Source organism: Carnobacterium iners, from assembly GCF_900177385.1.
GTDB classification, from domain to species: Bacteria; Bacillota; Bacilli; order Lactobacillales; family Carnobacteriaceae; genus Carnobacterium_A; species Carnobacterium_A iners.
The window spans coordinates 1,019,043-1,076,713 of sequence record NZ_FXBJ01000002.1; the positions used below are offsets into that span (position 1 = coordinate 1,019,043).

A 57,671-nucleotide genomic window follows, 5' to 3' on the forward strand; every position below is an offset into this window, starting at 1 on the left:
TATATATAGTGATTTTTTTATTTTAAAGACGATTATGGGTACTTAATGACAAAATGATGGAGTGATAGAAATGATGATAAATACCGTGTCAAAACCAGTATTAAACGTAGCAAAACTAAACAAAGACATTTCAAATTTCCCAGCTGTTTTTCCTGTTACAGAGGAGATGTCAACAACTTTCAGTGGTGTTTCACGTCTGATTTTAATTGATCGTTACGCATTTAAAGATACTACCCAACTAACTCTGACAAAAGGAGACTTAGTTGTTGTAACCTTGAAAGAAGATCCGCAATATCCTGCACGTGGGATTGGGTTTATTTCTGCGCTTTTATTAGCCGAACAAAAAGCCATTATTTTAGTAGATGAAGAGTACCGAGGTCAGCTAGAAAATGAAGAGGAACAAATAACTGGATTGATTACTCGTTCACTAGCAGCAGTTGAAAAACCATTAGAAATTTATTACGAACAAATTGCGAAGCGTAATGCAACTGGACTTTCAGCAGTTGAATCAACAATTGAAAAACAACAAGCTTCTTTTGAAATTTTTTATAGAGAGTTAATGGCACTAAATGTTATCCCAGCTGGTCGAGTACTTTATGGTGCAGGGTCTGGGATAGACGTTACTTACTTTAATTGTTACGTTATGCCTTATATGCCAGATTCACGAGCTGGTATATCTGATCACCGTAAACAAGTCATGGAAATTATGAGCAGAGGTGGCGGTGTTGGGACAAATGGTTCTACTTTACGGCCACGTCACGCATTGGTCCATGGTGTAAACGGAAAATCTTCTGGATCAGTTTCATGGTTGGATGATTTAGCCCGCTTGACTCATCTTGTCGAACAAGGTGGTAGCCGACGAGGAGCTCAGATGATTATGTTAGCAGACTGGCACCCAGATATTTTAGAGTTTATTATCTCTAAAATGCAAAATCCAGCTATTCTTCGCTTCTTAATTAAAACGACTAATGATGAAGAGATTAGGGAATTAGCAAAAAATAAATTAGTGTTCACTCCCTTTACAGCAAAAGAAAAAGCTATTTATCAAATGGTTTTACAATCAAGTAAGTTAACTAACGATGAAAAAATTGATTTAACAATTATCCAAGAAGCAAAAGAAAAGCTAGAAACAGGTGGAATATATAGTGTTCAAAATCCTGATTTTTTAACCGGTGCAAATATTTCTATTTGCTTAACAGATGACTTCATGCAGGCAGTCGAAAAAGATTCTGATTATGTTCTTCGTTTTCCAGCTATAGAACAGTATACAGTTGAAGAAATGAAGGATTACAATCAGCATTGGTCAGATATCGGAGATGTTCGTGAGTGGGAAAAAAGCGGTAGAAAAGTAAGAACGTATCGTTCTATTCGAGCACGTGAATTATGGAATTTAATTAACATCTGTGCAACCTATGCAGCAGAACCCGGTATTTTCTTTATTGATAATGCGAATAGAATGACAAATGCAACAGCTTACGGTCAAAAAGTAGTCGGCACCAATCCTTGTGGTGAACAACCCTTAGCACCTTACTCTGTTTGTAATTTAGCAGCAATCAATCTAGCTAACATGGTCGAAAAAAAGACTGGAATAATTGATTATGATAAGCTTATTCAGACTGTCAAAACGAGTATTCGTATGCAAGATAACGTCATTGATGCTACCCCATACTTTCTTAAAGAAAACGAAAAACAAGCGCTGGGTGAACGTCGAATTGGATTGGGTGTTATGGGACTAGCTGACTTACTCATTTACTGTGGCCAAAAATACGGATCTAAAGAAGCAAATACTTTACTCGACAGGCTCTTTAAAGCAATCGCCCAAGCTGCCTATGAAGAATCAATCAATTTAGCAAAAGAAAGAGGCAGTTTTCCATTTCTAATTGGAAAAACAGAATCAGAAACACAAACGCTGCGTCAACAGTTTATCGATTCAGGCTTTATGAGTCAGATGCCTGAACAGATTCGTCTAGATATTTTGACCTATGGTATCCGTAATTCACATTTATTGACGATAGCGCCTACTGGTTCAACAGGTACGATGGTAGGTGTTTCAACCGGTCTAGAACCTTATTTCTCTTTTAGTTATTTCCGTAGTGGACGTTTAGGGAAATTTATTGAGGTTAAGGCGGCTATCGTTCAAGACTATTTAAAAGAACATCCAGAAAAAGATACGGAACAGTTGCCGGATTATTTTGTTTCAGCAATGGAGCTGTCTCCTGAAGCTCATGTTGACACACAAACAACGATTCAAAGATGGATTGATAGTTCTATTTCGAAAACAGTCAATGCACCAAGTGGTTATAGCATTGAACAGGTCCAAGCTATATACGATCGATTGTATCAAGGTGGAGCTAAAGGAGGAACTGTTTATGTGGATGGCAGTCGAGATACACAAGTGTTAACCTTGAAAGCAGAACAAAATACAGAGTGTAAAATAAATTCTTCGTTCGATGAGGATTCATCTAGAGGTCAATCTGATAGGGCAGAAGAAGTGATTTTTTACGGAAATGAAATTGGCAATACTTGTCCTATTTGCCGGATCGGGATTGTTGAAGATATCGGTGGTTGCCATACTTGTACAAATTGTCTGAGTCAATTAAAATGTGGCTTGTAGCCATTGGGTGAATGAAAAGAGAAAGGTTAAGAAAGATAGGAATAGTCTTCTAGTTATTATTCTTCGTTTAGATATTTTGTTAGATTGAAGGTGTTTTGTAGTTTTACTGATACGTTTAATGATTAGGATGGAAAACTTGATTAGGATCAATTTTTTTGTTAGTCATAACTCTTATACTAAATGTAACAACAGATAGGAGGAAAATATTATGAGTAAAGCAATATATCAATTGGAGCCGTTAACTTGTCCATCTTGCATTAAAAAAATTGAAACAACGCTAAGTAAAACAATAGGTGTAGAATCTGTAAAGGTACTATTTAATTCTAGTAAAGTAAAAACAGAATTTGATGAGTCAACGATTGAAGCTTCAGAAATTAAAGAGACTATTCAAAAATTAGGTTACCCAGTACTATCATCAAAAGTGTCTTAATAAAAGTAAGAAGATCTCAGTGTATAATCTGAGGTCTTCTTTTATTGTTATTTATTTTAATCGGTCTGTTAAAGGTATGAAAATGCAAAAGTATTCTTGTAATCTTGATTTCAATCAATTTTTAATTGAAGGATTACAGGTAAGATAAAGCTATAAAAGAAATAGCTAAAGTAAAGGAGGAAGAAAAAATGATTGCATATATTAACCAACACAAAAATCATATTACGACGTTATCAGGAATGTTAATTACTCTAGGATTTATTTCTAATTCTATGGGAAATAAAACGATAGGAGCTAGTGCTTTAATTATCGCAACTACTATTGCGGGTATACCCATTTTTATTAAAGCCATTCAAGCTTTACGAATGAAAGCTTTTAGTATTGATTTGCTTGTTAGTATCGCTGTTATTGGTGCCTTGTACATTGGAGAATTTACCGAATCCGCTGTTGTAACATTCTTGTTCTTATTTGGGGATTACCTAGAAAGAAGAACACTGGAAAAAACCCGTTCTTCGTTAAGGGAATTAGTGGATATGGCTCCTCAAGAAGCAACAGTATTACGTACAAACGGGAACGCAGAGAAAATACCTGTTGAAGAGGTTGAAAAAGGGGATCGCGTTATTATTCACCCTGGAGGGAAAATTCCTGTTGATGGTAGGATTGTTTCTGGTAATGCTTCTATCAATGAAGCTGCGATTACTGGTGAAGCTATTCCGTCTGCCAAATCAATTGATGATAAAGTCTTTAGTGGAACTATCTTGGATACAGGCTACCTTGAAATGATCGCTGAAAGAGTTGGAGACGATACGACTTTCGCTAAAATCATTGAACTAGTAGAAGAAGCTCAAGAGTCAAAATCAAAAGCAGAAAAATTTTTAGATAAATTCGCTAATATCTACACACCGGCCGTCGTTGTCTTATCTATTATCGTTTATATTTTTACTAGAGATTTGCATATGGCCATTACCTTTCTAGTCATTGCTTGTCCTGGAGCATTAGTTATCGGAGCACCTGTTTCAAGTGTTGCTGGTATTGGGAATGGAGCGAAGAATGGTGTGCTAATCAAAGGCGGAGAAATTATGGACAAGTTTTCTAAAGTCGATACCCTAGTCTTTGATAAAACAGGTACCTTAACAAAAGGAAAACCTGAAGTTACAGATATCCATACGTTTAATAAAATGAATAAAGATACTTTGTTGAAATTTGTAGCAAAAGCAGAAACGATTTCTGAACACCACTTAGGCCAGACAATTGTAAAAAAAGCGCAGAATCAAGGATTAGATTTAGCTTCTATAAAATTAACGGATGGAGAAGCGATTAAAGGATATGGGATTAAAGCTATAGTGGATGATTACAAACTTGTAGCTGGGAACCGCAAATTAATGAAGACTGAAAATATAGCCTTAGCAAATGATGTCGAACTGTATGCGATCAAGCGCGAAAAAGCTGGGAATTCAGCTATTTTTATCGCACTTAATGGCGAAATTTCAGGTGTTGTTTCTATTGCCGACCAAATTCGAGACGATGCCAAGGAAGCTTTAGCACAAATGAGAGGAAATGGTATTAAGAAAATTGTAATGTTAACAGGTGACAATAAACATACTGCCGAAGCCGTTGCAACGGAGTTAGGGCTAGACGAATTTCACGCAGAATTATTACCAAAAAACAAAGTAGAATATATAAAAGGACTAAAGAACTCAGGACATGTAGTGGCTATGGCTGGTGATGGAATCAATGATGCGCCAGCTATTGCAACAGCCGATATTGGTTTAGCTATGGGTGAAGGCGGAACAGATATTTCGATGGAAACAGCCGATATCGTTTTAATGGCCGATAAATTAATGCAGTTTTCCCATGCTTATTCATTATCTAAAGCGACTATCAGAAATATGAAACAAAATATGTTTATTGCAGTAGGTGTGGTCGTGATTTTACTAGGGGGCGTCTTAATGGGCAGTGTCCATTTAGCATTAGGTATGTTTATTCATGAAGCTAGTGTACTAGTAGTTATTTTAAACGCGATGCGTTTGATTCGCTTTAACCATAAAAATAAGCAAGTGGGTCCTAAACCAACGGTTATACCTGTAAAAGTTTAAAGAAAAGATCTTTTTAATAAAATACTTTTTTAAAGAGAAGGATTAAATAAAAAAATAACCAGGAGGAATCAAACATGACAAAAGAACTTACAAAAGAGGAATTAGTGGAACAAGAATTTATACAGGATGCAAAAGAACACAATCACCATAATCCTACTGCAGCAGCTATGGCTAATCATATTATCGCGAACCAAGGAATGCTGCACATTAAACTTCATCAGTACCATTGGTATATCAAAGGTGCTAACTTTTTTTCACTTCATAAAAAATTTGAAGAATTATATAAGGACAATGAATCCTATTTTGATGGACTTGGTGAACATTTAATAGCATCTGGTTCAAAACCTTTCTCAACCGCAGAACAATTTGTTCAGTATTCATTTATTCCGGAATCAGCTGCAGATAAATATTTATCCGCTGAAAAAATGGTTGGAAACTTAGTAGACGACTACCGGACAACGCGAGATGTAACTGGAAAAGCCATTGTATTAGCACAAAATGAAAAAGATGCTGTTTTAGAAGATTTACTGATTGATTACAACTCTTATTTGAATAAAACGATTTGGATGCTGCAAGCTTTTCTCGGTAAATCAGCTCTTGAGGGAGAAGATGACGATGAGTAGATTTATAGTAAACGCAGCTTGATTGTAACTACGATACAGGAATGAGATTACTCTTTAGCTAAATCAGTTAGCTAAGATAGATAGTTATTTTATATCTAAATAGACTAATTTATAGGATGCTAAAAAGCGCCAGAAGATTGCTACAAAGCTTGGTACAATAAATCGATAGTAAAAATCAAATAGACTTAGTTAAATAAATCCACCAAAAAAAGTTGCTAGTAATATATTATTAACAACTTTTTTGCATTAAAAAATAATAAATTTATCTCGTTAATTATGAAAGAGCTAATAATTTAATTTTTCCGCAGGCAACTTTTTTAATGATATTATCTTTTTCTAATCGGGCTAATTCTCGGCTTAATGATTCAGATGTGGTTCCTAAGTAAGAAGCCAAATCTTTTTTAGCCATCTTCAATTCAACAATGGGCTCTTCTTGTGTAGAGTCAACCAAACTAATCAAAAAATGTAATAACCTATCTCTTACTGTTTCAGTAGTTGCCCAAGTCGTTTGTTGCTCAGAGGCTCCTAGTCTTTGAGAAATGGTAGACAACATTTCAATAGAGATCTTTGGGTATTGTAAGAGAAGTTCACGAAAATCTTCATGCTTAATCGCACAAACACAGCAATCTGTCAGTGCTTGCGCAAAAGCCTCGTAAATCCCCTTTTTAAATAATGCTAATTCGCCAGTAAATTCGTTTTGATCAACCATTCTGATCAATTGTTCTTTTCCTGTATCGGATAGTCGATAGATACGAACCTTACCACTTTTTAGCATATAAAGAGAGTCAGCCGTTTCAAAAGGACGATAAATTGTCTCTCCTTGAGAGTAATATTTATGGTGAATGAGTAAATAAATTTTTTTCATTTGCTCAGTTGTTAGGGATTGAAATAAAGGGACGTTACTTAAACAAAACTGTTCTCTACCCTCACATCCATGAGGTGTTGACTGGTTCTTTTTCACCTTACTCGCTCCTTCATCATTTATTTGTGACTTCTTAGTTTTATATTTTTTCTTTTAAGAAAAGACTTAGTATCTTTTAAAAATATCATTGTACTTGATTTAAATCAAGTGAATATAAAAAGAAATCTATTATACTGGATTTATTAAGTCTTTAAATGAATTCTTGTGTATATTTGAACAAAGGGAGTGTAAGACATGAGTATAGAACTAACTCAACCACAAGTTATGTTGCATCAAATGGTTGTAGACTTTACGGATAAAGAGGTAAAACCGCTAGATATACTAATTGATAAAGAAAGAAATTACCCTACAGAATTGTGGGATAAGATGATAGATACTGGATTTTTAGGGTTAACTATACCAGAGGAATACGGCGGAGCTGGATTTGACGTCATTGCTAGTTCTCAAACCATTTATGATTTTGCTGTTCGTAATGCTAGCATGGCCTTTACTTTAGAAGGGCATTATAAGTCTGTAGATCAAGTATTAAAATACGCAACAGATGAGTTAAAAGAAAAATATCTGCCTCAAGCAAATCACCGTATTTTTGGTTTTTCTTCAACAGAACCACAAGGTGGATCTAATGTAATGGGGCACACCGCAAAAGCGGTTAAAGAAGGCGATAAGTGGATTTTAAATGGCAACAAAACCATGATTACAAATGGCGGCTTAGCTCAAGTATACTGTGTACTTCTTAAAACGTCTCCAACAGAGTTGTCTTGCTTTCTTGTAGACGAAGACATGCTTGGTTTTAAACACGGGAAAAGGGAAAAGTTTATTGGAATGAATGGTACACCTGTAGGAGAAATTTTCATGGAAAATATTGTTGTCAGTGAAGATCATTTACTTGGAACAATAGGACAAGGTGTGGAAATAGGAGATAATGCTCACTATGACGCCCGTATTTCAATGGGTGCTATTGCTGCCGGTATCACAGAACATGCTTTAACTATCGCTGTTGATTATGCAAAACAACGTGAGGTAAAAGGAACGCCTATCACCCAATTATACTCTATTCAAGAAAAGATTACAGAAATAGCTATTGCTAAAGAAAATACCCAATTGCTTTATCAAGAGGCTGCTAGATTAAAAGTGGCAGGAAAGTCTTATGCTAAAGTAGCGACTATGGCAAAATCATATGGCAGTCGCGCTTCCTATGCTGCAGCCGATCATGCTTTACAAGTTTTGGGTGGATATGGATATAGCCAAGAATATCCCGTAGAACATTTAATCCGTGATGCTCGTGCGTTACAACTTGCTGAAGGATCACTAGAAAAAATGATGATTGAAATAGCTAAAGAAGTTGTCAATGAAGGAGAGGAATAAATCTAATGAGTTTAAAAATTGTCGTATGTATCAAACAAGTACCGGTTTCTAATAACTTGAAAATTAATCCGATTACTAAAAATCTAATTCGCTCTGGAGAACCAGGAGTGATGAACCCTTATGATAAAAATGCAATCGAAGCGGCTTTACGTTTGAAAGATGAATGGGGAGGAGAAGTCGTCCTATTATCTATGGGGCCCTCGGATTTTGAGATGACCTTACGACAAGGTCTAGCTATGGGTTGCGATGATGCTATTCTTTTAAGCTCAAGAAAATTTGGTGGAGCAGATACTTTGGCAACAGGTTATGTACTAGCACAAGCTATTAAGGAATTGGGAAAGGTAGACTTAGTTTTATTAGGCCGTCAATCTATTGATGCCGATACTAGTCAAGTTGGTCCAATTGTTTCTGAATTTTTAGGATGGCCACAGATAACTTTTGTTAGTGAATTATCAGGACATGCTAAAAAAGGCATGACAGCAACCCGGTTATTAGAAAATATGCAGCAAAAAATTGAATTTCAATTGCCAGCCGTGGTAACGGTTCGTAGCGAAATGAACGAACCTCGTTATCCCACACCTCGTAATATTCAGCAAAGTTATCAAAAAAATATTCTCATTTGGGATGAAAACAATCTATCTGTTGATCCTAATAGAATAGGATTAAAAGGATCTCCAACGGTCGTTCGTAGTGTATGGGCGCCAGAAAAAGAAGCTAAAGAAACAACTTATCTTAAAGGCACGCCCGATGAAGCGGTTCGTGAATTATTAATACAAATGAGAGCGAGTAATTTACTCTAAGAGAGGTTGATGAAAAATGACTGACCAAGAAATTTGGGTATACGCAGAAAAGCATGTAGGAATGATTCAACCGGTTACTTACCAATTAATCACTAAAGCTAAAGAAATAGCCAACGATAAAAAAGTTGTTGTGATTTTATTTGAAGCAACTGATAAAAATTTAGAAGATAAAATCAAAGAGTATGGCCCAGATGAAATTGTCATTGTAAAAGATGATCGCCTAAAAGATGCAACTGACTCTGAGATTGCTAGTTTAATGGCAGAGTTAGCCGATCGTCGTAAACCAAACAGTATTCTCTTTGGTGCTACGGTTGTTGGACGCTCAATCGCACCTCGATTACAAGCAAAGTTAAATACAGGCCTAACCTCAGATTGCTTAAATTTAGCGTTTGATGATGACTTATTGGTTCAAACAAAACCATCTTATGGTGACAATATTATGTGTGAAATTATCTGTCCTAAACACCGCCCACAAATGGCTTCTGTACGACCAAATACGTTTGAAGCTAAGAAAAATTTGAGTCAATCAGTTAGAGTAACAGAGATAAATGATTTGTTCTTTAAAAAAGCAGAGCGTATAAAAATTGTAGAAGAAACGCCTCTTCTTTCTAAAAGCGACAGCATTGCTAATGCCGATCGAGTAATCGCCTTGGGTAGAGGAGCTGCAGACGAAAAAGCTGTCTTTTTAGCAGAAGAACTTGCTCGTAAATTAGGCGCTAAAATTGGCGTAACTCGTCCTTTAACAGATCATCCTAAATTTAGTGGAGATGATCAAATTGGGCAATCCGGAAATACAATTGCACCAAAACTACTTGTTAACCTAGGTGTTCATGGCGCAGTACAGTACACAACTGGAATTGGTAGTGCTGAATTAGTTGTTTCTATTAATAAAGATCCAGAAGCCCCTATTTTCAATTATTCAAATTACAGTTATGTTGGAGACTCTGTTAGCTTCTTAGAAAGCTTTTTAAAAGTTGTTCAATAAACTGATCTATTTTTTCAGAAACTTAATAATAAAAAATATAAAAGACTAAAAAAAGTAATTTCTTGAACTTAAGAGGTTACTTTTTTTAAGGAATTCCTAAATCTATTGGATAAAAAGGTTTGAAATAAAAGGGGACTATTTTGTTATTTGTGTACTTCAGGATGCACAGGTAGTAGGATAGTCTTAAGCTAGTTAATTAACGGAGGGGATAAAATGAATCAGAATAATATACAGCAGTGTCACCATAGTCATACCGGCCATTCGCATAAATCGTGTGTCTCTTTAGTTCCAATTTTTAATCATTTAGAAGTTGAACAGCTAGATAAAATTATGGCAACAACTAAATCTGTCTCCTATAAAAAAAATGAACTTATTTATCGTGCCGGAGAAGAATCTGATTCTTTGTACATTATTAATAAAGGGAAAGTACATATCTATAGATTAGCTGAATCTGGGAAAGAACAATTGGTTCGTATTTTAAATCCTGGGGACTTCACTGGTGAAATGGCCTTGTTTTCAGAAGTTACACATGAATCTTATGCCAAAGCTATAGTGGATACCACAGTTTGTATGATTAAACGAGTAGATTTACAAGACTTATTAGTGAAATACCCATCTATCTCTTTAAAGATTATTGCGGAATTCTCAAGTCGACTCGAGGCATCTGAAAAACAAGCGACAAGTTTTTCAATAGTAAAAGTAGAAACACGTATCGCTCTCTTTTTAGCAGAGAGTCTTGATAAAGAAGAGCCAGATAGAGTTGAACTCACTTTACCTATGAGTAAAAAAGACTTAGCCTCTTATCTAGGTACTACTCCCGAAACAATTAGTCGGAAATTTAGTGACTTAGAAGCACAAGGCTATATCAAACAACTGACCCATAAACGAATTGAAATAGTTGATTTAGAGGGTTTATTGTTAGTTTAAAAACACGTAACGATATTTTGGTATGAATCAAATTCGACATTCTTTTAGCTTAAGAAAACTAGTTGGTTATTCTTCTTGCTGTTCAAAAAACTTTTTCTTAATTTTAATAAATCTTGTGAAATCAGTTAAAAGTATAAATAAGGTTGCGCGATTTTCAAATTCTTCTCTTGTTGTAGGTAAATCGCTATTTCTAAAGTCATTTAATAAGGATTCAATGTCTTTTGTTAAGTCGACAACTGGATTGCGTTCATGCAGCTGATTGGCTGTTTGATGAAATAAATTTGCTAAAACACTATTTTGCTTAGTTGGTAAAAAGCAAACGCTTAGGTCCAGTGACATCTCTGCGAGGACTTTAACTTGTTGTTGGCGCATATCAAAGTACTGAATCATATAATCCTCATTTGGGCTAAACAATTGGTTGTTATACTCCGTGTAGGCTATCTTTTCTGCGTTTTTTAAATCGATATAAAGCTCTTTTAATAAAGATTCAACTTTTTCATTTGTCGTATAATCGCTTAAAATCGAATCAAAACCAACGAGAACTTTTTTCATTTTCTCTTCAATTTCATCTTTTAATTGGTTTAATTGGGATTCTTTTGAAGGCATATACAAATTAAATAAAACAGCGATTCCTGTACCAATAATCATGAGTAAAAATTCATTTGTAAGCCATCCAATTGAAGTGCTTTGTTCCAGCAATAAATGAGAAACAAGCACGGAACAGGGTGCAATTCCTACCTCTACATTTAATTTATAGGCTAAAGGAATATAGATTAGGAGATACAATCCAAATACAAGAGTACTAAATCCAACCAATTGAAATAATACGGTTGCTACGCTTAATGCTAAGATAGTAGAGCCTACTCTTTGAAGAGCAATATTGACGGATGATTTTTTAGTTTCTAAAACACTCAAAATAGCGATAATTCCTGCTGAAGTACTGTATTCTAGTTGAAAGGCCTGAGCAAGTAAAATAGCAATAGTTGTTGCGAACGTTATTTTTATTGCTCGTAAAGAGACAGTCATAGTTACACTCCTTTGATTTAAAGACTACTTTCATAGTACCTCATTCGAGCAATAAATAAAATCAATGAGTCAAGTTTATTTTTAGCAAAAAGTATGAACACAATCAAGTAACAGAGATAATTTTAAGATAAGATAAAATCTAAAAATAAGAATTATTTTTTTGTGAAAGTATAATTTCAAAATACTTTTATTGTGATTATTAAGAGAAGTTTAGATAAAAAGATATTTTTTTATCTAATGCTCTTTAAAAACACTATATGGTGTGCTATATTATATATCGTATCACTACATAGTGTATTTTTGTTTTTAGCCTAGTTAGACTAATAGTCAACTAGTAGGGGAAGTGAATGAGTTTTCTCATAGGTAGAGGAATTAAATTGTTAAATACATATTTAGTTATATAGTAAAGTAAAATGATTATATAAGCAGTAAAAAAAAGTTGTTATAAGAAAATTAGATTGTATACAATGACCAGAGTTAATAATAGAAATAAGAAATTATAGGAGGAGTTTGATTTGACCATGGTTTGTCTAGCCGGAATGATAGGAATAGGTAAAACAAGTGCAACAAAGTTATTAGGAGAGCGTCTAGGAGGAACAGTCTTTTATGAAAAAGTTGATGATAATGAAATTTTACCTTTATTTTATACAGCAAGTGAAGAAGAGCAAGAGCTTAAACGCTACCCATTCTTACTGCAATTGGAATTTTTAAATAGTCGCTTTCAAATTATAAAAGAAGCGGTCAAGCATGAAAACAGTATAATAGATCGTTCTATTTTTGAGGATTGGTATTTTGCAAAGATAAACCATGATTTGGGACGGATTTCAGATACAGAGTTTAGTATTTATGAAAAATTACTGGATAATATGATGAATGAAGTTGACGAGATTCCTCAAAAAGCGCCAGATCTTATGGTATACATGAGAGCTTCATTTGAAACTATTTTAGATCGTATCGGAAAACGCGGACGAGAATTTGAACAAGATAAAAATCTATACAATTATTACTACGCCTTGTGGAAAGACTATGATGACTGGGTATTCAACCATTATGATAGATCAGCAATTTTAGTCATAGATATGGACCACATGGATATTGTAAATACTCCTGAAGATGCCAATATATTTGTAGAAAAAGTCCAAAATAAACTAGCAGAAGTGAAAATTGATTAATGACAGCTACTATTTTGATTTTTTTAAATATGGTACTCCCAAATGGTTGGATATAAACTAAAGATAAAGATAGATGAGTCTATGAGTAGACAGTTAGTAATAGTAAATAATAAGTGAGAAAAGACAAACGTAAGAACCTACTTAGCCGGTCCTTTCTTTAGTGAATCTCAGATTGATAGAGTCATAAGAGTTGAAACAGGTTACGCCTATGCTAAAGAAATGCTTATTGTGCGGTTATATATATGAAACAGATAAGCCTTAATTTGATGTTATCAGACGGTCTACATGGCTATTTAATAATATTTTAGATTTGGAGAGTTACAACTTTCTAGAAATGTCATTTAGTAGTTGTGCTAATCAAATTGATAGTAGGCAATGTCGAGTGTAAAATAAAAGCAAAAAAGGAATTTTTTCTAGTTTTTATTTCTTCAGTCATAGTAGATCCTTATGGGAGTCTTTATAGATATCTAAAATGGATCTTCTTTAAAAAAAATAATTAGTTTTACTTAATTTCGAGGGTAAACATTAGAAATAAGGTTTCTTTACTTGTAAGATGAGTCTAATCATTAAACTTATTTAAGAAAGGAACTTAAAATGAAAACATTTAAACGACTACCAAGGCATATTGGAGTTATTCCCGACGGCAATCGACGATGGGCATCTTCTCGAGGCATGCAAAAACAGGATGGATACGAACACGGCGTCGGACCTGGACTTGAACTTTATGAGGCCTGTTTAAAACTAGGCGTTGAAGAGATGACCTTCTATGGCTTTACGATGGATAATGTCAAGCGTCCCTCTATACAGGCTCGTGCATTCCAAAAGGCTTGCGTAGATTCTGTTCGAGAACTACAAAAGCGTGATGCAGATTTGCTAGTGATAGGAAACACAGACTCCAAACTTTTTCCAGAAGAGCTGAAGCCCTATACAACCCGAACTCGTTTTGGTGAGGGAAAAATGAAAGTAAACTTCTTAGTCAACTATGGATGGGATTGGGATTTAAACCAGGCTTTACAAGACAAAGAAACTCTCGTCAGTGAAAATGTAGCAAGTCATATTGCTTCAAAAGATATTTCGCGTATTGATTTGATTATACGCTGGGGAGGCCAGCGTCGGTTGAGCGGATTATTGCCAATTCAATCAGTTTACTCTGATTTTTATGTTTTAGATCAATATTGGCCAGACTACGAAGAAAAGCAATTGTTTGAAGCGCTCCGTTGGTACCAGAAACAAGATGTTACTTTAGGTGGATGAATATTCTGATAAGGAATTTTATAAGCATAGAATATTTTAAAATAGAAAGTAAATTAGTTAATCCTTGAAAAAATAGCTGAGTTTATCAAGGAACAGAAATAGTTTTTTTGATGTGCTCTTGGCTTAAAACATGCTTTGATCAGATAGTTTAAATCTTTATAGGTATATTAAAATGTTTTACAACCATCATACATATTGGAATGATGGGATTTAGGAATAACTGTTTGACTAGATTAACAAGCGGTGGACTCACCTCAAGTACCCGTATAAAAAGCTCGGTAGTTGAGCTGTTTATACGGGTATAAACTAAGAGCGAGATTGTGGCAATTAAAGAAACTGCCACCGAGTATTTTTCGGGAGCAGCTTCTTTAATTTATTCCATCTATTCTTTATTTTCCTTAAATCGAAGTCTGTTTTATTTGGTTGGATTGATTTTGTAAAGCGATTATCTATTTTAATATTTTTGTAAAAAAAATTAGTTAAAAGAAACAGCCACATCAAATCTAACTTATTCGTTGCCTTCAAAAGTAGTGTCAGTATTTATAATATACCAAACATCATTTACGCCCTCACCGTTAACGTCTCCTTTAGCTTTATCATTGATAAAGTAGTAAAGAGGATAATCCCTATAAGTTACTTGCATATCTCCAGTATCTTCTCTTTTGATTGTATCAAAGTCGTTTTCATCAAAACCTTCTGGAACTTCAAAATCTTCTGCAATAAAAGCTGGCCAATTTTCTAGGACATCACCAGTAGCATTACTTTTACCAGGCTCATCATTTTTGAAATAATAAAGTGTCATTCCATCAGCATCTGCTAAATACTCTCCAACTTCTCCATTCTTTAATAATTGCAGACTTCCCATTATTTCTACACTTGTCATTTTCTCAGTGTCTGACTCGACACTTGCCATTTCCTCAGTATCCAAATAGCTTGTGTCTTCCATTACTGCTGTATCGTCATTCGTGTTGCATCCTGCAACTAATACAAGTGAAGCTATAAATAAAGTTGAAAAGATTCTTTTCATTTTAATGCCCTCCATTTAGATAGATTTTTATTATTCAAGTAAAAATAAGCTCAATTAAGCCAAAGTAATGATAAAGGATTCAAGGGGCAGTTTTTTTTGATTTGTTTCGGAGTGTCAGAGAGTCAAGAGATTGAATAAGAAATAGTCTATAACTACTGGGCTAGGGTGTTGGGCAAGTTAGTTGTTGCTTTAATTTACTGTAGTTGTTTTCAGATAAAATGAACTTTATAAACTCATTTTCTAGCTCTTTTACTACACTGTAACTTTACCTTAGATACTATTTATACTCAAGTATTAAGACTCCTTTGTCTTTTCTTGAACGGAAGAAAACAATCAACTTTATCACTATCAAGAATAATAGCTGCTAGTTAGTATATTTTGAACATTTTTTAAGAGTAGTGTATACTATTTTTTAAGGAACAACCCCTGTACTATGTTTTTAGTAGGTAGAGACGGTTCGATAGGGGTTGTTTTTTTAGTTCCTCTACTATTATTTTTTTATAGAAATAAGATAGAGACGATACCACTGAATGCTTATAAGAATCGAAATAGTTATTAAGAATAAAAAACGAATAATCTGTGTAATGTTAACGAGAGCGTTTAAAGATAACTAGGCAAAAGTAGGAGATAAAAATGGAACAAAATTTTACGTATTCAGAAAATAATATAATAGGCCTAATTATACTTTTAGTAATTTTTATGAATATTAAATCACATCATAATAAAATGAGACTTGATAAAAAATTATATTTAACGCTTATTATTTCAACAGCGCTAATAATGATATTAAATATTATTATGAATTATGTTAATGATAGAACAGGATATCTCTTTAGAGAGATAAACAGTATAACGACTATGATTTATTTCATATTAAACCCACTTCCGTATATTGCTTGGTCACTTTATGTTGATTTTTTTATTCATAAGGATATAAAAAGAAGTAGAAAAATAAGACTATTTGTTGTGATACCGGCGATAATAAGTGTTTTATTGTGTATCCTTAGTATTTATAATAAAAAAGTATTTTATATAACCGAAGATAATGTATATCAGCGCGGGGAGTTGTTTTGGTTAAATGCAGCACTGTACTATTCTTATAGCGTAGGTACATATACACAAATTATTAGTAAAAGAAAAAACGTCAGAAAAAAAGATTATTATTCTCTACTGACATTTGCAGTTATTCCTGTGATGGCAGGTATACTACAAACAATCGATACGAGTAAATCTTACCTTTGGCTAGGCATATCTATATCTGCACTTATCATTTTTTTAAATATACAAAATGGAGAGATAAACGAAGACTACCTAACAGGGGTTTATAACAGAAGACAGCTGGATCTCTATTTAAAAAATTCAATAAGAGAATTGAAACCGGATGAGTTATTAAGAATGATTATGATAGATCTTAATGACTTCAAGGAGATAAATGATAACTATGGACACATAGAAGGGGATCAAGTTCTAAAATATATAGCTAGTATACTAATAGATAGTTTTAGATCAGGAGATTTTATATCAAGGTATGCTGGAGATGAATTTGTTGTTATTATGAAATTAGAAAGCAAAAAGAATAAAGATGAAATGATAAATAAGTTTAGAAAAAATCTGAGAGAGTTTAACGAAACGGGAACAAGACCTTATAAAATAAGTATTAGCTTAGGCTATGCTACTTACCTTCCAGCATTAAAAATGACTGCAGACGAATTTATAAGTCATACAGATAAACGTATGTATAAAGATAAACGTTTACACAGAGATAAAAGAGAAGTCAAAGAGACACTTTTATAAAGTTACGGTCTAAATCAAAGGATTATCTGTTTATTATTTCTCAACAGAGTCTTTAACCCAGACTATCATTTTTTTCTGTTAATAAATTGATTTTTCTTATAAAATAGCCTGTTAAGTGAATACGAGTAGGTGAACTACATCGGCACTGAAGTACCGAGCTTCTGGGAACGCCCCCGTTAGATCCGTTGACACGTGTTGGAGACTGATGGAATCCGACACTTTTAAAAAGACAGACTCCTGCTTTAACGTGGGCAGAAGATTATTCAGGTCTTACTCGCTCAACGTGGGCAGTGTGGGGTTGTTTTCATGCTGTTCGTTCCACATGCCCAAGAATTAATTCCACACAAAACGGGCATTGCCGATGTTCTGCATTACTTGAGCCTGTTGGCCTGGGTGGCCAAATACCGAAAAGTCGTATTCACAACACCCGATTGCCGACACGCAATGAAGGCGTTCCTGCACGTGATAGCCAAAAATAACGACAGCACCATGCTGGAGAGTGAAGTCGTGGACGACCACGTTCATTTAGTTTTGTCTTTCCCGCCGAACAAAGCCATCAGCTCAGTCATGAAGGCTTTAAAGGGAGCGTCCGCGCGCGACTGGTTCAGACAGTTACCAGATACAAAAAAGGAACTATGGAAAGGCTCGTTATGGTCTCATAGTTACTTTGTAAGCACAGTTGGGGATGTGTATCGCTAACGTCCCATATAAAGAAAGGCAAGACTTCCTAAAAAATACTAGTAATAAATTTAGTGTTAGACCAGCTTAAAAAAAAGGATTAATAAAAAACTTCATCTAAAAATAGTCCTTGAGCAGGCACGGTCATCCCAGCATCACTTCTGATTCCACTCTCAAAAAGGGTATCAATGTGCTCTGGACTCATTTTGCCAATCCCGATTTCTAATAAAGTTCCCATAATAATCCTAATCATTTTATATAAGAAACCGTCGCCTATAAATGTAAAATGCAAGAGATCCCCTTCTTTATGAATGGTGATTTCTTTAATAGTTCTTACCGTTGATTTTTTTGTTTTCTTGAGTGAAGAAAAACCAATAAAATCATGTGTTCCGGTAAGTATTTTGCAAGCCTCGTTCATTTTAGTTACATCAAGTTGTTCAGGATGATGGTAGCTATAAGTGCGTTCAAATGCAGAAGGGACAGGAGTGTTCCAGACGTAATAACTGTATTGTTTTCCAGTAGCATTATAGCGAGCATGGAACCTTTCTGGAACCTCCTCTAGTTTTTTAACGACAATATCACGCGGAAGATAGGTATTTAGATGGTCTCTCATAGCGATTAGTTCCATGTTAGATGTCGTTTTAAAATTAGCTATCTGCCCTCTAGCATGGGTTCCTGCATCTGTACGACCTGAGCCAATAATATCACTAGTCGTTTTTGTCATTTCAGACAAGATGTTTTCTATTTTACCTTGAATAGTCTTGTCTGAATCTCCGAGTTTTTGCCATCCTAAATATCGACTACCATCATACTCGATGGTCATTTTAATATTTCTCATTTTATCTCTCTTAATCCCCTTAACTTGTTTTTATTTTCTTAGGTATTTACTTCACTGCTAGAATTCTAACTAAAATTTCATTTCTTCTAAGCATAGGGGGTACAAGCGGTGCATTATAAGAAGCAACCATGAAATTTGATTGCTTTCGATATCCCTTTTCGAGTAACCACTGATCAAGCTTATTTTTCATCTTTAATTCTTTTGCTGTATTTGAAAAGCCTGGATACCGTAGCGAACCAAATAATCCTTCTTCAAATTTTTTGGTTTTTAGATATGAGTTGTTAGGCTTTGGTATTTTGTCGCTATATTTTCCTGGAACGACAAATGCCATTTTTTTGTTTTCCCCTGTTTCTTCTCGGATAACGGGTACAGTCATTGAGATTTTTTCATTATCTTCATTGTCATTGGAAATATATTTAAACAAAGAACCGAATCCGTTTTTGATTTCCGGGTCATTTTTATTTTCATACTCAACAATAAAGAAATCGACGTATTTTCTTATTTCAAATTCCTCTTCTCTCATTACTATATCATAATCCGGTGTTTCATATTTACTCATAAAGTCACTCCATTCATAATCAATTACTGGCTTCAATACTAGTATAGCAATTTTAATGAATTATCTTTAGTCATTTTACTCTAGATTTCTGATTATTTTTCGGCATCTGATCTTCTAAGTAAACAGCAACCCAGGATTAATAAACAATAGCCTATAGTAAAATAGACTTTACTCCTTTTTGTAATGGTAACAGCATAAGGAACTACCTACAAATATAACCCTTTATTTTTGAAAAATAGTTAATGGGAAAAAGATTATAACTAGTCAAAATAGCGAATATGGGCTAATAAAGCTATGCGAAGAAAATTGGACGAATAGATGGAAGTAAAAGAGAAATTTAACAATGTTTATAATTAGACTTTTACTTTTTAAAATCGGATACTAAAAATAGAATAAAAGAAGATGCTAAATATGAAGACAGCAGATAGCGTTGCTCTGGGACTTTTAATTGTTGGAAGTTTGAACTAGTCATTAGTTGGCCTATTCGAATTCATTTCAGTTGCGATAATTTTCGGCGAAGAAATAGCTTTTTTTATCTAAAAGCGTTTTTATTATTTCTGGAATTTGTGCTTTTTATTCAGTGGAATTCTTCTATTTAATCTTTTCCTAGACAAATAATCCGCATAAATAGTCTTAAGTTTACAATAAAGAAATGGTTTATTTTTTATAATAAATAGAATTAAAACAGTAAGAAAAAGGATTACACGAATAATATGTTGTTCTTTTTCTCTTTTAATACCCTGAAATCTACATTCAATAAGAGTAGAATAATTCTAAGGAAGGACTAAAGGATTAAAAATCATTCTTTCTTTTATTTGTGGTTGCTTGTATTTCCCTATTTATCCAATCCATTTTTTTAAAATGATGATTCATGTACTAATTTAGTGTAATAACGGATAGCTTTGACGGCACTATGCCAACCATGGAGTCGTTCTTGTCGTTCTTTATTAGTCATATGCGGTTCAAATTGCTCATTCTCAGATACTAAAGCTGTTAACTCGCTTTGATCACGCCAATACCCAATAGCTAATCCAGCAAGGTACGCTGCTCCTAGTCCGGTTGTTTCTAGACGTTCGATACGTCTAACGGTTTTTTTAAGAATATCTGCTTGAAATTGAATCAAAAGATTATTTTGTGCAGCCCCACCATCAACATGGAGAAGATCTACTGAAATACCTGTATCTGATTCCATTAATTCAATGATATCATTAACTTGATAAGCGATAGATTCTAAGGTTGCTCGAACTAGTTCTCGCCGACTAGTAGATTCGTTGATTCCTAAAAAAGCTCCTCGTGCATTTGAATCCCAATAGGGAGCACCAATTCCTCTAAAGGTTGGGACAACATAAATTCCAGAATTTTTTTCTGCTTTAAGAGCTAATAATTCTGAATCTTCGATTGATTCAAATAACTGCAAGCTATCTTTCAACCAGTCAATAGCACTACCCGAAATAAGAGCCGAACCCTCAAGAGCGTAAGTTATTTTATTATCAATGGAATAACCGATTGTAGTGAGTAATTTATGTTTAGAAAGTTTAGGTTCAGAACCCGTATTCATAACAATAAAGGTTCCTTGACCATAAGTGCTTTTTACTTGGCCTGGTTGAAAAGCTAACTGACCAAATAATGCTGCTTGTTGATTTCCAGCAACACCGCTAATAGGAATAGCTACTCCGTCAAAAATAGCCTTATCGGTTAAGCCATAGACATGAGAACTAGGAAAGACCTTTGGCAAAAGATTCTTTGGAATGTTGAAAAGATTTAATAAATAGTCATCCCATTCTAGCGTATGAATATCAAATAACATCGTTCTTGAAGCATTTGTGTGGTCGGTACAATGCAACTTACCATTGGTTAGATTCCAAATAAGCCAACTATCGACAGTCCCAAAAGCTAGCTCACCACGTTCTGCTCGTTCTTGTGAACCCGGATGTTGATCGAGGATCCAACGAATTTTACTAGCAGAAAAATAAGGGCTCAAAACTAAACCAGTCTTCTCATGGATGTACGTTTCAATCTCTTCATTTTCAAGTTGTTTAATAATAGCGAGTGATTGGTTGGAACTCCAAACAATAGCGTTGTGTATCGGTTTTCCAGTTTTACGATCCCAGACGATAGTTGTTTCACGCTGATTTGTTATGCCTAGTGCCTTAATCTGGTTGAATGAAAGACCAGAGTGATTCATTACCTTTTGAATCACTTCACAAACAGATTGCCAAATAATAGTTGGGTCTTGTTCTACCCAGCCAGATTGTGGAACTTGTTGTTCAAAATGTTGAGCTGCGGTACCAATATAATTCCCTTGACGATCGATAATAATCGCACGTGTGGTTGTTGTTCCTTGGTCAATGGCTAAAATATATTCTGCCATAAGCAATCACGTCCTTAAATAGGTTGTATAGTAAACGAGTATTCTTTCTTCTGTATAAAAATTTTATTTTTCTTAGTATCCCTTACCTTTAGATTCTAAAGTAAATGACTTTGATAAGGAGTTCATGATAGACAGCACTGTTTGGCTCACAATCTTCTAATACCCAATGATAAAGCATTTCAGATAATCCATAGGCACAAAAATCAATTTTTGTTTTTACTAGAGTAGAGTGACTGTCAGAAATAGAATGTGTTTGGAGGTAGTCATCCGTAATAGTTTGAATACCTTGTTTGATGTAATAGATAAAATAATCTTTAAAGGAATCTAATTTTATGTTTGAAACTATTTTTTTATAATACGTTTTATTCTCTTCAAGATAGTTTATTAGATGGAATAATACTTCCTCCCATTTGTCCCATTTCATAATAGATTGAATGAGATCAGTGACATCATACGAAAATATCCAGGTAATTAAATCATATTTATCATCAAAATGATCATAGAAAGTTTGACGACGGTAATCAGTTTGATCCATGATATCTGTTATGGATATTTTATCAATTACTTTTCCGTTAGCTAGATTTTTGAAAGAGCAAGAAATAATTTCCTTCGTTGTATTTTGTTGGTTCATACTGGGGACCCCTTCGACAACTTATTAACTACCCTATTCTATTCACTTCTATTATACGTCATACTTCAAAATAATTGAAGCGGACAAAGAGTATCTTTTGTCTGTTGAAATGATACCGCTTTCTTATTAAGCTAGGTTTAGATTTAAAAAGGAGCCGTTCATTATTTTAAGAGTGGCTTTATTTTAAAAAATATGAGGAGGAATAAGAAATGAGAAAAGCTTTTATTAGTTCAGCAAAGTATGTTCAAGGAGAAAATGAATTATTAAATTTAGGTTTTTATATTAAGTCCTTAGGAGAATCAGCTTTAGTTATCGGGAATCCAGATGATATCATTCGAGTTCAAGATAAGTTAGATCAAACAGCAAAACGTTTTGGCATCACTTTACATCTAGCTGATTTTGGTGGCGAAGCAACACGTGAAGAAGTCGTGCGTCTTAAAAAATTAGCAAAAGAAAAAGGCGCAGATGTTATCGTTGGTCTCGGCGGTGGGAAAGCAATCGATACGTCTAAAACAGTTGCCAATGGTCATAATTTAATTGTCTGTCCAACGATTGCAGCTACGGATGCACCAACGAGTCATTCTGCAGTACTTTATACAAAAGATCACCACTTTGACGAGTATGCTTATTTTATTAAAAATCCTAGTGTTGTATTAATGGACACAACGGTTATTGCTCAAGCACCAACACGATTTTTAGTCTCTGGAATGGGCGATGCACTGGCTACTTATTATGAAGCACGTGCAACCCGTCGCTCAAATTCAAATGTAAACGCTGGCTTGCCAAATGGCTTCTACGCTGGTGATACTGAACCTGCTAAAGGTACGATCGCCTCTATTACATTAGCCAAAGTTTGTTATGAAACCGTTCTCGAAAGTGGCTATAATGCTAAGATTGCTTGTGATCACAATGTTGTTACACCGGCTTTAGAGAATATTATTGAAGCCAATACATTATTATCTGGTCTTGGTTTTGAGTCAGGTGGATTAGCTGCAGCACATGCTATTTACAACGGCTTGACGGTTCTAGATGGTCCTCACAATTATTTCCATGGAGAGCAAGTAGCCTTTACGACATTTGTTCAACTTATCCTTGAAGATGCACCAACAAAAGAAGTAGAAGAATTACTAGATTTTAGCTTATCTGTTGGCTTACCTGTCTCTTTAGCAGACTTAGATGTAAAAGAAGTAAACTATGAAGATATCCTAAAAGTTGCAGAAAAAGCTTGTATTCCTGAAGAGTCTATTCACGCTATGCCTTTTAAAGTTACACCTGAAAGTGTTGCTCAAGCTATTATTGCAGCTGATGCACTCGGACGTGATTACAAAAAGCGCAAGGCAGTTAAATAAATTAAAAATAAGAATGAAAGGAATGAAACTAGATGAAAAAAATTATGAATGATCCCAATAAAATTGTTGATGAAATGATAGAAGGGATGATTGTAGCGCATTCCGATTTAATTAAAAGAGTACCTGAAACAGGCGTCATCCAACGTAAAACAAAAAAAGCTGGAAAAGTAGCGATTATTTCTGGCGGAGGAAGTGGGCACGAACCAGCTCATGCTGGATTCGTTGGGGAAGGCATGTTGTCTGCTGCTGTTTGTGGTGCGGTATTTACATCTCCAACACCAGACCAGATTTTAGAAGCCATTAAGGCAGCTGATGAGGGTGCAGGAGTGTTCTTAGTCATTAAGAACTATTCTGGCGATATTATGAATTTTGAAATGGCTCAAGAAATGGCCGAAATGGAAGATATCTCAGTAGAAAATATCGTTGTAGATGATGATATTGCTGTTGAAGATAGTCTGTATACTCAAGGAAAGCGTGGAGTAGCAGGGACGATATTTGTTCATAAAATACTTGGCTACGCTGCTGAACAAGGAAAGTCGATTAAAGAAATAAAAAAATTAGCCGACGACTTAATGCCTAATATTAAGTCTATTGGACTTGCACTGACTGGTGTAACAACACCTGGTGCTGCTCAGCCAAGCTTTACTTTAGCTGAAGATGAAATTGAATATGGAGTAGGCATTCATGGAGAACCAGGCTACCGTAGAGAAAAATTGCAACCTTCTTATGACCTCGCTGACGAATTATTGACGAAGGTAGTTAAAGAATTTGATGGAAAAGAAAAAGGCCAATTTGCAGTAATGATTAATGGACTTGGTGGGACACCATTAATGGAGCAATATGTCTTTACAAATGACGTGAAAAAACTGATGGATAAACGCAATTGGTCTCTTGACTTTTATAAAATAGGCAACTTTATGACATCACTTGAAATGCAAGGATTGTCATTGACCCTACTTCATTTAGAAAATGATTTTTATCTTGAAGCACTAAATGCGCCGGTTAAAACAATCGCCTGGTAAAATAAGAATGAATGATAGAGGAATGAAAGGAGTTCGAACTAAGATGAATGTTCAAACAGGTATTCGTTGGATGGAGTTATTTAATGAAAAAATCCAACAAGAAAAAGATTATTTAACCCAGCTGGACACACCAATTGGAGATAGCGATCATGGCAATAATATGTCGAGAGGCATGTCTCACGTTATTCAGGCAATTGAATCAGAATCTCCTGATTCGCTTGAAGCACTTTTAAAATTAGTTACGACAACTTTATTAAGTAAAGTTGGAGGAGCTTCAGGTCCCTTATATGGTTCAGCATTTATGGGGATGTTAAAAACACTTCAGCAAGATGATTCTTCATGGAGTAAAATACTTCAAGCTGGATTAGAAAGCATTCAAAAACGTGGGAAAGCTGAAATTGGCGATAAAACGATGATTGATGTTTGGGCACCTGTTGTTCAAGCAGTAGAAGACAATCAATTAACAAGTGCTGTGATTGATGAGGCTGTTGAAGCGACGAAGCCATTAAAAGCTAAAAAAGGCCGTGCCTCATATGTAGGAGAACGCTCCATTGGATACATTGATCCCGGTGCCTATTCGTCTGCTTTACTATTTAAGGCTATGTTGGAATCGGAGGGAAAATAATGGAGAAACCAGGAATGATTATTATCTCTCATGTTTACGAAATTGCAAAAGGTGTTGAGCGATTGCTTCAAGAAGTTGCCAAGGATGTTGCTATTGAAGTGATTGGTGGGGTAGACAAGACTGAGATCGGAACAAGTTTCGATACCATTCTTGAATTAGTCAACAATCATCCATCTGATCATCTACTAGCTTTTTATGATTTAGGTAGTGCTAAAATGAACTTGGAAATGGTAAAAGAACTTAGCGATAAATCAATCACTATTTATGATGTTCCAATTGTTGAGGGCTCTTATACTGCAGCGGCACTTTTACAAGCTGACGTTACTCAAGAGGCTATTGAAGAGCAATTGAAAGAATTACACATTAATAAGTAAAAATGATTGGAGTAGTAGATATGCCAGAAGAAAATTACGATTTTATGATGCCTAACGTAAACTTCTTTGGACCTGGAGTAGTTAAAAAGGTCGGAGAAAGAGCAAAAATGTTGAATATGAAAAAAGTATTGATTGTAACAGATACTTTCTTAAGAGACTTAGATAACGGACCAGTTAAACAAGCAGAAAGTTCTTTACTGAAAGCTGATATTGCGTACGTTATTTTTAGTGGTGTCGAACCAAATCCGAAAATAAGAAATGTTAAAGAAGGTAAAAAGGCATATATCGATAATCATTGTGATTCAATCATTACGATAGGTGGTGGATCAGCTCATGATTGTGGAAAAGGAATTGGTATTGTTTTATCAAATGGTGATGACCTACCAGCCCTTGCCGGAATTGAAACGTTAGAAAATCCTTTGCCACCGCTAATGGCTATAAATACAACAGCTGGAACAGCCTCAGAAATTACAAGACACACGGTTATAACCAATGAAAAAACTCATTTAAAATTTGTTGTTGTTTCTTGGCGAAACGTCCCATTAGTTTCTTTTAATGATCCGCTGCTGATGTTGGATATCCCAACAGCCCTAACCGCTGCCACAGGTATGGATGCCTTAACACACTGTGTAGAATCTTATGTATCAGTAAATAGAAATCCAATTACAGACGCCCAAGCGATTCAAGGAATAAAATTAATTAGTAAATATCTAAGACGTGCCGTAGCTAATGGACACGACGTAGAAGCAAGAACCAATATGGCTTATGCTTCTATCTTAGCTGGGATGGCTTTCAATAATGCAGATTTAGGTTACGTTCATGCAATGGCTCATCAATTGGGGGGACAATACGATGCTCCTCATGGAGTGTGTTGCGCTGTGTTGATGCCCACTGTTGAAAAATGGAATATTATTAGTAATCCAGAACGTTTTTCTGATATTGCAGAATTACTAGGTGAAAATATTGCAGGATTATCGGTTATGGAAGCTGCTGATAAATCTGTCGAAGCAATGATTCGTATTTCTGAAGATGTGGGTATCCCAACAAATATTAAATCTCTTGGTGCATTACCAGAAGACTTTGATAAAATGGCGGAAAATGCTTTGAAAGATGGGAATGCTTTTTCTAATCCTAGAATAGGAAATAAAGAAGATATCATCAACTTGTATCAACAAGCATATAAAGCCTAAATATTTTGTCTATCAAGATATCAAACTAAGCTAGATATAAAATATAATGAAATAACAGGATAGAAACTACAAAAGTAGAATCTGCCCTGTTATTTTTTGTGATTGTCGAACAGTCATATCATCTATAAATTTTATGGAAATAGTTATACTTACTACAATAACGCTAATTAAAAAGATGAATTTGTAACCTATTAAGAGCCAAAGTACTCATTGTTTTTCTGATAACAATTAAAAGATGCTAACATTTAGTGACTTAAGAACCAATTGTACACTTTTAAATTATTAAGAACATAATTAGTAGATAAAAAATAGGGGCTGTGAGATTAAATTATTCAATTTATATCATAAAAGCAGATATGCTTAAACCTCTCATTTTTAAATATAAAATATTTGATTCAGTTTCTTTAGCCCATCTTTGATTGTTTCGTAGAGAGATTTTTACTAACCTGAAAGATAAGGTTAAGTAATATGAATTGTTGTAGTTGAATAGAGACTCTGAAAAATATGAATACTAAAATTATATATTGAGATTTACTTCTTTTACTAAAATAGTCAGCAATAAAAGGAATTCGGTTATTCTTGTTTTAAATAATAAGTAAATTTGTTCGTTCAGCAAGAAAGACTGTTGGAAAACTTAGCTCATATCATGTATACCAAGAACTCTTTTATAAAATTCTATAGAATAGTCGTTACTTGAGGTAGTGGTTATAGCCAAACTAGTCTAATTTTCAAAATATAGATATGTTTCATAGGATTAGCCTCTCTAAAAAGCTACGGTTTTCAGCTGAAAAATAATGAGTTATAAAACAATAAGTAAAAACGAAAAATTAGTAAGATAATTTCGAAAAAATAACAAAATAAGCAATACACTAAATTTTTGAAAAGTATGAATCAACTCAGGTTATAGAATATGGGAATAAAAGAATCTATAGAAGTTAAGTTTCTATATTGAATAGCTGTTAATTTTTTGCTTTATGCGTTTTCAGATTTTCTAATAAAAGTCGAAATAGAGATATGAAAGCTTAATTAAAGAAAGTTTCTTTTCCAAGACAACCTTTTATTTCATTTAAATGTTTAATTCCTTGTTCATTCATAAATGTTTCTATTCCGTCTATTACATCTAGACTTAAAGTGGGGTTTATAAAATTGCCACTTCCAATTTGAATTAAGTCACTTCCAGCCATAATAAATTCTATTGCATCACGATAGTCCATGATTCCACCCATCCCTATGATAGGAACCGTTACAGCTTTTGATACTTCATGGACCATTCTAAGTGCAATTGGTTTTATACAAGGGCCTGAAAGGCCTGCAATAGTGTTGTTAAATACAGGCTTTCTTTTTAAAATATCAATAGCCATTCCACTAAATGTATTCACTAAAGAAAGGGCATCCGCTCCTGACTTAACACAAGACTCTGCCATTTGACTAATGTTTTCAGCGTTAGGAGATAATTTTACAATTAATGGTTTAGTACAAATTGCTTTAACTTCTTTAACAACTTTTTCTGCATCTAAGCAACGTATACCAAAAGCCATCCCACCAGAGGAAACATTTGGACAAGAAATATTCAGTTCAATCATATCGACACTTGTCTGATTTAGTTTCTCAATCGCTTTTAAGTAATCATCCAAAGTCCCGCCACCAACATTGGCTAATATAACGGTACCTTGATCTTTCATAAATGGGAGTTCGTCTTGGATAAACGCATCCACTCCAGGATTCTGTAGTCCAATAGAATTCAGTAATCCAGAAGCTGTTTCGTGCAGTCTGATCCCTTTATTGCCGTCTTTTTTGTGTAAGGTAAGTCCTTTTGAACTAATTCCTCCAAGACGCGAAAGATCAAAAAAATCTGCATGTTCTCTACCAAAACCAAAGGTTCCTGAAGCGGTAATGACGGGATTTTTGAATGCAATATCTAGAATATTAACTGCCATATCAGCCATTATAATAAGACCTCTTTCCCCTTGAAAACAGGACCCTCTTTACAAACTCTTTTTATACCATTAGCTGTCTCTATTGTACATCCAAGACAGGCTCCAATACCGCAAGCCATCCTGCTTTCCATAGAAACCTGAACAGGTACGATGCCTTCACACAGTTCAAGCACTTTTTTCATCATAGGGACTGGTCCACAAGTTATGACAAGACCATAGTTATGTGGATTAAATTGATCAATAGAAAAACCCTTATGCCCGGTACTTCCATCTTCTGTTGATACATATAATGTATTAACCCGACTTTCTATCTTATCCATCCAATAAACAGTACTCCTAAAACCGGCGTAAAAATCTACTGGTGCATCTAAGTTTTTTAGTAGATAAAACATAGGAGCAATCCCAATTCCACCTGAGATAAGAGCTATTTTTTTACCTGATTCTAAGGTAAAGCCATTTCCAAGAGGTCCTAGTACGTCAAGAGTATCCTCAACTCGAAGTTTTGATAGTAGATGTGTACCTTGGCCTTTAACTTCATATAAAAAAGTTAAACAATTGTCTTCGACATCTGCAACACTAAGAGGTCTTGGTAAGAAAGGGTCGGTTGCTTCCCAGCCTTTTATCATAAAGAATTGTCCAGGTTTTATCTCTTTTTTGTGTTCCATTTGAAGTCTTATTTCAAAAATTTTAGCAGAAACTTCAAGATTTGATTTAATTTTGAGTGATTTGAATCCTTCTCTCATACAAGCGTTCCTCCCTTTATTTTATAATTTTGGCAGAGCGATATTATTTTATAAAGTTAGATTGAACGATTACATTTCCCAGTTATAGATGTGGTCACAATAGACACAGTTGTAGCTAAGTTCTTTTTTATCTAAGAGGCTAAAAGACTGAACAACATTTTCTTCTGTTGAGGTCACACATCTAGGGTTTTTACATTGAATAACTCCTTCAACTTTTTGTGGAGGAGAAAGTTGGATTTTCTCTACAATTTTTTCGTTTCGTATGATATTAATTGTTACATCAGGATCGATTATGCCAATAATTCTTAAGTCTAAATCAGTATACTTTTCAATTTTTATCACATCTTTTTTACCTTTTCTTTTGCTAGGTGCATTTATAATCAAAGCAACTGTATAGTCAGATTTTTCTAATTTTAAGTATTGAAATATTCTGAAACCAAGGCCTGGACTGATATGATCTATAACAATTCCTTTAGATATACTGTCAATATAAAGCATTAAATTGCCCCCAACATTTTTATGATAAGTGCCATTCTTACGTACATCCCGTATTTAGCTTGTTTAAAATAAACGGCTCTGGGATCAGAGTCAACTTCTGGACTAATTTCATTCACTCTAGGCAGAGGATGTAGAATGGCTAAGTCTTTTTTAGCAGAGATTAGCTTTTTGTTGTCCAAGATATAGGTATCTTTTAATCTAACGTAGTCTGCTTCATTAAAGAATCGTTCTTTTTGAACTCTAGTCATATAAAGGACATCAATGTCGCCCATAACTTCTTCTAGCGTTTCAACTTCTATAAAGGGAATAGCTTCTTTTAATAAGATTTCTTTTTTAATGTACTCTGGTATTTTTAGTTCAGGTGGTGAGATAAGAATAAAATTAATCCCTTCATATTTTGAAAGAGACTTAATAAGAGAATGAACGGTTCGTCCAAATTTTAGATCGCCACATATTCCAATGGTTTGGTTTTCTATTTTCCCTTTGATTTCTATAATCGTTAAAAGATCTGTGAGGGTTTGAGTGGGGTGCTGGTGTCCGCCATCTCCAGCATTTATGATGGGAACATCTGAAGTCAAAGAAGCATACCTTGGAGCGCCTTCTTTGGGGTGTCTCATGACGATTAAGTCGACATATGAGCCTACTGTGCGAATGGTATCGGGAAGACTCTCGCCTTTAGAAGCAGAACTCGAACTTGCTTCAGAAAAGCCAATAACCTTTCCACCAAGCCTTAGCATCGCAGCCTCAAAACTAAATCTTGTACGGGTGCTTGGTTCGTAAAATAACGTGCTCATAAGTTTTTTTTCACATGACAACCTGTATTTATCTTCATCTTTCATAATCTCTTTTGAAAGTGTGAATAATTCTTCTAATTCTTCGATAGATAAATCCATTGAATCTATTAAGTGTTTCATCGTATTCCTCCTTTTTTGTCTCGCTGAACATAGTTAAAAGAGAGCAGACTGCATAAAAAAATACACCTTCCCCTAAAGGAAGGCGTAAAAACAGTCAAATTTGCGCATCCTTTTTAAACTCTCGGTTTAAGTTAAAGGTTATTGGTATAAAACTATCATATTACTGATGAATCGTCAATCTAATTTACGGTTTATTTAAAGACGGAGTACAAATTATCTTGTTTAATTAATAGTAAGAAAAAAGAATTAAGAGAGGTCATGCTTGCATAAATAGTTGGTTTGATAATTTTAAAAAAAAGTAAGATAGTATCTTAAGAAAGGCAAAATAGAACCAATGACTAGAATCGTTTATAATCCTAATTACTGGTTTTATTTTATTCAGATCAGTTACAATATATATAAATCACTATCTAATCCTCTTAAAAAAGATTGAAATGTTGATTTCTAGTCATTAAGACGGAATAAGTTTCTGATTTTATTTTTCTTCTAGAGTAGAAATGGTGAGAATCGGTTGTTTTGAACTATAGGTAGGCAGCTTATTAAATAAATCAAGTAATAACGGATTTTTGTTATGTGCATTAATAGCTGCTTGATTTTTCCGATTTTCTATCATAATAAATCGATTAGGCTCTTCAAACGATTCGTAAAGATGGTAGCCTATGCAACCTTCTTCTAGTAAAGTGGCTTCAATTAATGGTGTAACAGTAGCCAAAAACTTGTCTCTTTTATACTCTTTTATAAAAAAAGTAGCATTGATAATTTTCATAGATAGAACCCCTTTTATTTAAATGTTGTTAATGCATCTGCATCTAAACGAACAGATTGATACCCAGCATCTATTGATTCACCAATAGATAAAATCATGACAGGTACATAACGTACTTTGTCTAAATCAAATGCAGCTGCTAATAAATCAGACTCGAATCCACCAATAGCATTTGTATCGTATCCATGGTTACGGGCAACTAGCATTAATTGCATAGCTGCTAAGCTCGAATCAATTTTTACAATATCATTCATTTCTTGTCTCGTTAAGTTCTTGTAGTAAGGAATAATTGCAGCTAATTGTTGGTCCCTTACTTCAGAAGCCATTTTATTTTCTCGAACGGCCTGCTCATAAATTTCTTCTCCATATTCGTAACATTCCATATCGCCAAAGATTAAAATCATTGCAGATGAGGTATCATTTTGAGCAGTGTTAAAACGAATAAGTGGCTTTAACTTTTGTTTCTCTTCTTCACTTTCAACAACAACGAAGCGCCATGGTTGCATATTTACTGAAGAAGGTGCAGTAGTTGCTTCTTGAATCATTTCTAGCATTTCTTCCTGGGAAATTTTAACATCTTTATTGTATAGTCGAATAGATTTTCTTTCGAAGACGATATCTGAAAAATCATTATTTTTTAATTTATTTTGCATAGTTAAAACCTCTTCCTGTTTAATTGATTAGTTTATTTAACAAATAAGATAACTGTTCTGCTTCTTCGGTATTAAGTGAAATATTTAGCGGTTGCAGCATAGCATTATTTTTTTTCTCACAAGAGTTTAATTCAGTTTTTGCCTTTTCGGTTATACGAACAAAAATCTCTCTATTATTTACTTCGTTTCGTTCTCTCGTAACGTAATTTTTTTCTTCCAATATTTTTAGGTGTCTAGTAACGGCAGAACGATCTATTTTTAATTCTGACTGTATTTGAGATTGAAGACATTTATCGTTTTCTTTAAGAAAGAGCATCATTTCAAATCTAGTTAAACTAAAACCTGTTTCTTTTTCAAAAAAGGAAGTCGTTTCTTGGTTTGAGATTTTTATTTTATAAAAAAGCTTACTGATTTCTCTAATTTCCATCTATATCCTCCTTTCAAGTGAATTGATAATTGTACCTAATTAGTTCAATATTGACCAGTCCATCATTGACTAGTCAACTATAGTTCATTTTATTGGAATTGTAAACTATTTTTCTATTATTTATTATTTTCATAAGATCTAGGTATTTTTCAGAATATTAAAAAAATGGAGAAGTCTAACTAACAACTTCTATCGTTATCGTGGTATATTAGAACGTAAATGTCGTCAGTGTAAGCGTGTTTATAGATAGAAAGATATTATTTGTTAATAAAGGAGTACAGGGCTATGTGGAAAGGTAGATTTTTATTAATCGGACTGACAGTACTATTTCTCTTGTCAGCATGCTCAAATACTAAAGAAACAACAGAAATATCAGCGGAAAAAGTGATGCAAAAGAATTGGGAAACGATTGAAAAAGAAGCGGAAGAAACGACTGTAACTCTTTACATGTGGGGAGGCGACGAAGGTATTAATCAATACATTGATGATTGGGTTACACCACAGTTAAGAGAACGACATGAGATCACTCTTCGCCGAGTACCTATGGAGTCACCTGAAGTATTAAGAAAATTACTGAACGAAAAAAAAGCCAAACAAATGAAAGAAACCACAGATGTGATTTGGCTAAACGGAGAAAATTTTGAAAATGCTAAGAAAAACGAATTATTATTTGGACCGTTTTCTAACCAACTTCCAAATGTAAAAAACTATGTAAATACAAAGGCTTTAGATGTGCTTTACGATTTTGGAACAAAAGTAGATGGAATGGAAGCTCCCTGGGGAAAAGTTCAGTTTGTTTTTCACTATGATCAAAATAAACTGGCAGACCCTCCCAAAACTTTTGAAGAATTAAAAGAATGGGTGAAAAAGAATCCTGGTAAATTCACGTATCCTGATCCATCAGATTTCACTGGGAATGCCTTTTTACGGCATTTATTCTACGAATCAGTAGGGGATGTGCAAACGATTTTAGATAATGGATTCGATTCTACATTTGCAAAAGAAAATAGTCAAGAGATGTGGGATTTTCTGAACGAAGTGAAACCTTATCTTTGGCAAGAAGGAAAAACATATCCAAATGATCTTACACAGTTGGATCGTTTGTTTAGTCAAGGGGAAGTCGCTATTACCATGGGTTATAACGAGGCGAGAGCGGAAAAACTAGTCGAAAAAGGTATTTTTCCTGACTCTACTCGATCATTTATTTTAAATTCTGGATCCATTGGCAATACTCATTTCTTAGCGATTCCCTTTAATAGTCCGAATAAAGAAGGCGCGCTAACCGTTACGAATTTTTTGTTATCGCCAGACGCACAATTGAAAAAATTAGATTCTTCTTATTGGGGAGATAATACATCATTGGACATACGCAAACTTTCAAAAGAAGAACAAAGTCAATTTGAAGCGATTGACAGGGGAAAGACCGTCATACCGATAGAAATCTTAGAGGAGTTTGCCCAACCGGAAATTGATGCTAACTATGTACCATGGCTGAAGGAGAATTGGATCAATGAAGTGGTACGATAAAAACAAACCCTATCTATTAGTTGGACCTGCCATTTTGATGACACTTTTGTTAGTTGGATACGGTTTATTAATGGTTTTTATAGAAAGTATCTTATCGAGTGGCTCCTTGAGTCTAGAAATTTATCGAACCCTGCTAAGTGATGAAATATTTCAAAGCTCCTTTCTTTTTAGTCTGCGAATCGTAGTGGTATCTACTCTATTATCACTTGGAATTGGTTTTGTACTCGTTCGATCGGCTTTTCCTGTATTAAAACGGAGCTTTCCCAGGTTGATTTCTTGGTTACCCATGCTCTTTCCGCATTTCGTTTGGGGCTATATGCTTTATCTTTTATTTTCTCAAACCGGGCTTTTTTCAACCATTTTCAATGGACTTGGAATAATAGCTCTGCCAGGAGACTTTCCCAATTTATTTATGGATTCAGCTGGTTTAGGAATAATGATAACTTATATATGGAAGGGAGTTCCATTCGTTATTTTAATGCTACTCCCCGTTTATGAACAATTATCTCACTCTCAAAAGCAGTTAGTTTTTACATTAGGAGGGAAAAAAGGTGCTGTTTTTAGATACGTTGAATGGCCTTATGTCTTCCCGGTGTTGCTAGAAACTTTTTTCATCATTTTTTCTTTTGTACTAGCAGCATATGAAGTCCCAGCTTTGTTAGGCGCTACCTATCCTAAAATGATTTCCGTATTAAGCTACGATTGGTTTTTTGGAACAAACTGGGAAAAACAACCTTACGCATATGCCACAATGGTTATCGTAACTACTTTTATCGTTTTTTTTGTTAGCATCTTATCTTTTATAACAAGAAGGAGTAGAAAACACCTTTATCAAAATCAAAATGATGGGAAAAAAATAGAGTCAATAGGACACTTTTCTAACTTTTCTTTTTTAAACATAGCTTTTCTAAGTTTACTTCCTACACTTTTTTTATTTCTATCCAGTTTTGTGAGTAAATGGGAGTACGGCATGATTCTACCAAAGACTATCTCCATTCAAGGGTGGCGCGTTCTTTTTCTTGAGCAACCCTATCTTTTGGAGGCCATTCTTACTTCAATAGGTATCATCCTATTAGCGTTATTGCTTAATGTAATCATCGGTATTCCAGCAGCGAATGCTTTAGCGTTTTATGAATTTAAAGGAAAAGCAACGATAGATACACTTCTTTTGTCTCCTTTATTCGTTCCAGTTTTAGCTGTAGCAATGGGGATTCATCTGACGTTTATACGCTTAGGGATAGCGAACCGTTGGATTGGTGTTGTTCTTATCCATCTTATTTTAACGTTACCGTATACGATTAGGATTTTACGAGCAGGTTTTGAAAGGGTTGGGAAAAAGCAAGGAGAGCTGGCGGTATCTTTAGGAGCTAAACCGTTCAAGGCGTTTTATTTAATTTACTTGCCCCAGCTTTTACCTAGTTTGAGAAGTGTCGTTTTTATCGTTACGGTCGTTTCATTAAGCCAGTATTTTGTAACAGCTCTTATAGGAGGAGGGAATGTATTGACCTTGCCATTGCTATATTTCCCTTTCTTTCAATCAGTAGATCAGTCAATCATGGCTAGTTTTTCGTTAATATTTGCAATCGTACCAGTTGGAATATGGGTAATTATTGAATTAGTATTAAAAATCTTACTACCAAAGAAATTCGGGTGATGCTATGAAAAAGACCTATATAAAACTTATAAATTTATCAAAAATATACGAGCATCAAAAAATTATAACTATTGATCAACTATCAATCCAAAAGGGAGAAATCGTTTCTATGATTGGACCTTCAGGAATTGGGAAAACTACACTATTAAAAATGATAGCTGGGTTAGTAGAGTATGATTCAGGAGAGATCATCATTGATGGTTATTCGATGAGTGGAATATCACCACAAGAACGTCCAGTCGTTTACCTGTTTCAAGAATCCCTCTTGTTTCCGCATTTGAATTTGCTTGAAAATGTAACCTTTGGACTGAAAATGGCTAAAGTTAAAAAGAAAAAACGCAATCAAATGGGAATTGCTATGTTAGAAAAAGTCGGATTAAAAGATTATACAGAGCGTTATCCTCATGAATTGTCAGGAGGACAAAAACAGCGTGTAGCTTTAGCAAGGTCGTTAGTGATGAAGCCAAAAGTACTTCTTTTAGATGAACCTTTTTCTAATTTGGATCCTGAGTTGAGGAAAGATACAAGACGCTGGATGAAACAGTTATTAAAAGAAGAAGAAATGACTGTTTTATTCGTTACCCATGATTTAGAAGAGGCAATGGCGCTAGGAGATCGCGTGGCCATTCTTGGAGAGAACAAATTGCAACAAGTGGCAAGTCCAAGTGAATTATATGATGCACCCATCAATTCATATGTCACAGCATTTCTACAAAGCGGTATTTGGCGAGAAAGCCGGTTTATTTCTGAGAATAAACTAGTCTTCATAAAGGCTAAACGAGCAGGGGAACAAACTTCGTGGCAGGCAGAAGTAATCGAAATTTTTTATAAAGCAGGAGAGTACTATAGCGTTATCCTGTTATCAGATACGGGAGAAAAATTAACCTTGAAAGGATCCAAAAAGACTTCTGTAGGGAGCGTCGTTTATATAAAAGAAAAACAAATTGCTTACTTGGAAAGGGCGAAAATATGAAGAAAAAAGATGGGCTTATTTTACTCAGTTTTCTTGCTTTTTTACTCATACTATTCTTTTTAAATCAAACCGCGTTTAATATAGAAGCAGAAACGATACAAAGTGAAATAATTGAATTGGGAGTCATTGCACCGTTCGTTTATGTGTTTCTTTATTCGGTACGGCCATTAATTCTTTTTCCAGCATCCGTTTTATCGTTAGCCGGAGGGCTTGCATTTGGACCCTTATACGGAACTCTTTTAACACTCATCGGTGCATCGGTAGGTGCCTATCTATCTTTTTTAGTCTCACGACAACTTGGGAGCAAATGGATAGAAAAAAAGGGAGGTCATCGCGTTTTGAAATTAAAAGATGTTTTAGAACAGAAAGGCTTTATCGTTGTGTTGGTAATGAGACTAGTTCCACTCTTTCCATTTGATTTAGTTAGCTATACAGCAGGATTATCTAAAATAAAAACAAGAGACTTTATGGTTGCAACGGTACTTGGAATGATACCAGGTACGTTTGCTTATACCTTTTTAGGGGCCAATGCATTGTCATCTAATATAGGTATGATAGCATTGGCAGGGGGACTGTTTGTCGTTATTACGCTGATTCCAACCTTATTCCAAAAAAAAATCCGCGAACTATTAAAGATGAAAGATGAAAGTGGGGAGTAAAAAAATGCTGGATACTCACGCAAGAAAATATGTTCAACCGACTATAGAAAAAGTAGCACGAACCTTTTTGAAGGTTGGATGGAGTGCAAATCACGTAACATGGGGTGCTTTTTTTATAGGTGTTTCTTCAGGAGTGTTTGTTTACATACAACAACCATTCATAGCTGTTTTAGTATTATGGATTTCTGGATTTCTTGATGCGGTAGATGGAACAATGGCGCGATTATCTAAACCCTCACTTTGGGGAACGGTACTTGATATTACGTTTGATCGAATCGTTGAGATCAACGTTATTCTAGGACTAGCATTCGCCTTTCCAGCTGCGCAAGGGGCACTTTTGTTGCTCAGTGTTTCGATTATTCTGTCGATGACAATCTTTCTCACAGTAGGAGCGGTATCAGAAAAAAAGGGGATGAAAACTTTTTACTATCAAGCAGGCCTCGCAGAAAGAACAGAAGGATTCATCTTGTTCTCACTCATGATTCTTCTTAATAATTATTTGATTGGAGTCACTCTTCTCTTTTTCGTGATTGAGTTAGTTACGGCAATTCAAAGACTAATGGAAGCAAGACGGATTTTAAGTAAGTAGGAAGGCGGGTAATAGGATGGAAAAATATGATGTAATCGTAATAGGTGGAGGAGCGGGCGGTTTAACCGTCGCTTCAGGGGCAAGTTCTCTTGGAGCCAAAGTAGCATTAGTTGAAAAAGGACAGTATCTTGGTGGCGATTGTCTGCATGTTGGATGTGTTCCTTCAAAAGCATTGATTCAAGCTGCGAAAGATAGTTATAGAGCAAAAAATAAAGCCACTAAATTAGGGCTCCATGTTTCTGGAGAGGTAGATATGAAAGAAGTGAAAAAACGTGTTCAAGCATCTGTTTCAACGATTCAAAAACAGGATAGTGATGAGCGTTTTTTGAATATGGGAATAGATATCTATAGAGGAAATGGTAAATTTACTTCTGAAAATACTTTTATGATAAAAGATACTGAAATTTATGGGAAGCGGATCATCATTGCTACCGGTTCAAGACCATTTGTTCCAAAAATTGAGGGACTAGAGGAAGCAGGATATTGGACGAATGAAACGTTATTTCAACAAGAAGTTCTACCAAAAGAATTGCTAGTACTTGGAGGTGGACCGATAGGCTTAGAGTTAGCACAGGCTATGGCTCGTTTGGGATCGGTTGTTACTGTTGTAGAACAAAAAGACTCTCTTTTGAGTACAGAAGATGCTACAATTCAAAAAGCGGCAGTAAAAGTGCTTGAATCTGAATTAACGTTTTACTTGAATGCAGAAGTAAAAAAAGTCGAGGTTCAAAATGATAAAAAAATAGTGATTGTGGATAAAAATGGTCAACAGATAAAACTAGCAGTGGATGAAATTTTAGTAGCAGTGGGACGTCTCCCAAATAGTGATTCACTTCAATTAGAGAAAATAGGTATTGAAATGGATGAAAGAGGTCATATTTTGACAAATGAAAAGTTGCAAACAAATCTTTCGACTATTTATGCGATTGGAGATGTGAATGGTAAATTTCCGTTTACACATGTAGCGGGAGAAGAAGGAAAGACCGCTGTACAAAATGCTGTATTAGGATTCCCTAAAAAGATGAAATATGATCAAATACCTTGGATTATCTATACAGATCCTGAAATATTCCATATTGGTTTAACAGAACAAGATGCAAAAGAAAAAAGGATAGCAGTCTCTATTTATGAGATTCCTCTTGCAGAAGTGGATCGTTTTGTAGCGGACCATGAGGATAGAGGACTTGTCAAAATACTGACAAACTCTAAAGGGAAGATAGTAGGTGCGCATGCATTTGGAAAAGGAGCGGGTGATTGGATGCAAACCATCGTATTTGCAATCGCACAAAATCATAAAATTGGAGATCTTTCTCAAATGGTTTATCCGTATCCTAATCATGCAGCGGCTATTCAACGCACAGCAGATTTATATTAGAGAGAGAAACTATTCTCGGGTTTTCTTCCGAAACTATCTAAAAAATATATTCAATGGTTTAGGTGAAGGTAAAAAAGCGAATTATTTTATAAAAAAAGCACCATTGATCCTATTGATTGAACAGTTCAATAGCGCTTTTTTTAAAAAAGTTTAGAAGCGAAAAGAATCTATAAAACGTTTGTCGATATGGTGCTTGATTCTCCAAGGTATCTTCCCATGTAAATAAAATGGTCCATAGGTAAGCAGTCCTTCTTGGTTGCCAGTAGATAAGATGGACAGAAATCTTTTCTGTGGAATAAAAGGAAGTAAATCCTGGTTTTCTAAATAGCGTTTTAAATTTTGTGTTAGTAATTGGCCTTGTCTCACAGCATAAACCCCGTTCTTAGGCAGTAAAGGATACTCTTCTACGGTAGCACAATCGCCAGCTCCAAAAATAAAAGGATACTGTTTGTGTTGTAAGGTATTCTTAACAAGCAGAAACCCGATAGCGTCTCTGAGGAGAACGTTTTCTGTAAATAGAGGACTTGCAACGGGTCCGGTTAAAGATAGTAGATGACTCCATTTAATATTATGATTTCTATCTGTAATCAGAAAGTTTTGATTGAGGTGCTCGATTCTTTCATTCTCAAAAACTTCTAATCCTTTTCTTTTTGCTACTTGTCTTATTTTTATAGATGCCTTTTTTCCATAAGAAGAAAGGAGCGGAGATGAACTGATTAATTTTACATTTGCTTCTTTCTTGTTTGTCTTTCTCCAAGCGGCTGTAGACAGTGCTAGCTCAACCCCTGCGGACCCACCTCCAATGACTACAGGCTGTTCACCTAATCGGAATGCTTCTATGCTAGTAGCAAACTTATAATTTGGTTTAATACTTTTGATAGCAGTGGAGTTAACTAATTTAGAAATGCTGGATCCAATGTTAATGGAAATCGTATCAAAAGAATAGGTATGACCAGAGCTTCCTTCAATGGTTTTGTCTATAGGGTTCAATCCAATGATAGTGTCCGCAACAAACTTTACAGAAGCTCTGTCACAGAGTTGTTCGATGTTAACGCGGATATCTTCCATTTCATATAGCCCTTCTGTAAATCCTGAAAACATCCCTGAATAGTACTGATAAGGGTCTGCAGAAATAAGAACAATTTCATGTGGAATAGAGGTTGTAAGTAGTTCGCGAAGAAATATAAGGTGCGCGTGACCACCACCGATAAGGACTAATTTACTCATTACTTTCACTCCAGTGTAAATCTAATTTGTTGAAGATGGATAGGTTATATCTAAGTTGTATGAGCTTTATATGGGGCGCTTGTGAGAAAACTCTTAGTTTCAATCAGGGGTTTTCTCGCGTCTCGACCGCCCGCTATTGAATTCCTTTAGTTGGTTTTGTACATACTGCATGACGACCTCTTTGGATACATCCCCAACGGTGCTTACAAAGTAATTATGAGACCATAACGAGCCTTTCCATAGTTCCTTTTTTGTATCGGGGAACTGTTTGAACCAGTCACGCGCGGACGCTCCCTTTAAAGCCTTCATCACTGAGCTGATGGCTTTGTTCGGTGGGAAAGACACAACTAAATGAACGTGATCGTCCACGACTTCACTCTCCAGTATGGTGATGTCGTTATTTTCGGCCGTCACGTGCAGGAACGCCTTCATTGCCTGACGGCGATCGGGTGTTGTGAATACGGTTTTGCGGTATTTGGTTACCCAGATCAGATGGTAGGTCGTACGGTAAATATTTGTCCGTGTTTTGGTATACATGTGTAACGCTCCTTTGACTTTTCCAGAAAGCTATAACGGTGTTATTTAACATTCATATGTGATAGAATAAGTATACCACATAAAGAGAAGGCAACGATATATGTTAATCGGCATCAAAGGTAAGGGGACCCTTAAGCCAGACCAACAAGCTCAAGTAATGCAGAACATTGGCAATGCACGTATTGTGTGGAATCAATTCTTGGGCATGTGAAATGAACGGTATGATACCCTCGCACTGCCCACGTTGAGCGAGTACGACCTGAATAATCTTCTGCCCACATTAAAGCAGAAGTCTGTCTTTTTAAAAGTGTCGGATTCCACCAGTCTCTAACACGTGTTAACGGATCTAACGGGGGCGTTTAAGAAGGTTTTTAAGAATGAAGGTCACTTCAAGCATCCACAATTCAAAGCCAAATACCATGCCCGACAATCCTACAATGCAAAAAGCGTTAAGGGCTCCATTCGTTACGAGAACGGCTACCTTTGGTTGCCTAAAATTGGGTTCGTGCCCTTCCGTTGCGGTCAGAAAATCGACGGTAAAATCAAAAAAAGCCACCTTATATTCACCTCATCGGGCACATTCGCGTGCAGTTTGCTTGTGGAAGGAAAGCCAAGTCTTCGCCATTCAGACAAATCAGGTCGTTGGGATTGATAGGGGTGTCGTTGATTTAATGGTCTTGTCTACTGGGGATAAAGTCGCTACGATTCGATTCGATAAACACCTATCGGGTAAACAAACGTACTGGGAACAGCATGTTTCTCGTCGCGGAGATTTAGCGAAGGCGAAAGGTATTACGCTGTCTGCAGCCAAAAACTATCAAAAGGCAAAACAACAACGTGCAAAAGTATTTCAAAAAGAAAAGAACCAGCGGACGGATCGCCTACATAAACTGACGGCTGCACTGGTCCAGGACTTTGAAGTCATTGTGCTGAAAGACTTGCACACCGCTAACAGGATGAAAAACCATCATCTGGTACTCAGTATTGCGGCTCAATCCTAGCGGGACATCCGTCAGATGCTGGAATACAAATGTGTGAAGTCCGGTAAAGAACGGATTGTCATTAACCCGTACAAGACCTCACAGGTCTGCTCGAGCTGCGTGCATGATGACGGCAAGCACGGGCTCTGGCTATTCGAGAGTGGACACGCCCAGCCTACTACGTACACGGCGACCGTGATATAAATGCGGCGAAAAACAGTCTATCCATTGGCATGGGACATGCCTTGGTCAAATAGCCTAAACCACTGCCTGTAAGTATTCTTGTGAAACAGGTAAGTTAAATGCGTTCCCAGAAGATTGGTATTTCAGTGCCGATGTAGTTCACGTTATCTTAAAAGTAATAAAAAGAAAATGGAAACTTTTTATCTTATTTTACTTCACTAGTGATTTCACTTAAAAAAACAAAAGACTGATATGGCTAATAAAGAACGGGCAACAATCGAAACTGGTTATTTATCGCGTACGCATATGCACGAATGAGGCATGTAATGGGTGAGCAATTGTTTTAAAGATATTTAGCATCAGTATAATTAATAAAGTGATGCTAAATAAAAGTTAAAAAAACAAGAAAAAATTACTTTAATAAATTATGAAGCAATAGTTTTTTTAGCTATTTACGATATAAGGATAACCACTGTTAATTAACACGACGATAAATGGTAGAATAGAATTAAGTACACGGCAATGGTTTAATCAAGATCGTAGAGAGTACTAGAATCAAGAATAGTTTAAAGGAGGAATACCATGAAGGTTGTCATTATAGGGGGTTCGTTTGCTGGGATAACTGCTGCGCTAACCGCTCGTAAAAAATATAAAGAAGCAACAATCATCCTATTAGAAAAGGAAGAAAGGATTGGTTTTATTCCTGGCACACTCTATTCTTTATTAAATGGTGAAATAGATAGTTTAGAAGAGGCTTACTTTATTACAGTAGAGGAAATGGAACAGTTAGATATTCAAGTTAGTTTAAATACAAAAGTTGAAAGTATGGATACAGATAGTCAACAAGTAATCTATAAAACACTAGATCAACTAGTAACTATTTCTTACGATAAGCTAATCTTAGCGACAGGCTCTGTTCAAAATTCTTATCAAATTGAAGGAATGGAATCAAATAAAATAGTAAAGTATAAAACAATTGAAAAAACAAGAGCCGCTTTAGAGTTAGTTGATAAAAATCAAGTTTTTACAATAGTTGGTGGCGGGCAAATTGGGCTTGAAATGGCAGATTCTCTGATTAACAAAAAAAGAAAGTCCAACTAATTGAAAGTATGAATGGACTAGTAGTAAAGTATTTTGATCGAGAAATGATAGAACCAGTCTTAAAAGAAATGCAAAATCAAGGCGTAATTTTTTATTTCAACGAAACGGTAAAAGAAATTGAAGAAAGTGAAGAGACCTTAATTCTTAAAACACAAAACCAGAGTATTGAAAGCGATTGCGCAGTTTTCGCATTAAGTGTAAAACCAAATATTCCTTATCTTGATCCTGAAGTCCGCCGCCATGAAGATGGAGCTGTTTTTGTGGATGAGTATCTACGAACTTCAGTGAAAAACGTTTTTGCAATTGGGGATACGATTCAGATGCAGTCTAGTTTATCAAATGAGACTTTTTATATTTCTTTAGTAAATAACGCCGTTCGAACAGGTGTCGTTGTTGTGGATAATTTAGTGAACTCTCAAACACCTTTTATCGGTTCAGCTCGAACGATTGGGACTAAGGTTTTCGGCTATTATATTGCGAGTACGGGAATGACGGAAGCTGAAAGTATTTTCTTTGACGAAAAAATTGCGGTTACTCATGTTTCACAACCCGTTTCTTTATTTAGAAATCAACAAACAATCAATGGTAAATTGATTTATAATGTTGTTTCAGGGAAAATATTGGGAGCACAATTTATTTCTAAAGCTAATATTTTAGAAAAAATCAATACCTTATCTCTAGCGATTCAGATGGGGATGACGGTAACGGAACTTGCTCAAAAGGATTATTTTTTCCATCCCGTATGGAGTACGGTATATGATATAACAAATAAACTTGGCTTAATGAAGGATTAGGTAAAGCAAATGAGAATAGAAGATTTTTTAGAAAAAAGAGAAGTGTTTCAAATGACTATCTTAAAAAAATTGATTCTTGAAGGAGGTAAGATTTCTTATGAAAAACTGCGTAAAGAGCTCAATATTACTAAAGCCTCATTAGCGAATCATTTAGAAGAAATGAAAGACTATTTAGAAGAATACCAAGGAGATTGTCAAGTTGATTCAGATGGAGTCTTTGTGGAACTTTTCTTAGGCAATCATTTTTCAATTAGAACTGTTTACATAGACTACGTGAAACGCTCATTAAAATATCAATTGATTGATTATATTTTTAAATACCAAGAGTTCACAATTATTAAGATTATTAGCGATTTTTCTATCAGTGAATCCTCCTTGTTTCGAAAGATAAAAGAATTAAATAGTTTACTCAAAGAATTTAATATTAAAATAAAAAACGGGCAAATTTATGGAGAAGAATTACAAATTCGCTATTTTTATTTTCAAGTCTATTGGTTTTTAACGACTTATGAAGAATACCAAGAAGTGCTATTGACCAATCAAAATCAAACTTTAATGAATGGCTTTGAAAAAGAACTGGACATTAAAATGAATGATCTCAGTCGAAGGCGCATTAGTTTATGGTTTACGATTAGTAAAAAAAGAGCGTCTATTCCAAAAAAAACCTATAAAAATATGGTGCAAAAGATGAAGCCTTATAAAAATGATTATTTAAATAAACAAGTAAGACAACTTATTCTGCTTTATTTTAGTCGGTATTCTATTGAAGTAGAGGAAGAAGAAAGTATGATTCATTTTATTTTCTTAACGACTCAATCGATTTTATCAGAAAAAGATTTTATTGACTATGATTTGGTTCGTAGTCGCAGAACACCAACGGCTTTAGTGGATACTCTCTTAAGAGAAACAATTCTTTTATATTATTTGCCAACAAAACCTAGCATTGCACTAGAAAGAAAAGTCACTTTTTATCTTTCACAAATTAATGGTACGTTGTATTTTTTTGAGGGAGCACTCGAAATGAATGACCCAAAAGACTTCATCGCAAAAGAAAGTGAAGTTTGGGGGAAAAATCTAGAAACTTTATCTGAACAATTGCTAAAGACGGCACTAGAAACAATCGATGAAAAAGGTTCTTCAGTGAGCTCCTTACAAAGGCTGACGTTATTAGATTATTCAACAGTATTAGCTATTGCTGATTTTAATATTTCAAAAGAATTATTAATCGGAATTGATTTGGACTTAATGGAGATACATGCAGAAATATTCACACAAACATTAATGTTAAATTTAAAAAATGTCATCGGAATTACTGTTGAAAAATACCGCGACCACCATACCTATGATTTGGTTATTACAACAAATTTATCTTCTAGTTTTTATACGAGAGCAACAGAAATTTATATTATTTCAGAGTATTTTTCAAAATTTGATTTGAATCAAATTAAATTCTGCATTAATGAATTAAAAATATAACGTTTTATTGAGGAGTTATAATGGGTACTGTCGATTAGTACTAGAAGCGGACAAAATGAAATAGAATAACTATCTTTTTAAAGTCTACCCAAAGAATAGTTAAATAGGCTTTTTGATGAAAAGAGACGAAAAAACTAAAAAAAAGTAGGGGAAGAAAGTTTTTATTAATAAATTTTTATTTTTTTAAGGGAGCTAATCGCTTGGTATGAAAAGGTTATCAGCGAAAACTTTCAAAAGAAATAGAAGAAAGTAAAAAACTTGGGAGGATTTAAAGAAGAAAAAGGACTATTATAGATTTATAGAAAGAATACGCTTTCAAAAAATAGGAGGGTTTAAAAATGACAGAAAAAAAATATATTATGTCGATTGACCAAGGAACAACAAGTTCAAGAGCAATTATTTACGATAAGAATGGAAGAAATGTAGGGAATTCTCAAAAAGAGTTCACACAATTCTTTCCCAATGATGGCTGGGTAGAACATAGTGCGAATGAAATTTGGAATTCAGTTCAGTCTGTTATTGCTGGAGCATTTATTGAATCAGGTATTCGACCAACTGAAATTGCAGGTATCGGAATTACAAACCAACGTGAAACAACTGTCGTTTGGGATAAAAAAACAGGTTTACCAATTTATAATGCGATTGTATGGCAGTCTCGCCAATCTTCACCAATTGCTGACCAATTAAGAGAAGATGGCTATGCAGATTTTTTCCACAAAAAAACAGGTTTAATTATCGATGCTTATTTTTCAGCAACGAAAGTTCGTTGGATTTTAGATCATGTAGAAGGAGCACAAGAACGAGCTGAAAAAGGCGAGTTGCTCTTTGGAACAATTGATACATGGCTAGTTTGGAAATTAACAGATGGCGGTTCACACGTTACGGACTATTCTAATGCAAGTAGAACAATGATGTTTAACATTCATGATTTAGAATGGGATCAAGAAATTTTAGACTTGATGAATATACCTAAAATCATGTTACCAAAAGCTTGTTCAAACTCTGAAGTTTACGGAATGACACGTAGTTTCCATTTTTATGGAGCAGAAGTTCCCATCTCAGGAATGGCTGGAGACCAACAAGCTGCATTATTCGGTCAAATGGCTTTTGAACCCGGAATGGTTAAAAACACTTATGGTACAGGTTCATTTATTGTAATGAATACAGGAGAAACCCCTACTTTATCTAAAAACAACTTACTAACAACGATTGGTTACGGGATTAACGGCAAGGTTTACTATGCGATTGAAGGAAGTGTCTTTGTAACAGGTTCTGCTATTCAATGGTTAAGAGATGGATTAGAAATCATCAAAAATGCGAGCGAAACAGAAAAAATTGCGATGGAGTCAACAAGTGATGACGAACTTTTCGTAGTACCAGCCTTTACTGGTTTGGGAGCACCTTATTGGGATTCTAAAGCACGTGGCGCTATTTTTGGAATTACTCGTGGAACAACGAGAGCAGATTTTGTCAAAGCAACATTGCAATCTATTGCTTATCAAGTTAGAGATGTTATTGACACAATGAAAGAAGATACAGGAATTGATATTCCATTACTAAAAGTTGACGGTGGAGCAGCTCACAACGATTATTTACTACAATTCCAAGCAGATATTTTGAATTCATCTGTTCAAAGACCGCGTGACTTGGAAACAACTGCTTTAGGTGCAGCCTTCTTAGCTGGATTAGCCGTTGGATTCTGGAAAGATTTAGATGAGTTAAAAGAGTTTTATGAAGCAGGCGAAGCTTTTGAACCATCAATGCCAGCAGAAAAACGTGAAGAGTTGTACAGCAGTTGGAAACAAGCTGTTGCTGCTACACAAGCTTTTAAACCTACCTCAAAGTAACATTAAGCTAAAAGGAGGAAATGAAGATTATGAGTTTTTCAAGTGAAACGAGAAAGAAAACAATCAAAGAGATAAAAACCAATCAATTAGATGTTTTAATTATTGGTGGCGGCATTACCGGTGCTGGTGTTGCAATTCAAGCAAGCGCAGCAGGTATGAAAACTGCACTCATTGAGATGCAAGATTTTGCTGAAGGAACCTCTTCTCGATCAACAAAATTAGTTCATGGCGGCATTCGTTATTTAAAGACTTTCGATGTTGAGGTAGTATCCGATACCGTAACAGAGCGAGCAGTTGTGCAAAGCATTGCACCCCATATTCCAAAACCAGCACCAATGCTTTTACCAATCTATGATGAAGCAAATTCTACTTTCAACATGTTTTCTGTTAAAGTTGCAATGGATTTATATGATCAACTTGCTAATGTTACGGGCAGTAAATATGCAAACTACACGTTAACGACTGAAGAAGTATTGAAAAGACAACCTTATTTGAAAAAAGATGGTTTACTCGGTGGGGGCGTTTATCTCGATTATAAAAGTAATGACGCAAGACTAGTTATTGAGAATGTCAAACAAGCAGCAGCTGATGGTGGACATATGCTTAGTCGAGTAAAAGCAATTGGATTTATTTATAATCAAGATGGCCAAATAGAAGGCGTGAATGCTAAAGACCTAGTAACAAATGAGGTATTTGATATTAAAGCTAATCTTGTTATCAATACAGGAGGACCTTGGGTGGATCAAATTCGCCAGTTAGATAAATCAAAAGAGGTTATTCCTCAAATGAGACCTACAAAAGGAATTCATTTAGTTGTTAATAGTAGTAAACTACCCGTTCCTCAACCGACTTATTTAGATACTGGAAAGAATGATGGCCGCATGTTCTTTGTTGTTCCTAGAGAGAATAAAACGTATTTTGGAACAACCGATACAGACTATCAAGGCGATTATTTGAATCCAATGGTCGAAAAAGAAGACGTTGATTATCTATTAGAATGTGTTAACTACCGTTATCCAGGAGCTAACATTACACTAGCAGACGTTGAATCGAGTTGGGTTGGATTACGTCCATTGATTTCAACAAATGGTGGATCGGATTATAATGGTGGCGACAATGGAAAGATTACAGACGATAGTTTTACTAAAGTCGTTGATATTGTTACAAAGTATAAAGAAAAAATGGTTGATCGATTTGCAGTAGAAGATGTTTTAAGTAGTTTGGAAAGTGAATTATCAGAAGGGGAAGACAATCCTTCAGCTGTTTCTCGAGGAAGCGATTTAACTCGTGAAGAAGATGGTTTAATTACACTATCTGGTGGGAAAATTACAGATTACCGTAAAATGGCAGAAGGTGCTCTAATTTTAATTCAAAAATTACTGAAATCAGAATTTCAAAAAGAGTATACACTAGTCGATTCTAAAACATATCAGGTTTCAGGTGGGAAAATGAATCCACAAAAAGTTGAAGAAACCTTAGCTGAATTAGTTGAAGCTGGAATAGACAAAGGCTTAACAGAAAAAGAAGCGACCTATTTAGCTGATTTATATGGTACAAATGCACCTCTAGTCTTCAGTAAAGCCAAAGAAATGAAAGCATTCCCAGGGTTAGGATTAGGTGAGAGTTTAAGTTTGGATTATGCCATGAATGAAGAAATGACGTTGACGCCTGCTGACTTTTTATCTCGTCGTACGAATCATATATTGTTTATGCGTGATAGCTTAGACGCAGTGAAAGAACCGGTTATCGAAGCGATGGCGGATAGACTTAAATGGACTCAAGAAGAAAAATCTAACTATATTACTGCGTTAAACAAAGAAATTAACAACTCAGACTTAACTGAATTAAAAGGGGAGAGATAAAAATGAGTGGAGATATATTACAGATTTTCAGTGAGTTTTTAGGAACATTAATCTTAGTTCTGTTAGGAGACGGAGTAGTTGCGGCGGTTTGCTTGAAAAAAAGTAAAGCAGAAGCTTCCGGTTGGATTGTTATTGCTTTAGGTTGGGGTGCAGCTGTAACAATTGCGGTTTATATTGCAGGGTTTATGGGACCAGCTCATATAAATCCAGCCGTAACTCTTGCAATGGCTATATCAGGTAACATTAGTTGGGGTCTAGTCATACCGTTTATACTTGCTCAAGTAGCAGGTGGGATAGTTGGAGCCGTTTTAGTCTGGTTAACATATATAGATCATTTTGCAGCAACAGAGGACAAAGGAGCTATTTTAGGAACATTCGCAACTGGACCAGCAATTAAAAATCATCCAGCTAACGTTATAACAGAAGTTATTGGCACAATTGTTTTAGTTTTAGGTTTATTATCATTCTCTCAATACACATTTGCAGATGGAATGACCCCGGTGGTTGTAGGCTTGTTAATCGTTTCAATCGGACTTTCACTAGGTGGAGCAACAGGTTACGCTATTAACCCAGCTCGTGATTTAGGACCAAGAATCGCTCACCAATTTTTACCAATTAAAAACAAGGGTAACTCTGACTGGGGTTACTCATGGGTTCCAATTGTGGGACCAATGATAGGCGCAGTTATAGGAGCATTACTCTTCTTAGTAATGACTTAAAAAATTAGATGGAAAAAGGATTGAAAACTTTCTTAGGAAGTTTTTAATCCTTTTTCATTTTATAATCATACCTTTTTAAAGCAACTATCTAAGTGGTTATCTATGATTCCAACAGCTTGAAGATAGGCATAAACCGTTATAGAACCTAAAAATTTAAACCCTTTTTTCTTTAAGTCATAACTGATTAAATCAGAAAGTTCAGTTTTTGATGGTACTTCTTTAGATGCTTGGTAACGGTTAACAATTATTTTTCTGTTTGTAAATTGCCAAATATATTGATTAAAACTACCAAATTCTTTTTGAATAGCTATAAAGGCATGGGCATTATTTATGACAGATTCAATTTTCTTTCGATAGCGTATAATGCCTTCATTTTTAAGCAATGCTGCTATTTTTAATTCATCGTATTGAGCAATTAAGTTGTAGTCAAATTGGTCAAAAGCTGCTCTAAAATTTTCTCTTTTCATTAAAATAGTTTGCCAACTTAAGCCTGATTGCATTGATTCTAAGAGTAAGAATTCAAAATGAATGCGGTCTTCGTATACTGGAACACCCCATTCTTTATCATGGTACTCTATTTGCAAATTATTTCCTTCACACCAGTCGCACCTTTTCATTTTTGATTTTCCTCCTTTATTTTCATTAAAAATAGATACAATTTATTCTAACATAGACATTGCTTTAAGGAATACTTATTCAAATGGACAAGTTTAAGAAGAATATTCGGTCAGTTGTCTATTATTAATATATTTTGGACAACTCAGGATAAATTTTAAAAGTAGTTAGCTATTTTTATACTAGAATGGACAAGTCGAGATAACTTTCTTAAAAAGTCGTCTGTTCTGTATAAATATATGCTATCTTATGAGTGAATAATAGACGATACTCTAAAAAGTAAGGTGTATTTCTTGCTTTTCTATCCATTAGGAATAGACTTAAATTGTAAGCGTTACAAAAAAACTATTTATTAAAACTAGGAGGAATAGAAAAAATGAAACTTAGTGATAAAGAGAATGGAAAAAACCCTTATGTAGTAGATATCGAAGAGGCAACGGTTAAAAATGATACTTATCGGACAACTATCTGGACAGGCGATAAATTACAAGTAACATTGATGGCGATTCAATCTGATGATGATATTGGATTAGAAGTGCATCATGGCATTGACCAATTTATTCGTATTGAAGAAGGACATGGTTTATGCAAGATGGGTCCAACAGAAGATAATTTAAACTTTGAGCAAGAGGTTAAAGATGATGATGCGATTTTCGTACCAGCTGATATGTGGCACAATATTATCAACACTGGCGATGAACCGCTGAGGTTGTATACAATCTATGCAGGACCAGATCATGTTGCGGGTACAGTCCATGAAACACACGATGATGCACGTAACGATCCTAACGAACAAGATTAATATTAACCAATAAACAATTATTACTAATAAATTAAGGAATGAAAAAGAGTTACAAAAAGATAGTAGCCATTAAAATACATGGCTACTATCTTTTTTATCGATTAAACTAAGGCATACTGGAGGTATATATATACTTCTAGCATGCCTTAATGCTAATACGAAACAACTGATTATTTTTTCTCAATACCAATTATTCCAAAAGCTCCTGGACCGCCATGACTTGAGATAACAGCACCTGCTGAAAACCAGAGCGGATCTTGATAACCTAGTTTATTTAAAGTAACTTCTCCAAGTTGCTTGTAAGCTTGACTTAAACCAGCAGTTCCTCCGATAGTTAATGTTTCCGGGTCGATAGAATAGTTTGTGACAAAGTCTTTAACAGCATTTTTCAAGCAGCGTTCGTAAGAACCACGATATTTTTTAGAAGCAACTAAGTAGCCATTTTCTATTATAATCGTTGGGTGAAGTCTAAGAAGAGATGCTCCAAGGTAAGCAACATTTGAAACTCGTCCTCCTGCTTTAAGATAAAGAAGGGATTGTGGAAGAAAGACAAAACGCGTGCGTTCTCTGACTTCTTCTACAAAGGCTACAATTTCTTCAGGCGTGCTATCAGGATTAGCTTCAACAAATTTTGCTGTTGCAACAACTACAGCAGTTAATCCGCCTGATACATTTTTACTATCAATCACATGAATATTTTCTAATTCTCTTGCTGCAATGACACAAGAATTATATGAAACGGTCGTTACTGCAGAATAAGCAACGTGAATTATATGAGCTCCGGGATGTTCTTCAAAAATGCGCTCGAATACGGTAGTAAAGTCTTGTGGAGTTGAGCCAGATGTTTTTGGCAAAGTTCCTGTTTTATCATAGAAACGATAAATATCTTCAACATCAAAGCTGCCATCGTCGTAGGTTTCTGATCCCATAGTTACATGCATTGGAACAACGTAGATACCATAACGTTCAGCGAGCTGAGGGGAAATATCAGATCCGCTCTCAGTAGTAATAATATATTTTATCATAGTGGCCTCCCTAACTCAATTATCTAATAAGTAGTTTCAATAATCATATCATATGTAGACGAAGATGTCGTGTAGTGGTTAAGTTTTATTTTATGATAGATGACTAGTAGAAAGCGCTTTGTGAGAGGAAGTGACTTGCTACTAACGAATGAATGAATGATTGGTTAATCTTAGTTATAAAAAGTATAAATAAAAGAGTAAAATCGAGTAGATTTATTGCTATGGAGTATTTTGTTTTTGAACTAGGACAAGTATTCAAACTTTTGTCCGCTACTCGGTTACTTTTTTGAAATAATAGACAAGTGGGAGAAATTATTTAGTGAACTTGGCTAGCTGTTTAGACTAGCGGACAAGTGGAAGACAAATAAATTCTCACTTGTCTATTCCCAATTGAAATTAGACAAGTAAAGCTTTTTTAAACACTAACTTGTCTATCTAAGAGAGTAAAGTAAATTAAGCCAATCTAATCAAATCTTTTAACCATTAAAAAACCGTTGTTTCTATCTAATAGAAGACAGTACAACGGTTTTTTATATTTTAAATTTATTTAATTCCAGCTTCTAAAGCAACTTCGATCATTTCGCCAAAACTCGTTTGACGTTCTTCAGCAGTTGTTTCCTCACCTGTGATTAAGTGATCACTAACGGTTAAGATACTAAGAGCACGAACATGGAATTTAGAAGCTAGGTAATAAAGACCAGCTGTTTCCATATCTACACCAAACACATCTAAATTTGTCATACTATTCATTGTATCTTTTGTATCATTATAGAATGTATCAGAAGAAAAAATATTCCCAACGTGAACGTTCATGTCTTTTTCAATAGCAAGATCAAAAGCGCTACTGATTAAGCCGTAGTTTCCGATTGGTGGGAAATAGATTGGAGCTAAGTCTTTATAAATAAGTGAAGAATCAGTTGCTGCAGCTTGAGCAATGATGACGTCACGGATATGTACGTCTTCTTGAATAGCTCCACAAGTTCCAACACGTATTAATGTCTTAACACCATATTCATTAATTAATTCGTGAATATACAAGACTGCAGAAGGCATTCCCATCCCAGTACCTTGTACAGAAACTTTTCTACCTTTATATGTCCCTGTATAGCCAAGCATATTTCTAACGGTATTATAACAAACCGCATCTTCTAAAAATGTTTCAGCGATGTATTTTGCACGAAGTGGATCTCCTGGTAATAAAACGATATCAGCAATCTGTCCTTCTGCTGCACTAATATGAAAACTCATAAATAAATTCCTCCTCTTATGTGGTTAATACCCATGATAAAGGATAAAAAGGATAAGCGTTATGAAAGCGTTATCTAGAAAAGAGTAATCATGTTCACACTAATAGTGTTAGCTAGTTCATCGCCAGAAAGCGCTTTCTGGTTTAATATAAAGGCAAGGCAGAAGAAGGTTAATCAAAATTTGCATATTCCTTTAATTTATCTCTATCAAGAATAGTTATTGTTTTTGGTTGTAGTGAGAGGATACGTTCATCTTGCAAATCTTTAAATGCTTTGGAGACAGATTCTCGTGTTACACCAATCATACTAGCAATCGTGCTTTGGTTAATATTTTTTATCGTAAAATCGTTGGACGTTTCGTTATTTTCAAGAAAATCCAATAATACACGACAAACGCGAGTATGAACACTATAGAAAGTTAGATTTCTTATTTGTTTATTCAACGTTTCAAAACGCTGATGATGAATACGAAAGATATTTTCTAGTATTGTTTTATTTTTATAAATCAAGGCAATAAAATCAACCTGAGAAAGGTGATAAATTTCGGCATCTTCAGTGACCTCAACAGAAGAGAGAGCAGGACTTTTGGAAAAAAGTTCAACTTCCCCTATCACTTCATGTTTTTTTACGAAGTCAAGGATGATTTCTTTATCTTCATATGTTCGATAAATTTTTAACGTACCACTTTTTACAATATAGACTCGATCAATAGGATCTTCTTCAAAAATAAGAATATGATTTTTTTTATATTTCCGAGCTAGGATGGGGTTTAGGATATCCTTAATTTGCTTATCTGAGAGACCATCAAATAGCTGAACACTTTTACTCATAGTTTCACCTCAACAAATTTTAATAGTAACAGCATTGTACCATTAACTAGAAAGGAAAGATAATATGAAAAGTAAACGAATTCATTTAATCGTGTTAGATTCAGTAGGAATTGGTGAAGCGCTTGATGCTGCAGCTTTCAATGATACAGGCTCACACACGCTAGGACATATCGCTGAATCAATGGAATTAGCGTTACCAAATCTAGCGAAAATGGGATTAGGTAACATTGAAGACTTGAAAGGCATCGAAAAAGTAGCAAAAAGTGAAGCCTATTGGACAAAATTAGCTGAAAAAAGTGTCGGAAAAGATACAATGACGGGACATTGGGAGATAGCCGGTTTACAAATTGATACACCATTTAGAGTTTTTCCAAATGGTTTCCCAGATGAGTTGCTAGAAAAGATTACAGCATATTCAGGAAGAAAAGTTATTGGCAATAAACCAGCATCTGGAACGGGTATTCTAGATGAACTTGGTGAAGAACAAATGAAGACTGGCGCTTTAATCGTTTACACATCAGCAGATCCTGTTCTTCAAATTGCAGCTCATGAAGGAATTATTCCATTAGAAGAGTTATACGATATCTGCGCGCATGTTCGAGAGATTACGAAAGAAGATCCTTATATGATAGGAAGAATTATTGCTCGTCCTTATCTTGGAGAGCCTGGTTCATTTAAACGCACAGCTAACCGCCATGATTACGCGCTAAGTCCATTTGGATTGACCGTGTTAGATAGCTTGAAAGACAATGGCAAAGACGTTATTGCAGTTGGTAAGATTAGTGACATTTTTAATGGACACGGTATTACCGAAGCTGTTCGAACAAAAAGCAATATGGACGGCGTAGATCAATTACTAAAAGTGATGGAACAACCTTTTGAAGGCTTATCTTTTACAAACTTAGTTGATTTTGACGCTCTTTATGGCCATCGTAGAGATACAAAAGGTTACGGCGATGCATTGATGGATTTTGATAAACGCTTACCAGAAATTCTGGAAAGACTAAAAGTAGATGACTTGTTAATGATTACAGCAGATCATGGAAATGATCCAACTGCTCCAGGAACAGACCATACTCGTGAGTACGTTCCATTACTTGCTTATTCAAAACAATTTAAGCAACCACAAGAATTAAAAACAGCCAAACATTTTTCAGATATTGGTGCAACGATTGCAGCTAACTTTGATTTACCAGCAATCGAAAATGGTGAAAGTTTCTTAGCAGAATTAAATTAAAGAATAAAAATTAAAAAATAAAACAAATAAACTACAGGAGTGATACAAATGAAAAAATCAACTATCAAAACTATTGGGTTCGCTTTACTTTCAATGACAGTGCTAGCAGCTTGCGGAAATGATGATGCAGCTACAGAAGGCAGCGACAAAAGTGCTGAAAAAGAATTTAAATTAGGTATGGTAACTGACTTAGGAAGTGTAAACGACAAATCATTTAACCAAAGTGCTTGGGAAGGTTTACAACAATTAGAAAAAGATAAAGGATTTGAAGTGAAATACCTTGAGCCTAAAGCAGACTCAGAGGTAGAGCCAAGTTTATTGCAATTTGTTAACAGCAAAACAGATTTAACATGGGCAACATCATCAACATTAGCTGATGCTGTAACGACAATTGCTGGCAACAATCCAGATGCAAAATTAGGGATTTTGGATGCAGAAGTAGAAGGAATTGATAACGTTGTTTCCGTTTCATTTAAAGAAAATGAAGGAGCATTCTTAGCAGGGGTCGTTGCAGCTAGTATGACTGAAACAGACAAAATTGGTTTTGTTGGCGGAATGGAAATTCCAGTTATTCAACGTTTTCATGCAGGATTTGAAGCAGGAGTTAAAGCAGTTAATCCAGATGCACAGGTTGTTGTAAACTATGTTGGTGTCTTCAATCGTGTAGATATGGGTAAATCGGCTGCTTCAACAATGTATAACGATGGCGTAGATATCATCTTCCACGCTGCAGGTGGAACTGGAAATGGTGTCTTCAACGAAGCACAAGAGCGTTTTGATAATGGTGAAAAAGTTTGGGTTATCGGTGTAGATAAAGACCAATCACTAGAATTTGGTGATGACATTACGTTAACTTCTATGATGAAAAATGTAGACAGAGCTGTTTATGAAATCTCTGAAAAAACAGCAGATGGAAACTTCCCAGGTGGAGAAGTTGTTCGCTTAGGTTTAGCTGAAGACGGTGTTGGCCTAGCAACAACATCAGATAAAAATGTACCAAAAGACGTATTAGATCTTGTAGAAGACTACAAAACAAAAATTATTTCTGGAGATATTATAGTTCCTGAAAAACCATAAAGGAGAGTCACACTATGGAGCAAAAACGAGTTGAAAAAGTATTAGAATTGAAACATATTACAAAAAAATTCGGAAATTTTGTTGCTAATGATGACGTTTCGTTGACTGTAAGACGTGGAGAAATTCACGCCTTACTCGGCGAAAATGGTGCAGGGAAATCGACTTTAATGAATGTTGTGTTTGGGATGTATCAACCTGAAGAAGGCAGTATCTCAGTTTACGAAAACAAAACGAAAATTGAAAATCCAAACCATGCGATTCATTTAGGTATTGGGATGGTTCATCAACATTTCAAACTAATAGAAAATTTTACTGTGACAGAAAATATCATTATTGGTATGGAACCAAAAGACGGTGTTCGCTTAAATATGAAAGCGGCGGTTAAAGAAGTTCAAAAAATTTCTGAAAAATATGGTTTAAAAGTAGATCCGAATAGTAAAATTGAAGATTTACCAGTGGGTATGCAGCAAAAAGTTGAAATTTTAAAATGTTTGTACCGTGGAGCGAACTTATTGATTTTTGATGAGCCGACAGCCGTGTTAACACCAGATGAAATTGGCGAATTATTGCAAGTGATGCAAAAATTAGTAGCAGAAGGTAAATCTATTATTTTAATCACACATAAGTTAAATGAAATCATGAAAGTAGCAGATAAATGTACCATTATTCGTAAAGGAAAATACATTGCTACGGTTGATATAAAGGACTCAAACAAAGAAGAACTT

55 protein-coding genes (1 of these 55 only partly in view) are annotated in these 57,671 nt (G+C 35.0%); 35 read left to right on the forward strand and 20 right to left on the reverse strand.

The features are described 5' to 3' along the window. Window positions 1–70: 70 nt before the first annotated feature. The 4 genes from B9Y54_RS05030 to B9Y54_RS05045 all read left to right on the forward strand — a co-directional run bounded on the left by B9Y54_RS05030 (window position 71) and on the right by B9Y54_RS05045 (window position 5,763). Window positions 71–2,614 carry a vitamin B12-dependent ribonucleotide reductase gene (locus B9Y54_RS05030; RefSeq protein WP_085559246.1) on the forward strand — a complete coding sequence of 848 codons (2,544 nt, stop codon included), beginning with the start codon at window positions 71–73 and terminating at the stop codon, window positions 2,612–2,614. 208 nt (window positions 2,615–2,822) lie between these two features. Continuing rightward, window positions 2,823–3,044, forward strand: a complete 222-nt coding sequence (locus B9Y54_RS05035) for a heavy-metal-associated domain-containing protein (RefSeq protein ID WP_085559247.1) — start codon at window positions 2,823–2,825, stop codon at window positions 3,042–3,044. Between the two features lie 188 nt (window positions 3,045–3,232). After that, entirely contained in the window at window positions 3,233–5,140 is a 1,908-nt protein-coding gene (locus B9Y54_RS05040; protein WP_085559248.1) for a heavy metal translocating P-type ATPase, read from the forward strand. A gap of 74 nt (window positions 5,141–5,214) precedes the next feature. Further along, window positions 5,215–5,763: a Dps family protein gene (locus B9Y54_RS05045; RefSeq protein ID WP_085559249.1), complete on the forward strand. Its 549-nt coding sequence runs from the start codon at window positions 5,215–5,217 to the stop codon at window positions 5,761–5,763. A gap of 274 nt (window positions 5,764–6,037) precedes the next feature. Here the strand turns inward: B9Y54_RS05045 and B9Y54_RS05050 are convergent, their stop codons facing one another. Then, window positions 6,038–6,724: a Crp/Fnr family transcriptional regulator gene (locus tag B9Y54_RS05050; protein WP_085559250.1), complete on the reverse strand. Its 687-nt coding sequence runs from the start codon at window positions 6,722–6,724 to the stop codon at window positions 6,038–6,040. 195 nt (window positions 6,725–6,919) lie between these two features. Between B9Y54_RS05050 and B9Y54_RS05055 the strand changes: the two genes are divergently transcribed. From B9Y54_RS05055 to B9Y54_RS05070, 4 genes are all read left to right on the forward strand, one after another. After that, a complete protein-coding gene (locus tag B9Y54_RS05055) occupies window positions 6,920–8,050 on the forward strand; it encodes an acyl-CoA dehydrogenase family protein (protein WP_085559251.1) in 1,131 nt (376 codons plus the stop codon). A 5-nt stretch (window positions 8,051–8,055) separates the two neighbouring features. After that, window positions 8,056–8,850: an electron transfer flavoprotein subunit beta/FixA family protein gene (locus B9Y54_RS05060; RefSeq protein ID WP_085559252.1), complete on the forward strand. Its 795-nt coding sequence runs from the start codon at window positions 8,056–8,058 to the stop codon at window positions 8,848–8,850. 16 nt (window positions 8,851–8,866) lie between these two features. Further along, complete coding sequence (locus tag B9Y54_RS05065; RefSeq protein WP_085559253.1) at window positions 8,867–9,835, forward strand: electron transfer flavoprotein subunit alpha/FixB family protein; 969 nt, start codon at window positions 8,867–8,869, stop codon at window positions 9,833–9,835. A 213-nt stretch (window positions 9,836–10,048) separates the two neighbouring features. After that, window positions 10,049–10,762 (forward strand): Crp/Fnr family transcriptional regulator, encoded by a 714-nt coding sequence (locus B9Y54_RS05070; protein ID WP_085559254.1) that lies wholly within the window; start codon window positions 10,049–10,051, stop codon window positions 10,760–10,762. Between the two features lie 66 nt (window positions 10,763–10,828). Here B9Y54_RS05070 and B9Y54_RS05075 read toward each other — a convergent pair whose 3' ends face one another. Next, entirely contained in the window at window positions 10,829–11,788 is a 960-nt protein-coding gene (locus B9Y54_RS05075) for an aromatic acid exporter family protein (RefSeq protein WP_085559255.1), read from the reverse strand. 521 nt (window positions 11,789–12,309) lie between these two features. Between B9Y54_RS05075 and B9Y54_RS05080 the strand changes: the two genes are divergently transcribed. Next, window positions 12,310–12,960, forward strand: coding sequence for a deoxynucleoside kinase (locus B9Y54_RS05080; protein ID WP_338061316.1), 651 nt, complete (start codon window positions 12,310–12,312; stop codon window positions 12,958–12,960). 594 nt (window positions 12,961–13,554) lie between these two features. Beyond that, a complete protein-coding gene (gene uppS / locus B9Y54_RS05085; RefSeq protein ID WP_085559257.1) occupies window positions 13,555–14,214 on the forward strand; it encodes a polyprenyl diphosphate synthase in 660 nt (219 codons plus the stop codon). 508 nt (window positions 14,215–14,722) lie between these two features. Here the strand turns inward: uppS and B9Y54_RS05090 are convergent. Then, complete coding sequence (locus B9Y54_RS05090) at window positions 14,723–15,241, reverse strand: COG4315 family predicted lipoprotein (protein ID WP_177173712.1); 519 nt, start codon at window positions 15,239–15,241, stop codon at window positions 14,723–14,725. Window positions 15,242–15,874: 633 nt separating this feature from the next. Here B9Y54_RS05090 and B9Y54_RS05095 point away from each other — a divergent pair. Both B9Y54_RS05095 and tnpA (B9Y54_RS05100) read left to right on the forward strand, forming a co-directional pair. Then, on the forward strand, window positions 15,875–17,035 hold the full coding sequence (locus tag B9Y54_RS05095) for a GGDEF domain-containing protein (RefSeq protein ID WP_085559258.1): 1,161 nt from the start codon (window positions 15,875–15,877) through the stop codon (window positions 17,033–17,035). 306 nt (window positions 17,036–17,341) lie between these two features. Continuing rightward, a complete protein-coding gene (gene tnpA, locus B9Y54_RS05100) occupies window positions 17,342–17,734 on the forward strand; it encodes an IS200/IS605 family transposase (protein WP_085559259.1) in 393 nt (130 codons plus the stop codon). 79 nt (window positions 17,735–17,813) lie between these two features. Here the strand turns inward: tnpA (B9Y54_RS05100) and truA are convergent, their stop codons facing one another. The 4 genes from truA to B9Y54_RS05120 all read right to left on the reverse strand — a co-directional run bounded on the left by truA (window position 17,814) and on the right by B9Y54_RS05120 (window position 22,112). Beyond that, on the reverse strand, window positions 17,814–18,551 hold the full coding sequence (truA, locus tag B9Y54_RS05105) for a tRNA pseudouridine(38-40) synthase TruA (RefSeq protein ID WP_085559260.1): 738 nt from the start codon (window positions 18,549–18,551) through the stop codon (window positions 17,814–17,816). A gap of 46 nt (window positions 18,552–18,597) precedes the next feature. Next, on the reverse strand, window positions 18,598–19,110 hold the full coding sequence (locus B9Y54_RS05110; protein ID WP_085559261.1) for an SOUL family heme-binding protein: 513 nt from the start codon (window positions 19,108–19,110) through the stop codon (window positions 18,598–18,600). A gap of 856 nt (window positions 19,111–19,966) precedes the next feature. Then, window positions 19,967–21,481 carry a glycerol kinase GlpK gene (gene glpK, locus B9Y54_RS05115; protein ID WP_085559262.1) on the reverse strand — a complete coding sequence of 505 codons (1,515 nt, stop codon included), beginning with the start codon at window positions 21,479–21,481 and terminating at the stop codon, window positions 19,967–19,969. Between the two features lie 88 nt (window positions 21,482–21,569). Then, complete coding sequence (locus tag B9Y54_RS05120; RefSeq protein ID WP_085559263.1) at window positions 21,570–22,112, reverse strand: TetR/AcrR family transcriptional regulator C-terminal domain-containing protein; 543 nt, start codon at window positions 22,110–22,112, stop codon at window positions 21,570–21,572. 209 nt (window positions 22,113–22,321) lie between these two features. Between B9Y54_RS05120 and B9Y54_RS05125 the strand changes: the two genes are divergently transcribed. The 5 genes from B9Y54_RS05125 to B9Y54_RS05145 are packed head-to-tail and all read left to right on the forward strand — an operon-like array spanning window position 22,322 to window position 26,672. Beyond that, window positions 22,322–23,461 carry a glycerol dehydrogenase gene (locus B9Y54_RS05125; RefSeq protein ID WP_085559264.1) on the forward strand — a complete coding sequence of 380 codons (1,140 nt, stop codon included), beginning with the start codon at window positions 22,322–22,324 and terminating at the stop codon, window positions 23,459–23,461. A 32-nt stretch (window positions 23,462–23,493) separates the two neighbouring features. Next, window positions 23,494–24,483: a dihydroxyacetone kinase subunit DhaK gene (dhaK, locus tag B9Y54_RS05130; RefSeq protein ID WP_085559265.1), complete on the forward strand. Its 990-nt coding sequence runs from the start codon at window positions 23,494–23,496 to the stop codon at window positions 24,481–24,483. 43 nt (window positions 24,484–24,526) lie between these two features. Beyond that, window positions 24,527–25,108, forward strand: a complete 582-nt coding sequence (gene dhaL, locus B9Y54_RS05135) for a dihydroxyacetone kinase subunit DhaL (protein WP_085559266.1) — start codon at window positions 24,527–24,529, stop codon at window positions 25,106–25,108. Further along, window positions 25,108–25,482 carry a dihydroxyacetone kinase phosphoryl donor subunit DhaM gene (gene dhaM, locus B9Y54_RS05140; protein ID WP_085559267.1) on the forward strand — a complete coding sequence of 125 codons (375 nt, stop codon included), beginning with the start codon at window positions 25,108–25,110 and terminating at the stop codon, window positions 25,480–25,482. The genes dhaL and dhaM overlap by 1 nt, the downstream gene beginning before the upstream one ends. A gap of 20 nt (window positions 25,483–25,502) precedes the next feature. Beyond that, window positions 25,503–26,672, forward strand: a complete 1,170-nt coding sequence (locus B9Y54_RS05145; protein WP_085560511.1) for an iron-containing alcohol dehydrogenase — start codon at window positions 25,503–25,505, stop codon at window positions 26,670–26,672. A 1,022-nt stretch (window positions 26,673–27,694) separates the two neighbouring features. On the opposite strand, the gene B9Y54_RS05150 is transcribed toward B9Y54_RS05145, so the two are convergent. From B9Y54_RS05150 to B9Y54_RS05180, 7 genes are all read right to left on the reverse strand, one after another. Then, window positions 27,695–28,618 (reverse strand): dihydroorotate dehydrogenase, encoded by a 924-nt coding sequence (locus tag B9Y54_RS05150; RefSeq protein ID WP_085559268.1) that lies wholly within the window; start codon window positions 28,616–28,618, stop codon window positions 27,695–27,697. Then, window positions 28,618–29,352, reverse strand: a complete 735-nt coding sequence (locus B9Y54_RS05155) for a dihydroorotate dehydrogenase electron transfer subunit (RefSeq protein ID WP_085559269.1) — start codon at window positions 29,350–29,352, stop codon at window positions 28,618–28,620. The genes B9Y54_RS05150 and B9Y54_RS05155 overlap by 1 nt, the downstream gene beginning before the upstream one ends. A 69-nt stretch (window positions 29,353–29,421) precedes the next feature. Continuing rightward, entirely contained in the window at window positions 29,422–29,850 is a 429-nt protein-coding gene (locus B9Y54_RS05160; protein ID WP_085559270.1) for an aspartate carbamoyltransferase regulatory subunit, read from the reverse strand. Continuing rightward, window positions 29,850–30,764, reverse strand: coding sequence for an aspartate carbamoyltransferase (gene pyrB / locus B9Y54_RS05165; protein WP_085559271.1), 915 nt, complete (start codon window positions 30,762–30,764; stop codon window positions 29,850–29,852). The genes B9Y54_RS05160 and pyrB overlap by 1 nt, the downstream gene beginning before the upstream one ends. 475 nt (window positions 30,765–31,239) lie before the next feature. After that, a complete protein-coding gene (locus B9Y54_RS05170) occupies window positions 31,240–31,530 on the reverse strand; it encodes a putative quinol monooxygenase (protein WP_085559272.1) in 291 nt (96 codons plus the stop codon). A gap of 14 nt (window positions 31,531–31,544) precedes the next feature. Beyond that, complete coding sequence (locus B9Y54_RS05175; RefSeq protein ID WP_085559273.1) at window positions 31,545–32,183, reverse strand: nitroreductase family protein; 639 nt, start codon at window positions 32,181–32,183, stop codon at window positions 31,545–31,547. A gap of 19 nt (window positions 32,184–32,202) precedes the next feature. Next, entirely contained in the window at window positions 32,203–32,610 is a 408-nt protein-coding gene (locus tag B9Y54_RS05180; RefSeq protein ID WP_085559274.1) for a MarR family winged helix-turn-helix transcriptional regulator, read from the reverse strand. A gap of 285 nt (window positions 32,611–32,895) precedes the next feature. Here B9Y54_RS05180 and B9Y54_RS05185 point away from each other — a divergent pair, with 285 nt between their 5' ends. The 6 genes from B9Y54_RS05185 to B9Y54_RS05210 are packed head-to-tail and all read left to right on the forward strand — an operon-like array spanning window position 32,896 to window position 39,387. Continuing rightward, entirely contained in the window at window positions 32,896–34,137 is a 1,242-nt protein-coding gene (locus B9Y54_RS05185) for an ABC transporter substrate-binding protein (RefSeq protein WP_085559275.1), read from the forward strand. Beyond that, on the forward strand, window positions 34,121–35,791 hold the full coding sequence (locus B9Y54_RS05190; RefSeq protein ID WP_085559276.1) for an ABC transporter permease: 1,671 nt from the start codon (window positions 34,121–34,123) through the stop codon (window positions 35,789–35,791). The genes B9Y54_RS05185 and B9Y54_RS05190 overlap by 17 nt, the downstream gene beginning before the upstream one ends. A 4-nt stretch (window positions 35,792–35,795) precedes the next feature. Further along, window positions 35,796–36,764, forward strand: a complete 969-nt coding sequence (locus B9Y54_RS05195; protein WP_085559277.1) for an ABC transporter ATP-binding protein — start codon at window positions 35,796–35,798, stop codon at window positions 36,762–36,764. Beyond that, a complete protein-coding gene (locus B9Y54_RS05200; protein ID WP_085559278.1) occupies window positions 36,761–37,423 on the forward strand; it encodes a TVP38/TMEM64 family protein in 663 nt (220 codons plus the stop codon). Before B9Y54_RS05195 ends, B9Y54_RS05200 begins: the two co-directional genes overlap by 4 nt. Window positions 37,424–37,427: 4 nt before the next feature. Further along, window positions 37,428–38,012, forward strand: a complete 585-nt coding sequence (locus B9Y54_RS05205; protein WP_085559279.1) for a CDP-alcohol phosphatidyltransferase family protein — start codon at window positions 37,428–37,430, stop codon at window positions 38,010–38,012. A 16-nt stretch (window positions 38,013–38,028) separates the two neighbouring features. Next, window positions 38,029–39,387: a dihydrolipoyl dehydrogenase family protein gene (locus B9Y54_RS05210; protein ID WP_200805359.1), complete on the forward strand. Its 1,359-nt coding sequence runs from the start codon at window positions 38,029–38,031 to the stop codon at window positions 39,385–39,387. A 150-nt stretch (window positions 39,388–39,537) separates the two neighbouring features. Here B9Y54_RS05210 and B9Y54_RS05215 read toward each other — a convergent pair whose 3' ends face one another. Together B9Y54_RS05215 and tnpA (B9Y54_RS05220) are read right to left on the reverse strand one after the other, a co-directional pair. Next, complete coding sequence (locus B9Y54_RS05215) at window positions 39,538–40,614, reverse strand: FAD-dependent oxidoreductase (RefSeq protein WP_085559280.1); 1,077 nt, start codon at window positions 40,612–40,614, stop codon at window positions 39,538–39,540. 99 nt (window positions 40,615–40,713) lie between these two features. Further along, a complete protein-coding gene (gene tnpA, locus B9Y54_RS05220; protein WP_085559281.1) occupies window positions 40,714–41,151 on the reverse strand; it encodes an IS200/IS605 family transposase in 438 nt (145 codons plus the stop codon). Window positions 41,152–41,528: 377 nt separating this feature from the next. Between tnpA (B9Y54_RS05220) and B9Y54_RS05225 the strand changes: the two genes are divergently transcribed. The 8 genes from B9Y54_RS05225 to B9Y54_RS05255 all read left to right on the forward strand — a co-directional run bounded on the left by B9Y54_RS05225 (window position 41,529) and on the right by B9Y54_RS05255 (window position 50,113). Next, on the forward strand, window positions 41,529–42,152 hold the full coding sequence (locus B9Y54_RS05225) for a transposase (protein WP_085559282.1): 624 nt from the start codon (window positions 41,529–41,531) through the stop codon (window positions 42,150–42,152). 15 nt (window positions 42,153–42,167) lie between these two features. Beyond that, on the forward strand, window positions 42,168–42,335 hold the full coding sequence (locus B9Y54_RS13180) for a zinc ribbon domain-containing protein (protein ID WP_085559283.1): 168 nt from the start codon (window positions 42,168–42,170) through the stop codon (window positions 42,333–42,335). Between the two features lie 561 nt (window positions 42,336–42,896). Next, window positions 42,897–43,415: an NAD(P)/FAD-dependent oxidoreductase gene (locus B9Y54_RS12930; protein ID WP_268761826.1), complete on the forward strand. Its 519-nt coding sequence runs from the start codon at window positions 42,897–42,899 to the stop codon at window positions 43,413–43,415. Window positions 43,416–43,423: 8 nt separating this feature from the next. Beyond that, complete coding sequence (locus B9Y54_RS12935) at window positions 43,424–44,209, forward strand: FAD-dependent oxidoreductase (RefSeq protein WP_268761827.1); 786 nt, start codon at window positions 43,424–43,426, stop codon at window positions 44,207–44,209. Window positions 44,210–44,218: 9 nt separating this feature from the next. Then, the gene (locus B9Y54_RS05240; RefSeq protein WP_085559284.1) at window positions 44,219–45,685 is read left to right on the forward strand and encodes an AcpB/EbpR/MafR family transcriptional regulator; all 1,467 of its coding nucleotides are present in this window, start codon (window positions 44,219–44,221) and stop codon (window positions 45,683–45,685) included. A gap of 338 nt (window positions 45,686–46,023) precedes the next feature. After that, window positions 46,024–47,532 (forward strand): glycerol kinase GlpK, encoded by a 1,509-nt coding sequence (gene glpK, locus B9Y54_RS05245; protein WP_085559285.1) that lies wholly within the window; start codon window positions 46,024–46,026, stop codon window positions 47,530–47,532. Window positions 47,533–47,561: 29 nt separating this feature from the next. After that, entirely contained in the window at window positions 47,562–49,394 is a 1,833-nt protein-coding gene (gene glpO, locus B9Y54_RS05250) for a type 1 glycerol-3-phosphate oxidase (protein ID WP_085559286.1), read from the forward strand. Between the two features lie 2 nt (window positions 49,395–49,396). Then, window positions 49,397–50,113 (forward strand): MIP/aquaporin family protein, encoded by a 717-nt coding sequence (locus B9Y54_RS05255; protein ID WP_085559287.1) that lies wholly within the window; start codon window positions 49,397–49,399, stop codon window positions 50,111–50,113. Window positions 50,114–50,178: 65 nt separating this feature from the next. On the opposite strand, the gene B9Y54_RS05260 is transcribed toward B9Y54_RS05255, so the two are convergent. Next, a complete protein-coding gene (locus tag B9Y54_RS05260) occupies window positions 50,179–50,730 on the reverse strand; it encodes a DNA-3-methyladenine glycosylase I (protein WP_085559288.1) in 552 nt (183 codons plus the stop codon). A gap of 374 nt (window positions 50,731–51,104) precedes the next feature. Here B9Y54_RS05260 and B9Y54_RS05265 point away from each other — a divergent pair, with 374 nt between their 5' ends. Continuing rightward, window positions 51,105–51,530 carry a cupin domain-containing protein gene (locus B9Y54_RS05265; RefSeq protein WP_085559289.1) on the forward strand — a complete coding sequence of 142 codons (426 nt, stop codon included), beginning with the start codon at window positions 51,105–51,107 and terminating at the stop codon, window positions 51,528–51,530. Window positions 51,531–51,700: 170 nt separating this feature from the next. Here the strand turns inward: B9Y54_RS05265 and B9Y54_RS05270 are convergent, their stop codons facing one another. From B9Y54_RS05270 to B9Y54_RS05280, 3 genes are all read right to left on the reverse strand, one after another. Further along, the gene (locus B9Y54_RS05270) at window positions 51,701–52,555 is read right to left on the reverse strand and encodes a DegV family protein (protein WP_085559290.1); all 855 of its coding nucleotides are present in this window, start codon (window positions 52,553–52,555) and stop codon (window positions 51,701–51,703) included. A gap of 543 nt (window positions 52,556–53,098) precedes the next feature. Next, window positions 53,099–53,803 (reverse strand): purine-nucleoside phosphorylase, encoded by a 705-nt coding sequence (gene deoD, locus B9Y54_RS05275; protein ID WP_085559291.1) that lies wholly within the window; start codon window positions 53,801–53,803, stop codon window positions 53,099–53,101. Window positions 53,804–53,972: 169 nt separating this feature from the next. Further along, window positions 53,973–54,632 carry a Crp/Fnr family transcriptional regulator gene (locus tag B9Y54_RS05280; RefSeq protein WP_085559292.1) on the reverse strand — a complete coding sequence of 220 codons (660 nt, stop codon included), beginning with the start codon at window positions 54,630–54,632 and terminating at the stop codon, window positions 53,973–53,975. Window positions 54,633–54,696: 64 nt separating this feature from the next. Between B9Y54_RS05280 and deoB the strand changes: the two genes are divergently transcribed. The 3 genes in view from deoB to B9Y54_RS05295 are tightly spaced (at most 48 nt apart) and all read left to right on the forward strand, a layout consistent with a single transcriptional unit that may run on beyond the window. Beyond that, complete coding sequence (gene deoB / locus B9Y54_RS05285; RefSeq protein ID WP_085559293.1) at window positions 54,697–55,869, forward strand: phosphopentomutase; 1,173 nt, start codon at window positions 54,697–54,699, stop codon at window positions 55,867–55,869. 48 nt (window positions 55,870–55,917) lie between these two features. Continuing rightward, window positions 55,918–56,946: a BMP family lipoprotein gene (locus B9Y54_RS05290; protein ID WP_085559294.1), complete on the forward strand. Its 1,029-nt coding sequence runs from the start codon at window positions 55,918–55,920 to the stop codon at window positions 56,944–56,946. Between the two features lie 14 nt (window positions 56,947–56,960). Next, window positions 56,961–57,671 carry the 5' portion of an ABC transporter ATP-binding protein gene (locus B9Y54_RS05295; RefSeq protein WP_085559295.1) on the forward strand. The gene runs 822 nt beyond the window's last position, so only the first 711 of its 1,533 coding nucleotides appear in the window; it begins with the start codon at window positions 56,961–56,963; its stop codon lies beyond the right edge, outside the window.

Bases quoted from the DNA above. Each gene is read 5' to 3' on its own strand.
- B9Y54_RS05145 (WP_085560511.1), top strand. From the start codon at position 25,503: ATGCCAGAAGAAAATTACGATTTTATGATGCCTAACGTAAACTTCTTT.
- B9Y54_RS05260 (WP_085559288.1), bottom strand. From the start codon at position 50,730: ATGAAAAGGTGCGACTGGTGTGAAGGAAATAATTTGCAAATAGAGTAC.
- B9Y54_RS05170 (WP_085559272.1), bottom strand. From the start codon at position 31,530: ATGAAAATTATCAATGCTACTTTTTTTATAAAAGAGTATAAAAGAGAC.
- B9Y54_RS05270 (WP_085559290.1), bottom strand. From the start codon at position 52,555: ATGATAAAATATATTATTACTACTGAGAGCGGATCTGATATTTCCCCT.
- B9Y54_RS05155 (WP_085559269.1), bottom strand. From the start codon at position 29,352: ATGAGAGAAGGATTCAAATCACTCAAAATTAAATCAAATCTTGAAGTT.
- B9Y54_RS05185 (WP_085559275.1), top strand. From the start codon at position 32,896: ATGTGGAAAGGTAGATTTTTATTAATCGGACTGACAGTACTATTTCTC.
- truA (WP_085559260.1), bottom strand. From the start codon at position 18,551: ATGAGAAATATTAAAATGACCATCGAGTATGATGGTAGTCGATATTTA.
- tnpA (WP_085559259.1), top strand. From the start codon at position 17,342: ATGCTGTTCGTTCCACATGCCCAAGAATTAATTCCACACAAAACGGGC.
- B9Y54_RS05180 (WP_085559274.1), bottom strand. From the start codon at position 32,610: ATGGAAATTAGAGAAATCAGTAAGCTTTTTTATAAAATAAAAATCTCA.
- uppS (WP_085559257.1), top strand. From the start codon at position 13,555: ATGAAAACATTTAAACGACTACCAAGGCATATTGGAGTTATTCCCGAC.
- B9Y54_RS05150 (WP_085559268.1), bottom strand. From the start codon at position 28,618: ATGGCTGATATGGCAGTTAATATTCTAGATATTGCATTCAAAAATCCC.
- B9Y54_RS05035 (WP_085559247.1), top strand. From the start codon at position 2,823: ATGAGTAAAGCAATATATCAATTGGAGCCGTTAACTTGTCCATCTTGC.
- B9Y54_RS05195 (WP_085559277.1), top strand. From the start codon at position 35,796: ATGAAAAAGACCTATATAAAACTTATAAATTTATCAAAAATATACGAG.
- B9Y54_RS05110 (WP_085559261.1), bottom strand. From the start codon at position 19,110: ATGAGTAAATATGAAACACCGGATTATGATATAGTAATGAGAGAAGAG.
- dhaK (WP_085559265.1), top strand. From the start codon at position 23,494: ATGAAAAAAATTATGAATGATCCCAATAAAATTGTTGATGAAATGATA.
- B9Y54_RS05120 (WP_085559263.1), bottom strand. From the start codon at position 22,112: ATGAACCAACAAAATACAACGAAGGAAATTATTTCTTGCTCTTTCAAA.
- glpO (WP_085559286.1), top strand. From the start codon at position 47,562: ATGAGTTTTTCAAGTGAAACGAGAAAGAAAACAATCAAAGAGATAAAA.
- B9Y54_RS05060 (WP_085559252.1), top strand. From the start codon at position 8,056: ATGAGTTTAAAAATTGTCGTATGTATCAAACAAGTACCGGTTTCTAAT.
- B9Y54_RS05090 (WP_177173712.1), bottom strand. From the start codon at position 15,241: ATGAAAAGAATCTTTTCAACTTTATTTATAGCTTCACTTGTATTAGTT.
- B9Y54_RS05160 (WP_085559270.1), bottom strand. From the start codon at position 29,850: ATGCTTTATATTGACAGTATATCTAAAGGAATTGTTATAGATCATATC.
- B9Y54_RS05045 (WP_085559249.1), top strand. From the start codon at position 5,215: ATGACAAAAGAACTTACAAAAGAGGAATTAGTGGAACAAGAATTTATA.
- B9Y54_RS05280 (WP_085559292.1), bottom strand. From the start codon at position 54,632: ATGAGTAAAAGTGTTCAGCTATTTGATGGTCTCTCAGATAAGCAAATT.
- B9Y54_RS05125 (WP_085559264.1), top strand. From the start codon at position 22,322: ATGAGAAAAGCTTTTATTAGTTCAGCAAAGTATGTTCAAGGAGAAAAT.
- B9Y54_RS05290 (WP_085559294.1), top strand. From the start codon at position 55,918: ATGAAAAAATCAACTATCAAAACTATTGGGTTCGCTTTACTTTCAATG.
- glpK (WP_085559285.1), top strand. From the start codon at position 46,024: ATGACAGAAAAAAAATATATTATGTCGATTGACCAAGGAACAACAAGT.
- B9Y54_RS05265 (WP_085559289.1), top strand. From the start codon at position 51,105: ATGAAACTTAGTGATAAAGAGAATGGAAAAAACCCTTATGTAGTAGAT.
- B9Y54_RS05225 (WP_085559282.1), top strand. From the start codon at position 41,529: ATGAAGGTCACTTCAAGCATCCACAATTCAAAGCCAAATACCATGCCC.
- pyrB (WP_085559271.1), bottom strand. From the start codon at position 30,764: ATGAAACACTTAATAGATTCAATGGATTTATCTATCGAAGAATTAGAA.
- glpK (WP_085559262.1), bottom strand. From the start codon at position 21,481: ATGGCAGAATATATTTTAGCCATTGACCAAGGAACAACAACCACACGT.
- B9Y54_RS05070 (WP_085559254.1), top strand. From the start codon at position 10,049: ATGAATCAGAATAATATACAGCAGTGTCACCATAGTCATACCGGCCAT.
- B9Y54_RS05205 (WP_085559279.1), top strand. From the start codon at position 37,428: ATGCTGGATACTCACGCAAGAAAATATGTTCAACCGACTATAGAAAAA.
- B9Y54_RS05030 (WP_085559246.1), top strand. From the start codon at position 71: ATGATGATAAATACCGTGTCAAAACCAGTATTAAACGTAGCAAAACTA.
- B9Y54_RS05080 (WP_338061316.1), top strand. From the start codon at position 12,310: ATGGTTTGTCTAGCCGGAATGATAGGAATAGGTAAAACAAGTGCAACA.
- B9Y54_RS05075 (WP_085559255.1), bottom strand. From the start codon at position 11,788: ATGACTGTCTCTTTACGAGCAATAAAAATAACGTTCGCAACAACTATT.
- B9Y54_RS05240 (WP_085559284.1), top strand. From the start codon at position 44,219: ATGAGAATAGAAGATTTTTTAGAAAAAAGAGAAGTGTTTCAAATGACT.
- dhaL (WP_085559266.1), top strand. From the start codon at position 24,527: ATGAATGTTCAAACAGGTATTCGTTGGATGGAGTTATTTAATGAAAAA.
- B9Y54_RS05190 (WP_085559276.1), top strand. From the start codon at position 34,121: ATGAAGTGGTACGATAAAAACAAACCCTATCTATTAGTTGGACCTGCC.
- tnpA (WP_085559281.1), bottom strand. From the start codon at position 41,151: ATGTATACCAAAACACGGACAAATATTTACCGTACGACCTACCATCTG.
- B9Y54_RS05055 (WP_085559251.1), top strand. From the start codon at position 6,920: ATGAGTATAGAACTAACTCAACCACAAGTTATGTTGCATCAAATGGTT.
- dhaM (WP_085559267.1), top strand. From the start codon at position 25,108: ATGGAGAAACCAGGAATGATTATTATCTCTCATGTTTACGAAATTGCA.
- B9Y54_RS05215 (WP_085559280.1), bottom strand. From the start codon at position 40,614: ATGAGTAAATTAGTCCTTATCGGTGGTGGTCACGCGCACCTTATATTT.
- deoB (WP_085559293.1), top strand. From the start codon at position 54,697: ATGAAAAGTAAACGAATTCATTTAATCGTGTTAGATTCAGTAGGAATT.
- B9Y54_RS05175 (WP_085559273.1), bottom strand. From the start codon at position 32,183: ATGCAAAATAAATTAAAAAATAATGATTTTTCAGATATCGTCTTCGAA.
- deoD (WP_085559291.1), bottom strand. From the start codon at position 53,803: ATGAGTTTTCATATTAGTGCAGCAGAAGGACAGATTGCTGATATCGTT.
- B9Y54_RS13180 (WP_085559283.1), top strand. From the start codon at position 42,168: ATGCTGGAATACAAATGTGTGAAGTCCGGTAAAGAACGGATTGTCATT.
- B9Y54_RS05040 (WP_085559248.1), top strand. From the start codon at position 3,233: ATGATTGCATATATTAACCAACACAAAAATCATATTACGACGTTATCA.
- B9Y54_RS12930 (WP_268761826.1), top strand. From the start codon at position 42,897: ATGAAGGTTGTCATTATAGGGGGTTCGTTTGCTGGGATAACTGCTGCG.
- B9Y54_RS12935 (WP_268761827.1), top strand. From the start codon at position 43,424: ATGAATGGACTAGTAGTAAAGTATTTTGATCGAGAAATGATAGAACCA.
- B9Y54_RS05095 (WP_085559258.1), top strand. From the start codon at position 15,875: ATGGAACAAAATTTTACGTATTCAGAAAATAATATAATAGGCCTAATT.
- B9Y54_RS05255 (WP_085559287.1), top strand. From the start codon at position 49,397: ATGAGTGGAGATATATTACAGATTTTCAGTGAGTTTTTAGGAACATTA.
- B9Y54_RS05200 (WP_085559278.1), top strand. From the start codon at position 36,761: ATGAAGAAAAAAGATGGGCTTATTTTACTCAGTTTTCTTGCTTTTTTA.
- B9Y54_RS05210 (WP_200805359.1), top strand. From the start codon at position 38,029: ATGGAAAAATATGATGTAATCGTAATAGGTGGAGGAGCGGGCGGTTTA.
- B9Y54_RS05065 (WP_085559253.1), top strand. From the start codon at position 8,867: ATGACTGACCAAGAAATTTGGGTATACGCAGAAAAGCATGTAGGAATG.